This window comes from Vibrio profundi, from assembly GCF_043642225.1.
GTDB classification, from domain to species: domain Bacteria; phylum Pseudomonadota; class Gammaproteobacteria; order Enterobacterales; family Vibrionaceae; genus Vibrio; species Vibrio profundi_A.
In genome coordinates this window covers 602,412-660,082 of sequence record NZ_JBHZSF010000002.1, presented here as the reverse complement: position 1 = coordinate 660,082, position 57,671 = coordinate 602,412, and the positions used below count along the sequence as shown (strand labels likewise).

52 protein-coding genes and 2 pseudogenes (1 of these 54 only partly in view) are annotated in these 57,671 nt (G+C 43.0%); 30 read left to right on the top strand and 24 right to left on the bottom strand.

The genetic code is table 11. The features are described 5' to 3' along the window. The 4 genes from zipA to ACHUFI_RS06500 all read left to right on the top strand — a co-directional run. Positions 1–581 carry the 3' portion of a cell division protein ZipA gene (gene zipA, locus ACHUFI_RS06515; protein WP_394247524.1) on the top strand. Its footprint begins 361 nt before the window's first position, so 581 of the gene's 942 nt are visible here — the last part of the coding sequence; its start codon lies beyond the left edge, outside the window; the stop codon is at positions 579–581. 82 nt (positions 582–663) lie between these two features. After that, the gene (gene ligA, locus ACHUFI_RS06510; protein WP_394247523.1) at positions 664–2,676 is read left to right on the top strand and encodes an NAD-dependent DNA ligase LigA; all 2,013 of its coding nucleotides are present in this window, start codon (positions 664–666) and stop codon (positions 2,674–2,676) included. A gap of 512 nt (positions 2,677–3,188) precedes the next feature. Further along, the gene (locus ACHUFI_RS06505; protein WP_394247522.1) at positions 3,189–4,211 is read left to right on the top strand and encodes a porin; all 1,023 of its coding nucleotides are present in this window, start codon (positions 3,189–3,191) and stop codon (positions 4,209–4,211) included. An 82-nt stretch (positions 4,212–4,293) separates the two neighbouring features. After that, positions 4,294–4,944 carry a DUF2057 family protein gene (locus ACHUFI_RS06500; RefSeq protein WP_394247521.1) on the top strand — a complete coding sequence of 217 codons (651 nt, stop codon included), beginning with the start codon at positions 4,294–4,296 and terminating at the stop codon, positions 4,942–4,944. Between the two features lie 105 nt (positions 4,945–5,049). Here the strand turns inward: ACHUFI_RS06500 and ACHUFI_RS06495 are convergent, their stop codons facing one another. Further along, the gene (locus ACHUFI_RS06495) at positions 5,050–5,232 is read right to left on the bottom strand and encodes a hypothetical protein (protein ID WP_394247520.1); all 183 of its coding nucleotides are present in this window, start codon (positions 5,230–5,232) and stop codon (positions 5,050–5,052) included. A 386-nt stretch (positions 5,233–5,618) separates the two neighbouring features. Between ACHUFI_RS06495 and cueR the strand changes: the two genes are divergently transcribed. Beyond that, on the top strand, positions 5,619–6,029 hold the full coding sequence (cueR, locus tag ACHUFI_RS06490) for a Cu(I)-responsive transcriptional regulator (protein ID WP_394247519.1): 411 nt from the start codon (positions 5,619–5,621) through the stop codon (positions 6,027–6,029). A 54-nt stretch (positions 6,030–6,083) separates the two neighbouring features. On the opposite strand, the gene ACHUFI_RS06485 is transcribed toward cueR, so the two are convergent. From ACHUFI_RS06485 to ACHUFI_RS06465, 5 genes are all read right to left on the bottom strand, one after another. Beyond that, the gene (locus tag ACHUFI_RS06485) at positions 6,084–6,539 is read right to left on the bottom strand and encodes an NfeD family protein (protein ID WP_394247518.1); all 456 of its coding nucleotides are present in this window, start codon (positions 6,537–6,539) and stop codon (positions 6,084–6,086) included. A gap of 2 nt (positions 6,540–6,541) precedes the next feature. After that, positions 6,542–7,471 carry an SPFH domain-containing protein gene (locus tag ACHUFI_RS06480; RefSeq protein WP_394247517.1) on the bottom strand — a complete coding sequence of 310 codons (930 nt, stop codon included), beginning with the start codon at positions 7,469–7,471 and terminating at the stop codon, positions 6,542–6,544. A gap of 136 nt (positions 7,472–7,607) precedes the next feature. Beyond that, positions 7,608–8,462 (bottom strand): tetratricopeptide repeat protein, encoded by an 855-nt coding sequence (locus ACHUFI_RS06475; protein ID WP_394247516.1) that lies wholly within the window; start codon positions 8,460–8,462, stop codon positions 7,608–7,610. A 310-nt stretch (positions 8,463–8,772) separates the two neighbouring features. Beyond that, positions 8,773–9,600: an SDR family oxidoreductase gene (locus ACHUFI_RS06470; RefSeq protein WP_394247515.1), complete on the bottom strand. Its 828-nt coding sequence runs from the start codon at positions 9,598–9,600 to the stop codon at positions 8,773–8,775. A 46-nt stretch (positions 9,601–9,646) separates the two neighbouring features. Then, positions 9,647–10,561, bottom strand: a complete 915-nt coding sequence (locus tag ACHUFI_RS06465; protein ID WP_394247514.1) for a TIGR01777 family oxidoreductase — start codon at positions 10,559–10,561, stop codon at positions 9,647–9,649. 246 nt (positions 10,562–10,807) lie between these two features. Here ACHUFI_RS06465 and ACHUFI_RS06460 point away from each other — a divergent pair, with 246 nt between their 5' ends. The 5 genes from ACHUFI_RS06460 to yfcE all read left to right on the top strand — a co-directional run bounded on the left by ACHUFI_RS06460 (position 10,808) and on the right by yfcE (position 13,708). Beyond that, on the top strand, positions 10,808–11,560 hold the full coding sequence (locus ACHUFI_RS06460; RefSeq protein WP_394247513.1) for a DUF1538 family protein: 753 nt from the start codon (positions 10,808–10,810) through the stop codon (positions 11,558–11,560). Then, entirely contained in the window at positions 11,557–12,351 is a 795-nt protein-coding gene (locus ACHUFI_RS06455; protein ID WP_394247512.1) for a DUF1538 domain-containing protein, read from the top strand. Before ACHUFI_RS06460 ends, ACHUFI_RS06455 begins: the two co-directional genes overlap by 4 nt. Then, complete coding sequence (locus tag ACHUFI_RS06450) at positions 12,341–12,691, top strand: P-II family nitrogen regulator (RefSeq protein WP_394247511.1); 351 nt, start codon at positions 12,341–12,343, stop codon at positions 12,689–12,691. Before ACHUFI_RS06455 ends, ACHUFI_RS06450 begins: the two co-directional genes overlap by 11 nt. Then, positions 12,688–13,095 carry a CBS domain-containing protein gene (locus tag ACHUFI_RS06445; RefSeq protein ID WP_394247510.1) on the top strand — a complete coding sequence of 136 codons (408 nt, stop codon included), beginning with the start codon at positions 12,688–12,690 and terminating at the stop codon, positions 13,093–13,095. The genes ACHUFI_RS06450 and ACHUFI_RS06445 overlap by 4 nt, the downstream gene beginning before the upstream one ends. A gap of 67 nt (positions 13,096–13,162) precedes the next feature. Beyond that, complete coding sequence (gene yfcE, locus ACHUFI_RS06440) at positions 13,163–13,708, top strand: phosphodiesterase (protein WP_394247509.1); 546 nt, start codon at positions 13,163–13,165, stop codon at positions 13,706–13,708. 15 nt (positions 13,709–13,723) lie between these two features. Here the strand turns inward: yfcE and ACHUFI_RS06435 are convergent, their stop codons facing one another. From ACHUFI_RS06435 to ACHUFI_RS06415, 5 genes and pseudogenes are all read right to left on the bottom strand, one after another. Then, positions 13,724–14,002, bottom strand: coding sequence for an Rdx family protein (locus tag ACHUFI_RS06435; protein WP_394247508.1), 279 nt, complete (start codon positions 14,000–14,002; stop codon positions 13,724–13,726). A 12-nt stretch (positions 14,003–14,014) separates the two neighbouring features. Beyond that, entirely contained in the window at positions 14,015–14,770 is a 756-nt protein-coding gene (locus ACHUFI_RS06430; RefSeq protein ID WP_394247507.1) for a sulfite exporter TauE/SafE family protein, read from the bottom strand. Positions 14,771–14,822: 52 nt separating this feature from the next. Further along, on the bottom strand, positions 14,823–15,338 hold the full coding sequence (locus tag ACHUFI_RS06425; protein WP_394247506.1) for a regulatory protein ToxS: 516 nt from the start codon (positions 15,336–15,338) through the stop codon (positions 14,823–14,825). Beyond that, positions 15,338–15,658: pseudogene (locus ACHUFI_RS06420) on the bottom strand (transcriptional regulator); the annotation flags it as partial. The pseudogene ACHUFI_RS06420 and the gene ACHUFI_RS06425, both read right to left, overlap by 1 nt. A gap of 209 nt (positions 15,659–15,867) precedes the next feature. Beyond that, positions 15,868–16,237, bottom strand: a pseudogene (locus ACHUFI_RS06415) (winged helix-turn-helix domain-containing protein); the annotation flags it as partial. A 264-nt stretch (positions 16,238–16,501) separates the two neighbouring features. Between ACHUFI_RS06415 and htpG the strand changes: the two are divergent. The 3 genes from htpG to hemH all read left to right on the top strand — a co-directional run bounded on the left by htpG (position 16,502) and on the right by hemH (position 20,576). Further along, positions 16,502–18,406 carry a molecular chaperone HtpG gene (gene htpG / locus ACHUFI_RS06410; RefSeq protein WP_394247505.1) on the top strand — a complete coding sequence of 635 codons (1,905 nt, stop codon included), beginning with the start codon at positions 16,502–16,504 and terminating at the stop codon, positions 18,404–18,406. A 343-nt stretch (positions 18,407–18,749) separates the two neighbouring features. Continuing rightward, the gene (gene adk / locus ACHUFI_RS06405) at positions 18,750–19,394 is read left to right on the top strand and encodes an adenylate kinase (protein ID WP_394247504.1); all 645 of its coding nucleotides are present in this window, start codon (positions 18,750–18,752) and stop codon (positions 19,392–19,394) included. Between the two features lie 219 nt (positions 19,395–19,613). Continuing rightward, positions 19,614–20,576 (top strand): ferrochelatase, encoded by a 963-nt coding sequence (gene hemH, locus ACHUFI_RS06400; RefSeq protein WP_394247503.1) that lies wholly within the window; start codon positions 19,614–19,616, stop codon positions 20,574–20,576. A gap of 113 nt (positions 20,577–20,689) precedes the next feature. Here hemH and ACHUFI_RS06395 read toward each other — a convergent pair whose 3' ends face one another. Then, positions 20,690–22,087 carry a peptide MFS transporter gene (locus tag ACHUFI_RS06395; RefSeq protein WP_394247502.1) on the bottom strand — a complete coding sequence of 466 codons (1,398 nt, stop codon included), beginning with the start codon at positions 22,085–22,087 and terminating at the stop codon, positions 20,690–20,692. 334 nt (positions 22,088–22,421) lie between these two features. On the opposite strand from ACHUFI_RS06395, the gene rfaH reads away from it, so the two are divergent. After that, the gene (gene rfaH, locus ACHUFI_RS06390) at positions 22,422–22,919 is read left to right on the top strand and encodes a transcription/translation regulatory transformer protein RfaH (protein WP_394247501.1); all 498 of its coding nucleotides are present in this window, start codon (positions 22,422–22,424) and stop codon (positions 22,917–22,919) included. Positions 22,920–22,978: 59 nt separating this feature from the next. Here the strand turns inward: rfaH and asnB are convergent, their stop codons facing one another. The 4 genes from asnB to nagA all read right to left on the bottom strand — a co-directional run bounded on the left by asnB (position 22,979) and on the right by nagA (position 28,890). Then, entirely contained in the window at positions 22,979–24,643 is a 1,665-nt protein-coding gene (gene asnB, locus ACHUFI_RS06385; protein WP_394247500.1) for an asparagine synthase B, read from the bottom strand. A gap of 224 nt (positions 24,644–24,867) precedes the next feature. Then, positions 24,868–26,454: a cation:proton antiporter domain-containing protein gene (locus ACHUFI_RS06380; protein ID WP_394247499.1), complete on the bottom strand. Its 1,587-nt coding sequence runs from the start codon at positions 26,452–26,454 to the stop codon at positions 24,868–24,870. Between the two features lie 82 nt (positions 26,455–26,536). Continuing rightward, the gene (gene nagC, locus ACHUFI_RS06375; RefSeq protein WP_394247498.1) at positions 26,537–27,751 is read right to left on the bottom strand and encodes a DNA-binding transcriptional regulator NagC; all 1,215 of its coding nucleotides are present in this window, start codon (positions 27,749–27,751) and stop codon (positions 26,537–26,539) included. Positions 27,752–27,753: 2 nt separating this feature from the next. Further along, on the bottom strand, positions 27,754–28,890 hold the full coding sequence (gene nagA / locus ACHUFI_RS06370) for an N-acetylglucosamine-6-phosphate deacetylase (RefSeq protein WP_394247497.1): 1,137 nt from the start codon (positions 28,888–28,890) through the stop codon (positions 27,754–27,756). 504 nt (positions 28,891–29,394) lie between these two features. Here nagA and nagE point away from each other — a divergent pair. Then, positions 29,395–30,909 (top strand): N-acetylglucosamine-specific PTS transporter subunit IIBC, encoded by a 1,515-nt coding sequence (nagE, locus tag ACHUFI_RS06365; protein ID WP_394247546.1) that lies wholly within the window; start codon positions 29,395–29,397, stop codon positions 30,907–30,909. A 304-nt stretch (positions 30,910–31,213) separates the two neighbouring features. After that, positions 31,214–32,881 (top strand): glutamine--tRNA ligase, encoded by a 1,668-nt coding sequence (gene glnS / locus ACHUFI_RS06360; protein WP_394247496.1) that lies wholly within the window; start codon positions 31,214–31,216, stop codon positions 32,879–32,881. 64 nt (positions 32,882–32,945) lie between these two features. Here glnS and fcrX read toward each other — a convergent pair whose 3' ends face one another. Next, positions 32,946–33,392, bottom strand: coding sequence for a ferric iron uptake transcriptional regulator FcrX (gene fcrX / locus ACHUFI_RS06355; protein ID WP_394247495.1), 447 nt, complete (start codon positions 33,390–33,392; stop codon positions 32,946–32,948). Between the two features lie 216 nt (positions 33,393–33,608). On the opposite strand from fcrX, the gene ACHUFI_RS06350 reads away from it, so the two are divergent. Then, the gene (locus ACHUFI_RS06350) at positions 33,609–34,109 is read left to right on the top strand and encodes a DUF4442 domain-containing protein (protein WP_394247494.1); all 501 of its coding nucleotides are present in this window, start codon (positions 33,609–33,611) and stop codon (positions 34,107–34,109) included. A 46-nt stretch (positions 34,110–34,155) separates the two neighbouring features. Here ACHUFI_RS06350 and fldA read toward each other — a convergent pair whose 3' ends face one another. The 3 genes from fldA to ACHUFI_RS06335 all read right to left on the bottom strand — a co-directional run bounded on the left by fldA (position 34,156) and on the right by ACHUFI_RS06335 (position 35,836). Next, positions 34,156–34,689, bottom strand: a complete 534-nt coding sequence (gene fldA, locus ACHUFI_RS06345; protein WP_394247493.1) for a flavodoxin FldA — start codon at positions 34,687–34,689, stop codon at positions 34,156–34,158. 56 nt (positions 34,690–34,745) lie between these two features. Continuing rightward, positions 34,746–34,967, bottom strand: coding sequence for a DUF2788 domain-containing protein (locus ACHUFI_RS06340; RefSeq protein ID WP_394247492.1), 222 nt, complete (start codon positions 34,965–34,967; stop codon positions 34,746–34,748). A 104-nt stretch (positions 34,968–35,071) separates the two neighbouring features. Next, positions 35,072–35,836, bottom strand: coding sequence for an alpha/beta fold hydrolase (locus ACHUFI_RS06335; RefSeq protein ID WP_394247491.1), 765 nt, complete (start codon positions 35,834–35,836; stop codon positions 35,072–35,074). 92 nt (positions 35,837–35,928) lie between these two features. Here ACHUFI_RS06335 and seqA point away from each other — a divergent pair, with 92 nt between their 5' ends. Next, positions 35,929–36,468: a replication initiation negative regulator SeqA gene (seqA, locus tag ACHUFI_RS06330; protein WP_394247490.1), complete on the top strand. Its 540-nt coding sequence runs from the start codon at positions 35,929–35,931 to the stop codon at positions 36,466–36,468. A gap of 88 nt (positions 36,469–36,556) precedes the next feature. Further along, positions 36,557–38,203, top strand: coding sequence for a phosphoglucomutase (alpha-D-glucose-1,6-bisphosphate-dependent) (gene pgm / locus ACHUFI_RS06325; protein WP_394247489.1), 1,647 nt, complete (start codon positions 36,557–36,559; stop codon positions 38,201–38,203). Positions 38,204–38,324: 121 nt separating this feature from the next. On the opposite strand, the gene ACHUFI_RS06320 is transcribed toward pgm, so the two are convergent. After that, a complete protein-coding gene (locus ACHUFI_RS06320) occupies positions 38,325–39,083 on the bottom strand; it encodes a DUF1853 family protein (RefSeq protein ID WP_394247488.1) in 759 nt (252 codons plus the stop codon). A 115-nt stretch (positions 39,084–39,198) separates the two neighbouring features. Between ACHUFI_RS06320 and ACHUFI_RS06315 the strand changes: the two genes are divergently transcribed. Continuing rightward, positions 39,199–39,957, top strand: coding sequence for a Nif3-like dinuclear metal center hexameric protein (locus ACHUFI_RS06315; RefSeq protein WP_394247487.1), 759 nt, complete (start codon positions 39,199–39,201; stop codon positions 39,955–39,957). Positions 39,958–40,024: 67 nt separating this feature from the next. Here ACHUFI_RS06315 and ACHUFI_RS06310 read toward each other — a convergent pair whose 3' ends face one another. Next, on the bottom strand, positions 40,025–41,314 hold the full coding sequence (locus ACHUFI_RS06310; protein WP_394247486.1) for a citrate synthase: 1,290 nt from the start codon (positions 41,312–41,314) through the stop codon (positions 40,025–40,027). Positions 41,315–41,730: 416 nt separating this feature from the next. Here ACHUFI_RS06310 and sdhC point away from each other — a divergent pair, with 416 nt between their 5' ends. From sdhC to sucD, 8 genes are all read left to right on the top strand, one after another. Further along, positions 41,731–42,123, top strand: a complete 393-nt coding sequence (gene sdhC, locus ACHUFI_RS06305; protein ID WP_394247485.1) for a succinate dehydrogenase cytochrome b556 subunit — start codon at positions 41,731–41,733, stop codon at positions 42,121–42,123. After that, positions 42,117–42,464, top strand: coding sequence for a succinate dehydrogenase, hydrophobic membrane anchor protein (gene sdhD / locus ACHUFI_RS06300; RefSeq protein WP_394247484.1), 348 nt, complete (start codon positions 42,117–42,119; stop codon positions 42,462–42,464). The genes sdhC and sdhD overlap by 7 nt, the downstream gene beginning before the upstream one ends. Beyond that, the gene (gene sdhA / locus ACHUFI_RS06295) at positions 42,465–44,231 is read left to right on the top strand and encodes a succinate dehydrogenase flavoprotein subunit (RefSeq protein ID WP_394247483.1); all 1,767 of its coding nucleotides are present in this window, start codon (positions 42,465–42,467) and stop codon (positions 44,229–44,231) included. It begins immediately after the preceding gene. Positions 44,232–44,246: 15 nt separating this feature from the next. Next, a complete protein-coding gene (locus ACHUFI_RS06290) occupies positions 44,247–44,960 on the top strand; it encodes a succinate dehydrogenase iron-sulfur subunit (protein WP_394247482.1) in 714 nt (237 codons plus the stop codon). 98 nt (positions 44,961–45,058) lie between these two features. Then, the gene (gene sucA, locus ACHUFI_RS06285) at positions 45,059–47,875 is read left to right on the top strand and encodes a 2-oxoglutarate dehydrogenase E1 component (protein WP_394247481.1); all 2,817 of its coding nucleotides are present in this window, start codon (positions 45,059–45,061) and stop codon (positions 47,873–47,875) included. A gap of 21 nt (positions 47,876–47,896) precedes the next feature. Next, entirely contained in the window at positions 47,897–49,105 is a 1,209-nt protein-coding gene (odhB, locus tag ACHUFI_RS06280; protein ID WP_394247480.1) for a 2-oxoglutarate dehydrogenase complex dihydrolipoyllysine-residue succinyltransferase, read from the top strand. 189 nt (positions 49,106–49,294) lie between these two features. Continuing rightward, positions 49,295–50,461 carry an ADP-forming succinate--CoA ligase subunit beta gene (sucC, locus tag ACHUFI_RS06275; RefSeq protein ID WP_004737918.1) on the top strand — a complete coding sequence of 389 codons (1,167 nt, stop codon included), beginning with the start codon at positions 49,295–49,297 and terminating at the stop codon, positions 50,459–50,461. After that, the gene (gene sucD / locus ACHUFI_RS06270; RefSeq protein WP_394247479.1) at positions 50,461–51,333 is read left to right on the top strand and encodes a succinate--CoA ligase subunit alpha; all 873 of its coding nucleotides are present in this window, start codon (positions 50,461–50,463) and stop codon (positions 51,331–51,333) included. The genes sucC and sucD overlap by 1 nt, the downstream gene beginning before the upstream one ends. Before the next feature lie 76 nt (positions 51,334–51,409). On the opposite strand, the gene znuB is transcribed toward sucD, so the two are convergent. Both znuB and znuC read right to left on the bottom strand, forming a co-directional pair. Next, the gene (gene znuB / locus ACHUFI_RS06265; protein ID WP_394247478.1) at positions 51,410–52,195 is read right to left on the bottom strand and encodes a zinc ABC transporter permease subunit ZnuB; all 786 of its coding nucleotides are present in this window, start codon (positions 52,193–52,195) and stop codon (positions 51,410–51,412) included. After that, entirely contained in the window at positions 52,188–52,973 is a 786-nt protein-coding gene (gene znuC, locus ACHUFI_RS06260) for a zinc ABC transporter ATP-binding protein ZnuC (RefSeq protein ID WP_394247477.1), read from the bottom strand. The genes znuB and znuC overlap by 8 nt, the downstream gene beginning before the upstream one ends. Before the next feature lie 83 nt (positions 52,974–53,056). On the opposite strand from znuC, the gene znuA reads away from it, so the two are divergent. Next, positions 53,057–53,941 carry a zinc ABC transporter substrate-binding protein ZnuA gene (gene znuA, locus ACHUFI_RS06255; protein ID WP_394247476.1) on the top strand — a complete coding sequence of 295 codons (885 nt, stop codon included), beginning with the start codon at positions 53,057–53,059 and terminating at the stop codon, positions 53,939–53,941. A gap of 295 nt (positions 53,942–54,236) precedes the next feature. Further along, positions 54,237–57,578 (top strand): AraC family transcriptional regulator, encoded by a 3,342-nt coding sequence (locus ACHUFI_RS06250; RefSeq protein ID WP_394247475.1) that lies wholly within the window; start codon positions 54,237–54,239, stop codon positions 57,576–57,578. The last annotated feature ends 93 nt before the right edge of the window (positions 57,579–57,671 follow it).

Below are 57,671 nucleotides of genomic sequence, written 5' to 3'. Positions count from 1 at the left end.
CTGTCGTCCTAAATGAAGCGGAAGAGCCGATCGAACCTCAAGTTTACTCTGAACCAGAGGTGATCGAAGAACCAGAGATGTCAGTGCAAGATACACTCGTGGAATCTACAGCATTACCGGTAGAAGAAAAGCCGGCGGCAGAGGCAGAACAGTCAGATGAGTTAGAAGTCATTGTACTTAATGTTCATTGTGCTGGAGATGCTCCTTTTATCGGCACAAGCCTGTTTCGTAGCATGGAAAATAACGGCCTGAGCTATGGTGAAATGTCGATTTTCCATTGCTATGCTGAATCTGCGTCATCGCCAAAAGTTATTTTTAGTGTTGCTAATATGATGCAACCAGGTACGCTTGAGCATGAAGACCCCGCTGATTTCTCTACCAAAGGAATTTCGTTTTTCATGACATTGCCTTGTTATGGTGATGCCGAGCAAAACTTTAATGTGATGCTTCAAACCGCTCAAAAAATTGCGGATGACATGGGCGGTAATGTCCTTGATGAAGCCCGTAACCTAATGACACCGAATCGTTTGTCCGATTATCGAAAACAAATCCGAGATTTTAAAGAAGCTCAAAGCGCTTAATAAGTTATAATCAACAGAATCAAAATACCGCCTCAAAGGCTCCTTATGGAGCCTTTTTTGTTGCTGATATGAGTAGATATATATGACCGAATCAATCCAAGCTACCTTAGACCAACTCAAAGAAACGCTTCATTATCACGCTGTCCGTTATTACGTCGAAGATGCACCTGAAATTCCAGATGCTGAATATGACCGATTAATGCAAAGACTGCTTAACATTGAAGATCAACACCCTGAACTTGTTACTATCGACTCACCAAGTCAAAGAGTGGGTGGGGCGCCATTGGAAGGGTTCACGCAAGTGGCACACGAAATCCCAATGTTGTCTTTAGATAATGCATTCGATGACGGTGACTTGGATGCGTTTCATAAACGGATGCGCGAGCGAGCGCCAACGGCAAGCCTAGATGTATTTTGTTGTGAACCGAAATTGGACGGTTTGGCCGTAAGCTTGCTTTATGAGAACGGCATTCTAGTTCAAGCGGCTACACGTGGAGATGGCGCAACTGGCGAAAATATTACAGAAAACGTACGCACCATCAGCGCGATTCCTTTGAAATTACAAGGTGAGGGCTGGCCAGAACGGATTGAGGTTCGAGGCGAGGTGTTTATGCCAAAAGCCGGTTTCGAGAAGTTGAATGAGGTGGCGTTGAAAAAAGGCGAAAAAGTCTTTGTAAACCCACGAAATGCAGCAGCAGGAAGCTTGCGTCAACTTGACTCGCGCATCACTGCAAAACGTCCATTGGCTTTTTACGCTTACAGCGTTGGCGTTGTACAAGGGGGTGAACTTTCTGGTAGCCATTATCAGCGCTTTCTACAGCTGAAAGCTTGGGGACTTCCAATGTGCCCAGAGACTAAACAGCTAGGCTCTCTTGAAGAAGTAAAAGCTTATTACCAAGATATTATGAATCGTCGTGACGCACTGGCTTATGAGATAGACGGTGTTGTGATCAAGATTGATGATATAGCTGCGCAGGAAGTTCTAGGGTTTGTTGCACGCGCGCCTCGCTGGGCGATTGCTTATAAGTTCCCGGCCCAAGAAGAAATCACGTTATTAAATGATGTTGAGTTTCAAGTTGGCCGAACGGGCGCGATTACGCCGGTAGCGAAACTTGAGCCTATCTTTGTTGGCGGTGTGACAGTGAGTAATGCCACGCTGCATAACGCAGACGAGATTGCTCGTTTAGGTGTGAAGGTTGGCGATAGCGTCATTATCCGCCGTGCAGGCGACGTGATTCCACAGATTGTCGCTGTTGTACAAGAGCGTCGCCCTGAGACAGCGAAAGACATCGTTTTTCCTGATGCATGCCCTGTATGTAACTCTGCGGTAGAGCGCGTGGAAGGTGAAGCGGTAGCGCGTTGTTCGGGGGGGTTAGTATGCCAAGCCCAACGAAAAGAGGCACTAAAACATTTCGTTTCACGTAAAGCATTAGACGTTGATGGACTAGGCGAAAAGGTAATCGAGCAGCTTGTTGATCGTGAAATGGTCGAAACGCCAGCCGATTTATTTAAGCTGAGCGCAGGTGTTATTACTGTTCTAGACCGAATGGGGCCTAAGTCTGCTCAGAATGTGGTTAATGCTCTTAAGAATGCGAAAGAAACCACACTACCTAGGTTTATTTATTCTCTGGGCGTTCGTGAAGTCGGTGAAGCGACAGCAATGAACTTAGCGAATCACTACAAATCGTTAGAGTGTGTGATGGCGGCGAGTCATGAGTCACTTGTTGAGGTTTCAGATATCGGAGACATCGTCGCAAATCATATTGTTTCGTTCTTCTCTCAAGAAAAAAATAGAGATGTAGTGGAACAGTTAATAAATTTAGGCGTTTGTTGGCCTGATATTTCGGAGCCAGAAGAAGGCGTTGAGTTACCGTTAGAAGGCAAAACCGTTGTGCTTACGGGGTCTTTGTCTCAATTAGGTCGCTCTGAAGCTAAAGCTGCATTACAAGCTTTAGGAGCAAAAGTGACAGGGAGCGTATCGAAGAAAACGGATATTTTGTTTGCAGGTGAAGCCGCCGGTTCTAAGTTGGTAAAAGCTCAGGATCTAGGAATAGAAATTAGAACCGAGCAAGACTTACTTGATATGTTGAAATAAATAAACCGCTGAAATAAAAAGGCGCTACGTATTATGTAGCGCCTTTTTTGTTTGCTAAATAGTAAATTTTCTCTAATAAATAACACCTATAATAACTCCCGATATAGTTACGTGATCAAAGTCTACATTACTTTATCTTGATAAAAATAGATAATTAAATGCGACGCATATCAATGTGAATTTAGATGGTGGTTTGTATAAGTTATTGTTTTTTAAGTAAAATGCCTTCTAATTGGGTTGTCGTTCTATATATTGAAGATCTTGATCACTAACTTGATAAAAGTTTGTACTTGCTCATATTTTTTTAGAAGAGAATTAAGTTCGTGTTGATATTTTTTTTGGCAAAGTTAGTCTTTGAATCATGGATGCACGAGGTGTATGCAGGAAAAGAAATAGAGAATTTAATTAGCGACTAAACAAGTTCTCAAATCAGGAAGAATATTTCTCTCTTCGGCGGCCAACTTAAGGCGAGAAATATAAAAACAGCTATATCCATTTTTAGGAGTTTTTCCATGGAAAATATGTTCAAACGCACTCTCTTAGGTGCAACTATCGCTACAGCAGCAATGACAGGTTCAGCAAATGCAGCAGTTCAACTAGCTGGCGAGAATTTTGAAATCTACGGTACAGCAGCAGTCTACAACATCACGAGTGTACCAGGCGCATCGGGTGCTGAAACAACAAATGGTGCTGGTATTGAGTCAAAGATTGGCTTCAAAGGTAAGCACGTCTATGAAAACTTTGGTCCAGACCTACTATGGCAGATTGAATCTGGTTGGGCTGATCATAGTGCAAGTGGCACTGACCCGTGGAACTCACATTACGGATTTCTTGGTGGACGTGATACGTTCTTAGGTTTAGGTTTTGATGCAGGTAATGTGAAAATCGGCCGTATGACGCACGCTGCGTATGACATTGTTGATTGGCCTCACTCTAACCCAGGTCTAGGTAACGTATTCGATTGGAACAACGATTTAGGTGCACCTTTCCAAGATCGTGCTGACAACATGATCCGCTTAGAATCTGCAGCGATGGGTTCGTTTAAGTTTAATGCGACATTCTCTGGCATGGAAAAATCAACTTCAGAAATGATCACTTCTGTAGCGGGTTACTACACACAAGATAAGTTTGGTCTTCATGCTGGTTATTACAGCCGTGGGGAATCTGCAGATCAAGCTGCTGCGGGTGCATTTAAAGAGCATTCTTATGCTATCTTCGGTGGTAATGTTTATTTAGATAAACTAACGCTGTCTGCGGCATACAAAATGATGGATTACGATGGTAACGGTCAAAATGCTATCTCTGCGACTGGTCAATACATGTTCACAGACAAGTTCCTAGTGAAAGTAGGCTATGCGTCTACAGATGATGCAGATGGCACAACTGATACTAATGACCAAGCAATCACAGGTCGTCTAGGTTATCTACTACCAAGTACTTACCTATACATGGATGTTCGTAATTACGACTTTGATGGCTCAGATGATAGCAGTGATGGCACAAATATCCTAATTGGTGCTGAATACTACTTCTAATTCTAGCTCATGAAGTAACAATTAATTCTGCCTTTGCGAGCACCAATTGTGGTGCTCGCATTTTCACTAAAAGGACTAAATAATGAAATTATTTAAACAATCTATTCTTGCAATAACCATGATGACATCATTTAGTGCTTTTTCTGCGGTCGATGTCTATTTTGAACAAGGTATTCAAGCTTTGCTCGTTAATGGAGAGGAGGTCAGTAATTTAGCTACTCAGCTAGAAAATACTCAACTTAATAATGGGCCAAACCAAGTGGTTGTTCGTATTTCTAAACTGATACGCGAGGGAGGAAAGTATGTTAAGTTTAATTCAGAACCGATGGTCGTTACGTTCGAGGCTGAAGACGAAAGTATCACGGTCCGCTCTGGGAAACAATTTGACTCGATCTCTCAAGTCGGCGACTATGACAAGCGACCAAAAGTTAAACTCTTAGATAGCAGTGGTCAATCTATCGACACACATTTAGGTTACTTGGCTCGTGGTAAAGGTTTGATTCGTGACTATGAAGATGAGCTTGTGGCTTATAATAGTGATCACAAGTATTCTTTTAATTACGCGGATTCCGCAACAGCTAAGGCGGAAGCTACAGCGGCTTCTCCTACAAAAGCGAAGACGGTTGAGTTTTCACTTGGAGATACCGATGCAGTTCAGAATGTCAAAGATGCTTACAGCGATTTGTCTGAATCGCAGAGAAAAGCGTTTTTAACTTGGGCTGTTGTTCAATAAGTTTCCGTCGCTAATAGACTGCTCGAATTAAGTTGTAGTCTTCAAAATACTAAAGGGCAAGCTATGTGGCTTGCCTTTAGTATTCTGGGCTTATGACGCCAACGTTTAGTGAGACTTACCTTTATTTAAACGGCACATCTCTGTCGGAATATATTTTGTATCGCCATTTGGGAGCTCGCAGTTAACCAGTGGGCCGAGTTGGGTACCTCCTACTGAGTTAGTATTAACAGAGGCGCTTGCTTGAAATGAAAATAGAACGCTAGCGGCAAAAATTACAAAACTTTTCATGATTGTCTCCTCTAAAGTTATTAATCCTGCTCCAATGTTTGCGAGTCAGTTATCAATATTGTAGATAATGGGTAATTTACGTCAAATTTATTTCCACTTACTCTTGATTTTATTGAATTATTAAGTTTTGTTTTTTTGTGATTTTGTAGAGGTTTGATGAAGAGATGTAGCGTTTTTGGCACGGTGTAGGGGCAGTTTAGCGTGCTTATTTTTCCTCACTAAATTAATAAGTCAATGAAATTAGACTTACTTTAATAATTCGAAATTTGAATTAAATAGCAGTGAGGTTTCTTTCTCTTTAAATGACTCTTTGCCATTTTCGTTTGACGAAAATTATGTGAAGTCTTATGTTAGCTGAAACAAAAATGTCAACTAAGAAAGGGCTTATGAACATCAGTGAAGTAGTAGAATTGACTCAGCTATCGGCAAAGTCAATTCGCCTGTACGAAGACAAAGGGGTGATTTCTTCGCCTCTTCGTTCGGTAAATGGCTACCGTATTTATGGGCCTAAGCAACTGAAAGAGTTGAGTGTTGTTGCACGGGCAAGGAGAGCGGGGTTTTCGTTAGATGAGTGCCGAGCCCTAGTTGAATTAGCAGATAACCCATGTCGAGAGAGTGCAGCGGTAAAAGCAAAGGCTCAAAAGAAGTTAGATGAAGTGAACAAGAAAATCGCCGACTTAATGTCTATCAAATCCACCCTCGAAGAGTGGGTAGAAAAATGCCCCGGAGATTCGAGCAGTGATTGCCCGATTATTGACTCTTTGATTGAAGAGCAAAACATTGAAGATAAACAATAAGCTAGAAAGCAAACAGTAAGCCCACGAATCGTGGGCCTAAGTGAATTGGTTAAGCTATTGGTCAGTGGGTTGAATTGTCAGAATTATGCCGTCTACAGCGGTTACGATTACCTCTGTTCCTGTTGCGATATCTTGGTCGGCAACAGCAGACCAAGTAGTGTCGCCTAAACGGATTCGACAGCTTCCTTTTTGCACGGCTTGCTCAAGCCTGGTCGTTTTTCCTATTAGTTGTTTCTCTCTTTGGTTTAGCTGACGTCGCTCATCTGAAAGTGTGTCTGATGAAAGTTGCCTTCTCCACCAAAGCCATGTAGTGATCAGTGAAAAACTACCAAAAGATACCCACTGTAGCTGCCAGCTAATTGGAATTGTGGCGAGGAGCATTCCGACAAGGATTGCTGAAAGGCCTAGCCATAAAAAATATCCGGCGGTACCAAGTAACTCGGCAGCGAGTAACAGTAAGCCAAAAGCGATCCAATGCCAAAGGTTGACCTGTTCAAGTAACTCAATCATGGCTACCCCTTCTGATCATTACTTTTAGATTGATTAAACATTTCAGCTACGCCAGCAATCGAGCCCATCAAGCCGGTAGCTTCAAGTGGTAACATGATCACTTTTCCATTTTCTGCTTGGCCAATTGATTTCAATGCATCGGTATAGCCTTGAGCAATGAAGTAATTTACCGCCTGCATGTCACCTTGGGCAATTGCAGTGGATACCATTTCGGTCGCTTTTGCTTCGGCTTCTGCCGCGCGTTCACGAGCTTCTGCTTGCAAGATTGCGGCTTGCTTTTCCCCTTCAGCTTTAAGGATTTCAGACTGCTTATGGCCTTCAGCCTTTAAGATTTCCGCTTGCCTAACACCCTCAGCCTCCAAAATATCCGCACGTTTATTACGTTCAGCTTTCATTTGCGCATTCATTGCAGCGGTAAGATCAGCGGGTGGCTGCACATCTTTTATTTCAATTCGAGTGACTTTAACGCCCCAAGGGTTTGTTGCTTCATCAACAATAGTGAGAAGTTTGGTATTGATCATATCTCGTTGGCTTAACATCTCATCGAGTTCCATTGAACCAAGTACGGTTCGGATATTTGTGAGTGTTAAGTTTCTAATTGCATGCTCTAGGTCGTTAACTTCATACGCTGCTTTAGGGGCGTCAATGACCTGTACAAAACAAACCGCGTCAATGACAACATTGGCATTGTCTTTGGATATGACTTCTTGAGCGGGAATATCCAATACGCGCTCCATCATATTGATCTTCTGACCAACCCCGTCGATAAAAGGGATAATTAAGTTTAAGCCTGGTTTTAGGGTGTGTGTGTAACGTCCAAAACGTTCGACAGTCCAGTTATTACCTTGAGGAACGGTTTTTACGCCGGCAAAAATAAAAATAACTGCCACCAAGATAAAACCGCCAATTGTAATGAGTACATCAATAGCCATAGTGAATCCTTATTGTGGGTATGTTTTATAACTGATTGATTTATAATGACTGAAACGTATTTCTGCAGCAAGTTTATAAATGAGAAATTGATTTGATATTCGATACAAAAAAGGCCGATACATCGGCCTTTTGAAATCAGTATAGTAAAGAGTAAAGTTGTCTTCGGTATTTTGCGGCAATTGCATTACCTTGGCCTAAGGCACTTAAAATGTCCATGAATGACTTTTTTATATCACCATCTAAGGTATTTAAGTCTTTGACTAAATAGCTCCAAAGTAGCTCTAGTGCTTCTTCATCACGATTCACCTGGTGGTATTGCAGTCCAAGCTCAGCGGCAACTTGGGCATTGCTAGGGTCGGATTTAAGATTGGCTTCAAGTGCTTGAATTTCCGGACTGTCTGCAGCCTGCTTATGCAACTCTAGCTTTGCGACAAGGGTTTTGTAATAGTTATCTTGATATTCTAGCGGGATAGTTTGCAGCTGAGCATCTGCAAGGTCAAACTGTTGATTTTCCAACAGACACTCTGCTATCGCAAGCTTTACTTCCCCTTTTAGTTTTAGTTCATCAGGCAGTTGCTGGAAGGCTTCTAATGCTTGTGGGTATTCACCTTTTTGCATTTGTTCTAAGGCTTGTTGTAAAGCAAGTTCGTCTTGGCTAGGAAGGTGTTTCGATAGCATTGTGCTGATGGCTTCAATACTTTGCGGTCCACCTAATCCATCAACGGGCTGGCCATTCACAAATAATGCGATTGTTGGAAGAGCTTGAACCCCAAACTGACTGGCTATCGCTTGTTCTTGTTCACAATTGAGCAGTGCTAATGTGAAAGCTCCATTGTATTGTTGGGCAAGGCTCTGTAGTTGAGGAACAATTTCAACACTTTCTTGGCTCATTGAAGCCCAGAAGTGAATGAGAACAGGGGTTTGCATTGACCCTTCAAGTACCTGGCGGAAGTTTTGTTCGTTTAGCTCAACAATATAAGGCGATTGCATTGAGTTTCCTTGCTAATTCATAAGATATACAAGAAATATGGGGGGATAGGAAAGTAACTTCAAGCCCTGTAAACAAAAACGCTACGGATCTAAAGAAACGTAGCGTTGTATTAACTTCGGTGATTGTATTTCAGTAAAGCCAATCAAAATAGTAAAAGCAGAGCGAGAACAACCCCAACACTGACCAAGTTTATTCGCGTTAATGTCAATGATTCATCCTTTTAGACAATGATAATTTTGTAAATATCAAACTATGGTAGGAATCATGACAGAACAATGTTACGGAATAATTACATTGTTGCACTCAATTTTATGCGGCCTTACGCAAAATTGGGTCCAACCATCGGCTAGGCAGCAACCTTTTCAGTACCGCGAACACCTTAGTCGGTGTGGTTACACGATAGCGAAGCTTAGGTTTTTCTGCAGTTAAAGCGTGCAGTAGTGGTTGAATGCAGCTTTCTGCTGGCAGCACAAATTGGTTGTTTGACTCATCTTTCGATAACCGTGCTATCTGTAGGCGATATTGTTCTGAGTGAGGGCTATTTTCTATATCTATCCAGCGTTGGAAGGCTTTCAGTGCATTGGTTCTAAAACGTGTTTCAATGGGGCCTGGTTGAATAAGAGATACATGGATATTCGAATTGTGGAGTTCTAGCCTTAGGGTGTCAGTCCAACCTTCTAAGGCGAATTTCGACGCATTGTAAGCACCACGATATTTCATCGCCGCGAAACCTAATACTGAACTATTTTGGATGATTCGGCCTTTTCCATTTTTCCTGAAATGAGGAATGAGCTGTTGGGTTAACTCATGCCATCCAAAAAAGTTGGTTTCGAATTGTTCCCGAAGTGCGCTAGTGGGAAGATCTTCTAATGCGCCTGGCTGACCGTACGCACCGTTGTTAAATACGGCATCTAGGTGACCTCCAGTTAGCTCAATGGCTTTTTGTACAGCTAGGTGAATACTATCGTTATCTGTGACATCGAGATGAATACAGGTTAACCCCTCTGATTGTAATCGCATGACATCTACTTGAGAGCGGCAAGAAGCAATGACGGTAAACCCCTGTTTATGGAGAGCATGCGCACAAGTGTAACCAATTCCGCTAGAACAACCTGTAATCAAGATTGAAGTCGACATATTTGAACCTAGATGATGAAAGATAGATTCCAATAAGCATAAAGAATTAGTCTTTGTGTTGTAAGAGGTTTTTTAGGGCTGGCTCAATTCTAGAGTAACTGAATATGAACCCCATTTCGGTGAGCTTTTTAGGTTTAGAGCGAATGCTGTCGAAAAGTAGACAAGACGACTCGCCCATAAGCAACTTCATTATCCACTTGGGTGTGAAGAATATGTGTGGACGTCTAAGTGTTTTGGCCAACGTACGGCTGAATTCTTTATTTGGCACTGGGTGGGGAGCACATAAATTAAACTCTCCTTGAGCATGGGGAGTATCAAGCAAGTAGTTGATCGCTCGAATCATATCCAACATGTGAATCCAAGGCATGTATTGTTTTCCTGAACCAATTGGTCCACCTAGGCCGAGTTTATAAGGAAGTAGCATTTTTTTCATTGCACCTCCTTGATGCCCCAGCACAATGCCGGTTCTCAACAAGATAACTCGTGTTCGGTCGGATTGTGCGCGTTTGGCGATTTGTTCCCAATGTGAACATACTTGATGAGGGAAGCTCATGTGATAGACATGTAAGCTTTCATCAAAAGGATGCTCTTGTTGGTCACCATAGTAACCAACGGCAGACCCGCTAATAAAAACCTCAGGGGGCTCTGTACTAGCGTGAATTAACGATACTAACTTTTCCGTAATTCTCCAGCGACTTTGGCAAATGATTTGTTTCTGGCTTTCAGACCAGCGTTTGTCTGCAATCGGCTCTCCCGCTAGGTTAATGACAGCATTGAACTGATTTAGGTCACTCAGCTCATCGAGAGATTGGATATAACGAATATGGCCATGGTCAACATGAGAAAGGGTTTGCTCTGCGTGGGAAGGAGATCGCGTGAGCAAAGTGACATGCGATGTCTTAAAGCTTTTTATTAATTCGGAACCAATAAATCCGGTACCGCCTGTCAGTAATATTTTCATATTTTCCCCCCAAGTGATTTCATTATAGTCATGGTTAACCGATTGAGTGAATTATAAAAAAGTAATTGTCGCATCCATATGACTGTCTATATGGGAAATTAAACATTTTAGACCTAGATTCATCACACTTTTGAAAAAAGCTCTCGTATGTTATTCAGCACTTAACCTCCGTCACACCGAAATTAACTTCCATTTGCCATGATGATTGTGTGGGTAATGATTCCCCTTTAAATATCAAGGAGCCGAATGTCACCGAGTAATGGAGTATCTGCGTTAATTGCCTTATTTAAAGCTATGCTAGGAAGCTTACGAGACCTTTTGCCTATCGTGCTGGTTATAGCTTTCTTTCAGCTGGTGGTACTGCAAGAGCCTTTACCACACCTATTGTCCATACTGTTTGGCTTAGTATTGGTGGTGTTGGGGCTGACATTTTTTATCTTTGGTCTAGAAATGGGGCTGTTTCCTATCGGTGAATCAATGGCTCAAGCTTTCGCTCGGAAAGGAAGCGTGTTCTGGCTGCTAGTGTTCGCATTTTGTTTAGGCTTTGGCACGACTATCGCTGAACCAGCACTTACTGCGGTTGCGGCCGAGGCGGCGGAGGTGGCTGCAGAAGGGGGAGTCATTCCGCATAACGAAGATGAAATGGAAGGCTATGCCGATGGGCTAAGACTCACGGTTGCGCTCTCTGTCGGTGTTGCGATTTTGTTGGGGGTTCTGAGGATACTAAAAGGGTGGCCTATTCATTACATGATTATCGGTGGCTACATAGGAGTAGTTGTTCTTACAGGGTTTGCCCCGGAAAACATTATTGGGATTGCTTACGACTCGGGGGGCGTAACGACTTCGACCATCACTGTACCATTGGTGACAGCGCTTGGGGTGGGTTTAGCCTCGTCGATTAAAGGAAGAAACCCCATGATTGATGGCTTTGGGCTTATTGCATTTGCGTCATTACTACCCATGATGTTCGTCATGGTATATGGGATGGTGGTGACATGATTAGCGTTGCTCAATTCTTCGAGACCTTTTTGAGCACGATAAGTGATGTAATTCCTATCGCTGCAATCATTTTCGGTTTTCAAATTGCCATTTTACGTAAACCAATCACTAATCTGGCAACGGTACTCCTCGGCTTTTTCTACGTAATCTTAGGCTTATCACTCTTTTTGCTTGGTTTGGAACTGGCGCTGTTTCCTTTAGGTGAAACCATGGCTCAGCAGTTGACAGCTCCGGACTTTCTTCAAGAATTCAAAATAAGTATCGGCAATAAACTTGAGTGGTTTGATTACTATTGGGTTTATTTATTCGCATTCTTCATCGGCTTTAGTACGACTATCGCAGAGCCTTCGTTGATCGCTGTTGCGATCAAAGCAAGTCAGGTATCTGGTGGCAGTATCAGTGTAAATGGTCTAAGAATTGCTGTGGCTTTAGGAGTGGCGATTGGTATTTCATTAGGGAGCTATCGAATCGTTGCTGGCGACCCCATCCATTATTACATCATCGCAGGGTACATAGTGGTTGTGATCCAGACATTCTACGCGCCTAAGCTCATTGTTCCGTTGGCGTATGATTCTGGTGGAGTAACCACTTCTACCGTCACGGTGCCATTAGTTACGGCTTTGGGGTTAGGGCTGGCGTCAACGGTGCCGGGTAGAAACCCCGTCATTGATGGTTTTGGATTAATTGCATTCGCAAGCCTTTTTCCGATCATTTCGGTGATGGCTTACGCACAAATAACGCGGTGGCTTAATGGTGAACATGCCACGAAGGAGAGTAGTGATGCGCTTTAAACTAATTTTGGCGTTTGTAGAAGACAGCAAGACTGACGTAGTACTAGACGCCGCACGAAGTGCTGGCGCGACAGGGGCGACAGTCATCAATAACGCTCGCGGCCAAGGGCTTAACCAAAAACGTACCTTTTTCGGGCTGACGCTAGAGGTACAAAAAGACGTGCTTCTGTTTGTGGTCGAAGAGCACCTTGCAAGGCACATTCTTGAAACGATAAGTGAGGTTGGGGAGTTCGATCAGGAGTCTGGGCAGGGTATCGCTGTTCAAATTGATATCGAAGATGCGGTAGGGGTAGCTCATCAAGTGGAAACCCTAACTAAAGTGGTTGAGGAAGAATTATGAATAAGCATGAGAAAAGACGAATTCGTGATGTAATGGCAAATACTTACGTTATTATTGATGGGTTAACTACGGTTCATGAAGGGATTGAGTTAGCGCGAAAGCACAGTGTAAAAGCCCTGATTGTGAATAAACGACACGACGACGATGAATACGGAATCGTATTAATGAACGATATTGCGAAAAAGGTATTGGCTAAAAATCGTTCTTCTCGTCGAACCAATATTTATGAAATCATGACTAAACCTGCTTTATCGGTCGACCCTGAAATGAACGTGAAATATTGTGCTCGTTTGTTTGAACGCTTTGGGATAAGTCGCGCACCTGTGATTGAAGATGGGCAAGTCATAGGAATGGTCAGTTACAATAATATTGTCGTGAATGGTATGGCAATTGATGACGAATAAGTCTTGATGACGCACCGCTCTGGATTACGTACAATAGCCGAAAAAGCATTCTACGGAGATGTACGACTTGAAACTCTTTTTCGCTTCTGACTTACATGGCTCTCTTCCTGCGACGGAAAAAGTCTTAGAGCTATTTAAGCAATCTGGGGCCCAGCATTTAATATTGCTAGGGGATGCATTGAATCACGGCCCGAGAAACCCAATTCCTGAAGGCTACAATCCGCCGAAGGTTGCAAAGCTATTGAATGAGTTTGCTCACGATATCATTGCGGTTAGGGGAAATTGTGATAGCGAAGTCGATCAGATGCTACTCTCTTTCCCAATGATGAGTGCATATTCTTGGGTGCTGTTAAATAACAACAAGCGCATCTTCCTGACTCATGGTCACCTGTACCACGCAGATAAAAAACCCACTCTCAAAGCGGGGGATGTGATTGCGCACGGGCATACACACATTCCAACGGCTGAATATCAACAAGAACACTTTATCTTTAATCCTGGTTCTATCACGTTCCCAAGAAATGGCTTTGAACCAAGTTATGGTCTCTATGAAAACGGTATATTTAAAGTGATCAGTTTATCTGGAAATGAAATTCTTAGCGGCGAACTATAAAGTAACTTAATTTGCTTATTTAGAATCGACATGCCCTAGGTCGCGATCTGGGGCAATGACATCACGGACGCGTTTTTTGAGCTCTTTCGCCTCTGGGAAACCTTCGTCCTTTTTACGCTCCCATAACTGCACGCCATTACAAAAGATCTCGAATCGTCCACCTGTATCAGGGTGTAGGCTAAGGCTTTCAATTTCTTCACTAAATGTGTGTAACAGCTCTTGGCTTAACCAACTTGCACGAAGCATCCAGTTACACTGGCGGCAGTAATGAATTTGGATGTTTGCTTTTATCATTAAATATTCCCTCTAAAGCAGTAATTTTAAACCCACAGCGAACGTTAGGATCTCGAACGCTATTTTGATGACTTTATTGCTGGAACGATTGGCGAGTATGGCTCCTAAACTGCCACCTAGAAATGAACTCAGTAATAATATAGGCAACCACACCCAGTGAATTGGCGCACCAGCTTGCACCATCGCAATCCCCCCGATGCCATTCCAAAATAGCCCTACGCATATCATCGTCATCGCAACAGCTTGTTTATAACTGTACCCAAACCAGCGCACCAAGAAAATTGTGACTAGTAGGCCAGAACCTGCGGTTAGCGAGCCGTTAATGATACCAATGAAGGCGAGCCCAAGACCACCTGTTAGCCACCCGCTGAATGTACGGTGGATTGGGATTTCTTGTTGTCCTAAACCTTTTTTGAAACGGGAGTAAACACCAAGTGCTAGGATCATCGAACCCAATAGTTTTTGAGCGATTTCATCCGGAATGAGTAAAACGACATTTGCCCCAATAACCACACCGACACTGCCGGTGAAGATTAAATAGAGACAGGTTCTATAGTTGAGTTTCCCTTGCTTTATATGAGAGTAGGCGGCACCCAACCCAAGGGCTACACTGGCAACTTTATGGGTTGCTAAAGCAATAGAAAATGGAAGCCCAAGAAAGATAAGTAATGGGAACTGAAGTAAACCTGCGCCTCCTCCTGATAGGGAAGCTAAAGTATTCGCGATGAGCGAACCAAAGAAAAGAGTAAGAGAGCTGACGAAATCCATAACATTAAAATAGGGGGCACCGTGCCCCCTAACGTAACCAAACCGTTAGAAGCTAGTTTGAGAAGAGTACTGTAGAGCCATGATTTAAGCTAGTCAGAAGCAAGGTTTTTGGATTAACGATGTCAATCCTACGGCTTTGCTCTGCATCCATTTTGATCACTTGAGTGATAAGGTTTAGCTGCTCTTCGGTGAAGTCTTTACTTTGTGTTGACGTTACGTCTTTAAATTCAGTTGGAGAAATCAATAAGTAGTTATCATTGATGTCCCATTGGCCTGTCTCTGAAATATTAATGACATTCTGGCTATTCGGCTCGTTGCTGAATAAACGAACGACGGACATACGAATATAGGTGCCATTAGGCAGGTATTTTGCGTTTGCAGTGAGTTCTACTTTGGTTAATGGCCCGATTGATTCTTCTTGGCTGTGATTATTAATCAAACTCACCATTTTAGATTGCCACTCCTGTGAAGTGAGCAACTGTTCCACTTTCGCGTCACTTCCCCAATATAGCCAAGAACTAAATAGAGCAGAGGCTAATAGAATAATAAGTGAAGGTTTCATTTTCATTAGTTGTCACCTTTACAGATTGCGCTCAGATCCGATTGTTCAGTGAAAATTCGCAATGTCACGTTTTCACTGGCGTGTTCTTGGTTGTGGATGTAGTTCAGAACCACTTGATTACTTTGACCACCCGTTGCAATTACGTGAATTGGTTTGCGATCGTTAGGGTGATCTTCGTTGTACTGAGCGACACACTTCTCAATCGATCCTAACCAAGAGTCCAAACTCGGGTGACTGATAGGGGATAGGATTTGAACATCATCGACTTCAGATAATGTACGGAATTTTGACTCGGCAGGGTTGGTAAACGCCAACACCATTAAAGGTAATAAAACGGCAGCCAAAATGATTAGACGAGGAATCCATTTATCTTGCGCTGATGGTGATTCATTCGTCGCTGGTTCATGCGCTACAGGTTGCTCTGTAGTTGACTGAGCAGGTTCTTGAATTGGCGACTCACCAGAAGGAGATTCTTCTGGCAATGAATCTTTGCTTTCTTGAGGGGAAATTGAGGTTTCTAGCTCAGAAAGATCGAATGGCTGTTCGCTAGATGAAAGTGGCACCGAGCGTTCGACGCTTGCAATAAACTGGTATCCGCGTTTTGGCACAGTTTTAACGAACTCAGGTGACTTAGTAGAGTCTTTTAGCATTTTACGTAGTGTAGAAACGGCTTGAGTTAGGCTAGAGTCATCCACTTCGAACCCTTGGTCACGCCAAACGTATTCATGAAGCTCATTACGAGTTATGACTTCATTAGGGCGCTCTGAAAGCATAAGTAAAATGCGACTTTCATTACTTCCTAGACGAACGACTTCACTATCATTGGTCTGATCAACCAACGAGTTACTATTTGGGTCAAAGATAAACCTTTGCGCGAGTATAAACTTGGTGCCTATATTGCTCATTGAATTCTTCTATATATTGAAATGGTCGAGTTCGATATACCTTCAAAAGTAAAACCGCTACAAACAGGCGTTACTCAAAGCTATTTTATGTTCTTTTATAATTTGAGATGTAAGCATAATCAAAACAAATCAAAAAAACAGTGTTTTTATGATTTTTGACCTTGAATTTACAATTGTCATCCTCATGTTAATGAACATATCAAGACCAACAGTTGAAAGGTTAGTTCTTCAATTGTTTAAAATTAGAGATGTTTTGGAGTAAAAATGAGCGAGACAGCAACGCACAATAAAGAAACTCGTGGCTTTCAATCTGAAGTAAAACAGTTACTTCATTTAATGATTCACTCACTGTACTCAAATAAAGAGATTTTCTTACGTGAGCTGATTTCGAATGCATCAGATGCATCTGATAAATTGCGCTTTCAAGCGCTATCTGATGCCGAGCTATACCAGGGAGACGCAGATCTAGGAGTTAAGCTTTCTTTTAATGTAGAAGCTAACACGCTAACTATCTCAGATAACGGCATAGGCATGAGCCGTGAGGATGTGATTGAACACCTAGGCACTATCGCAAAATCTGGTACTGCAGACTTTTTCTCTAAGCTTTCTGAAGACCAATCTAAAGATTCACAATTGATTGGCCAGTTTGGTGTTGGTTTCTATTCAGCATTTATTGTCGCAGACGCTGTGACAGTGCGTACTCGCGCTGCTGGTTCATCTTCTGATCAAGCGGTTCAGTGGCATTCTGCTGGTGAAGGTGAATACACGATTGAAGACATCACCAAAGAGTCTCGAGGCACAGACATTGTTCTTCATATGCGTGAAGAAGGTAAAGAGTTTTTAAATGAGTACCGCCTTCGTGAAGTGATTGGTAAGTATTCTGATCATATCGGTATTCCAGTTTCTATTTTGACGGCTGTTAAAGACGAAGAAGGTAAAGAAACAGAAGATAAGAAGTGGGAGCAAATTAATAAAGCTCAAGCGCTTTGGACTCGTAATAAATCTGATATTGAAAAAGAAGAATATCAAGAGTTCTACAAGCACGTATCTCATGACTTTGCTGACCCATTAACTTGGAGCCACAACAAAGTTGAAGGCAAGAACGACTACACAAGCCTGCTATACATCCCAGCGAAAGCACCTTGGGACATGATGAACCGTGACCATAAGAGTGGCTTGAAGTTATACGTACAGCGTGTATTCATCATGGACGATGCTGAACAATTCATGCCATCTTACATGCGTTTCGTACGTGGCTTAATTGATTCTAATGACCTGCCTTTGAACGTATCTCGTGAAATCTTACAAGATAATAAAGTAACGCAATCGTTGCGTGGTGCGTGTACTAAGCGTGTGCTGACGATGCTTGAGCGTCTTGCGAAGAACGATGAAGAGAAGTACCAAGAGTTCTGGAAAGAGTTCGGCCTTGTAATGAAAGAAGGTCCAGCTGAAGACATGGCAAATAAAGATAAAATTGCTGGTCTACTTCGTTTTGCTTCGACTCATGTGGATTCTTCGGATCAAACTATTAGCTTAGCTTCTTACGTTGAGCGTATGAAAGAAGGCCAAGACAAGATTTACTACCTAACAGCAGACAGCTACGCTGCTGCGAAAAACAGCCCTCACCTTGAGCAGTTTAAAGCGAAGGGTATTGAAGTTGTGTTGATGTTCGATCGCATCGATGAGTTCTTGATGAACTACTTAACAGAGTTCGATGGCAAACAGTTCCAATCTATCACTAAAGCTGGCTTGGATTTAAGCAAGTTTGAAGGTGAAGAAGAGAAAGAGAAGCAGAAAGAAACCGAAGAAGAATTCAAGTCTGTTGTTGAACGTACTCAAGCTTATCTTGGTGACCGTGTGAAAGAAGTTCGTACGACCTTTAAGCTGGCTACGACTCCTGCGGTAGTTGTCACAGACGACTTTGAAATGGGAACTCAGATGGCGAAGCTATTAGAGGCTGCTGGTCAAGCTGCTCCAGAAGTGAAGTACATCTTTGAAATCAACCCAGAACATGCTTTAGTGAAACAGATGGCAGATGAAGCCGATGAAGAAGCTTTCGGTCGTTGGGTTGAAGTATTACTAGGTCAAGCAATGCTTGCAGAGAAGGGTTCGATGGAAGACCCTTCGCAATTCTTAGGTGCAATCAACAACCTTTTGACTAAGGGCTAAGAATAAATTGTGTAGATAAAAGCTCGCATTTGCGAGCTTTTTTAATGAAATGCAGTAAACAGGCATCTATCTCCGTTGAATAGTGTATTGAGCAGAAGTTAAAGAGTATCAATCATATTCTTTAGTCTTAAATTCAGCCAAAATGAATATTAATGTGATAGAATGCCCGACCTAAATGTAGTGCTTATGTGTGAAAATCACGCGAATAAAATAAACCTACATTAACTTTAAACGTTATACCGAAACTTATCGTGTGGTCATTATGTTGAATTAATAATCAACGTTGATTAATTATCAGATAGTGAGCTTCGGTATAAATCATAATTTCAAAAGAGGATTCAACATGCGCATCATTCTTCTAGGTGCTCCTGGCGCGGGTAAAGGTACTCAAGCTAACTTCATCATGGGTAAATTTGGTATCCCTCAAATTTCAACAGGTGACATGCTACGTGCTGCTATCAAAGCGGGTACTGAACTTGGTAAACAAGCGAAATCAGTAATCGATGCGGGTCAACTAGTTTCTGATGAAATTATCCTTGGTCTAATCAAAGAGCGTATCGCTCAAGATGACTGCGAAAAAGGTTTCCTGCTAGACGGTTTCCCTCGCACAATCCCACAGGCTGATGGCTTAAAAGAAATGGGTATTGCAGTAGATTACGTTGTTGAATTCGACGTAGCTGACGATGTGATCGTTGAGCGTATGGCTGGTCGCCGTGCTCATCTTCCTTCTGGTCGTACTTACCACGTAGTGTACAACCCGCCTAAAGAAGAAGGTAAAGACGACGTTACTGGTGAAGAACTTGTTGTTCGTGATGACGACAAAGAAGAAACAGTACGTGCTCGTCTAGGTGTTTACCACGAGCAAACTGCTCCACTTATCGCTTACTACGGTAAAGAAGCTGAAGCTGGTAACACTAAGTACCTAAAATTTGACGGTACTAAGCAAGTTGCTGAAGTTAGTGCAGAACTTGAGAAAGCACTAGCATAATTGGCTAACAGCCAGTTTTATAATTTGATATATTGGAAGCGACCGCTAAGGTCGCTTTTTTTATGATAATTTCCTGGGCTAAATCAGCTGGAGCATTACCGAGTCGGAGTGATTGAGAGTCCAATCACACATACTTGGGGAAGTTATCAAAGAAGGTGATCTCAACGACAACGGGTCAAGTATAAGACTTTCCAAACTTCATCAATGGTCTCAGGTACTATGCAAAATAATAAGAAGCAGGGTGTGTTGCTGGTGAACCTCGGTACGCCCGATTCCGCAACTCCCGCAGCTGTTCGACGTTTTTTAAGTGAATTTTTACATGATAAGCGAGTCGTCAACCTGACTCGTTGGCTTTGGTGCCCAATCCTCCATGGTGTAATTTTGCCTATCCGCTCTCCAAAGGTCGCTAAGCTGTATCAATCCGTTTGGATGGATGATGGATCTCCGTTACTTGTATACTCTCAAAGACAAGTTGAAAAGCTTCAGGAAAAATTGGAGATGCCAGTTGCGTTGGGAATGACTTATGGCAACCCAAGTCTAAAAACGGGTGTTGAGCAACTGATGGAGCAGGGCGTTGAGGACATCATCGTATTGCCTTTGTATCCTCAGTATTCAGGCACTACCACCGCGGCGGTGTCGGATGGTTTAACCAAAGCCTTTAAGCAGATGCCTGTTATTCCTAGTTATCGCTTTATCCGTGATTACTACGCACACCCTAGTTACACCAAAGCACTGGCTGACAGTGTACGCAGTCATTGGGAGAAAAATGGCAGAGCGGATCACTTAGTGTGTTCTTTCCACGGTATTCCGAAGCGACTGGCTGATGAAGGGGATATTTACCCTCAGCACTGTGAAGCAACAACTAAACTACTAGCTGAAGAGCTCGGCTTATCTTCAGACGCTATCACTATGACTTACCAGTCTCGATTTGGTCGAGAGGAGTGGTTAAAGCCATACACAGATGAGACGCTTGAATCATTGCCAAGCAAAGGGATCAAGAAGATCGATATCATGGCTCCAGCTTTCTCGGTGGACTGTTTAGAAACGCTGGAAGAGATTTCTGATCAGTGCAAGGAAACCTTCATTGACGCTGGTGGTTCTGAGTTTAGCTATATCATGTGTCTTAACGACAGAGACTCGCATATCGACATGATGGCTGAACTGGTAGAGATTCACCGTTAATACCGGCTAAATAAATACTAAAAGGGCTGCTCATTGAGCAGCCCTTTTTTAAACGTGTTGTTCTAGCGTCTATTAGGCATTGAACGATATTAGTTATTAAGTGGCATTAGTTATTAAGCAACAGAAGTTTCTGCAGTGCGCTCTTTTTTTGGTTCAGACTCTAGCGTTATGTTGCTCTCTACGCCGTGCATCCATGACACAAGCTTACTAGCACAAAGAAGCAATAAAACGCCGCTGATTGTTGCTGTTATTGCAATGCCACTGAAGATTGCCATCGCGCCTAGCTCACCTACATGAGAACCGACAAGGCCAGCTACGTAGTTTGCAATCGCGTTGAAACCAAACCATGCACCCATCATCAATGATGCTAAACGTAGCGGTGCCAGCTTAGTCACCAACGATAGACCTATAGGAGATAGGCAAAGCTCACCAAGTGTATGGAAGAAGAATGCACCGACTAACCACAGCATAGAGGTTTTAACCGTAAGGTCACCACCTTGCTCCATCACCGCCCCCATTATGCACACGAAACCTAACGCCAAGAAGAACAGAGCCATCGCAAATTTTACCGGCGAGTTTGGTTCACGCTTACCTAACTTCACCCAGAATCCAGCAATGATTGGTGCAAGTGTAATGATGAAGAATGGGTTTAGAGATTGGAACCATGCAGCCGGAACTTCGAAATCACCAACCATACGGTCAGTGTATTGCTGAGTGTAGATGTTCATTAGACCGCCCGCTTGCTCAAAGCCAGCCCAGAACACAATTACGAACAGACCCATAATCAAAATAACTTTTAGTCTGTCGAATTCTTCTTTGGTTAGTGGTGCTTTCTCTTTCGATTTGTTCAGAGCTTTTGCGCGAGCGGCGGCTGGTACAGAACCGATATTGCCCAACCAAGATTGAGCCATTGTCATTTGCATGATTAAGCTAATAACCATACCGATACCCGCCGCTAGGAAACCCGCTTTCCAGCCATACGAATCAACCGCAGCACCAGAGATAAGACCGCCCAGTAGGGCACCTAAGTTGATGCCCATGTAGAAAATAGTAAACGCACCATCACGACGGTTATCACCTTCTTGGTAAAGGTCACCAACCATGGTCGAGATGTTTGGCTTAAACATGCCGTTACCACTGATAAGTAGCGCTAGACCTAAGTAAAGTGCACTCACTTGATCTAAGCCCATGAAGCCACTTGGTAGAGCCAGTGTAAACTGGCCAAGTGCCATTAACACGCCACCAATAAGAATCGACTTACGTTGTCCTAGGTAGTTGTCGGCAATCCAACCACCGATCAATGGTGTAATGTAAACCAAGCCCGTGTAGATGCCATAAAGATCAAGCGCGTCTTTTGTTGACCAGCCTAGTCCACCGTTGATCGTTGTGTCTGTTAAGAATAAAACAAGAATCGCACGCATAGCGTAGTAGGAGAAACGTTCCCATAGCTCTGTGCTGAAAAGCAGAAACAGACCTCGAGGGTGTCCGAAGATGTTGTGTGTGTTTGGCATAAGTTTTACTAATCTTATTTATTAAAGAATTTTATAGTAAATACTGTATACACCTCGGTATTAAATGTGGCAATACAAAGAATTTTATATGGATTTAGGTGCGAATCATCAAGTGTTTGATAATTATGATCTTATTCAATCTTGTAGCTCGAAATTACCGTGGTGCAAACTTAGATTCCATAATTGCGTCGGCTCAATTTGTATAGATATCAGTCGTATAGGTTAAGATTTTCAAGTTTGAGAGCAACGAAGATACTCCCATGTAAGTGAATGATAGTTTTGTTAGATATGATAAAATACGGGGAAATTACATTATTATATTTGGCTAGTTAATATGAAACGTTGGTACTTGCTTTATTGCAAACGAGGAGAGCAGTCTCGGGCAAAGCAGCATTTGGAAAATCAGAATGTTGAGTGCTTTTATCCACAAATAGAAGTGGAAAAAATGGTGCGTGGAAAGTGTAAGGTGGTCGAAGAACCTTTGTTTCCTTCCTATATCTTTGTGCGATTTGATTATGACGAAGGGCCGACCTTTACGACGGTTCGCTCTACTCGTGGCGTTGTTGACTTCATTCGATTTGGTGCGTTACCTCATGAGGTTCAAGGCGATTTAGTCTATGAACTTAAAGAAATTGAGAAAGAAACTGTTGAACTGACGCGAGAAAACCTGCCTGAAGAAGGGCAAACGATTCAAGTCAAAACCGGACAATTTTCTGGTTTTGACGCTATTTTCCAAGAAAGAGATGGTGAAGCTCGCTCTATCATGTTGGTTAAGATGATTAATCAGGTTGTCCCTGTCAGTATTGATAATAAAGATTTGGCTTTGTCTTAAAGAGAAAAATTTAGAAAAGTAAAAAGGCACCAATAGGTGCCTTTTTTACATTCTCGGAACTAGTAAGAGTCGTTATGAACGGCTTGTACTGCTCGCCCTGATGGGTCAACACAGTTTTGGAAAGACTCGTCCCACTCAATTGCTTTTGCAGAAGAACACGCAACAGATGGGCCGCCAGGAACACACTCAGCCGCTGACTCAAGAGGGAACAACTCCTCGAAAATCTCACGATAAGCATAACCTTCTTTGGTTGAAGGTGTATTGTAAGGGAAGCGGAATTTCGCCGTTTCCATTTGCTGATCAGTTACTTTAGCTTCCGCTGTTGCTTTTAGCGTATCAATCCAGTCGTAACCAACACCATCAGAGAATTGCTCTTTTTGACGCCATGCGATCGACTCTGGAAGGTAGTGTTCGAAACACTCACGCAGGATGTGCTTCTCCATTTTACCGTTACCACACATCTTATCTTGAGGGTTTAAACGCATAGCTACGTCAATAAACTCTTTGTCTAAGAAAGGTACACGGCCTTCGACGCCCCATGCTGCCAGCGATTTGTTGGCACGAGCACAGTCAAACATGTTAAGAGCAAGCAGCTTACGTACAGTCTCTTCATGGAACTCTTTAGCGTTTGGTGCTTTATGGAAATATAAGTAGCCTCCAAAGATTTCATCTGCCCCTTCACCAGACAGAACCATCTTGATACCCATAGCTTTGATCTTACGAGCCAGTAAGTACATAGGTGTTGAAGCGCGTATCGTTGTTACATCATAAGTTTCGATGTGGTAAATAACATCACGAATCGCATCTAGGCCTTCTTGGATTGTGTATGTCATTTCGTGGTGCACTGTACCAATTTGATCGGCAACTTCACGTGCAGCTTTCAGGTCGGGGGCGCCTTCAAGGCCAACGGCAAAAGAGTGAAGCTGAGGCCACCACGCTTCTGATTGGCTATCATCTTCGATACGCATCGCTGCGAAGCGTTTAGCGACAGCAGAAGTGATCGACGAATCTAAACCGCCAGATAGAAGCACACCGTAAGGAACATCCGTCATAAGCTGACGTTTCACCGCAGCTTCTAGTGCTTCAGTTAGATCTTGTTTACTAGTGCTGTTGCCTTGAACTGCAGCATACTCATTCCAATCGCGAATGTAGTAACGTTGTGGCTCAGAATCCTTAGAACCATAGAAGCAACCTGGAGGGAATTCACTCACTGTTTTACAAACAGGAACTAGTGCTTTCATTTCTGAAGCCACGTAGTAGTTACCGTGCTCATCGTAGCCTTGGTATAGAGGAATGATACCGATATGGTCACGACCAACTAAGTATTGATCTTTTTCTTCATCGTAAAGGACAAAAGCAAAAATACCGTTTAGTTCTTCAAGCAGGTCTTCACCAAGCTCTTGGTAAAGAGCCAAGATCACTTCACAGTCAGAATCAGTTTGGAACTGATACTTATCTTCGTAGCGAGCACGAAGTTCTTTATGGTTGTATATTTCACCGTTTACAGCAAGGATGTGTTTTTTATCTTGGCTGTACAATGGTTGAGCACCACTATTTAAACCAACAATTGCTAGGCGCTCATGAGCAAGAATTGCGTTATCACTCGCGTAAATTCCAGACCAGTCAGGGCCGCGGTGACGCAGCTTTTTTGACATCTCTAAAGCAACAGGGCGAAGTGCGGCAGCATCAGTTTTGATGTCTAAAATGCCAAATACAGAACACATACAACTTCCTTTTAAATAATTTCCAAATCGTCTGCATTCAATTTGCCATTTTGGCTAAAAAAAGCAACTAGATATCAATAAAAAAATCACACATAGGTTAGTTCGTTATAATTTATTTAATAGAATGGTCTAAATGGTGAATGAAATTGAAGTTTGGTTCAAATGGTGACCAAAATCGCCTTTGGAAAGCCTAATAATAAAGGCAAACCAAAGGCGTAAATGAGCTATGGGCGGGTCAGTTGAGGTTGAAGCTGGTCGCAAACATGACGTGCAAAGCCGCTACCAGCTTCGCTGTAAATATTAAATGCAGCGTCCACGCCGCTTTCTCGAAGAATATCTAGTTGATCTTGATATTCAGCAATTGCCGCGATTTGACCTTTATAGTTGATTGACTTTAATTGCTCTAATGCAGTTTGATTACCTTGGTGGTGAGGCATTGCGAGTAGAACAAGTTTAACGTTAGCTGTGTCAAGAATACGCTCCCAAAAATCTGGGTCGGTGGCATCACCGCTAATGACATTGCGACCTTGGCTTCTGTGGGCGTGTGCTGCGTCCTCTCGCACTTCCACTCCTAAGCATACTTTCCCGTAACGGTTTCTTAATCCGTCGTAGGCGCCAGTACCAATTCGTCCCATTCCAAGGATTAACACTTGAGCATGACCTGGGTTGATGAGTTGGTCCCTTTGGTTGAGCTTCTCAGCTGCATGTTCTTTGAGTAACTTTCTGGATTGTTGGTAGAGTTTATGTCCGATTCGATTTAGTGGTGCAGCGATAAGGAAAGAGAGCGAAACCGCAATCGCAAGCGCGACCAAAATATCACCGGACATCCAACCCATTTTAAACGATAGACCACCCACAATTAGGCCAAATTCACTGAAATTAAAAAGAGATAGAGACGCTAGCAAAGAAGTGCGCACGCGGAACTTAAATCGATTTAGTACTAGGAAGTAGAGTGCGCCCTTAATGGGCAATAAAAGTAGGAACATCAAAGCGAGAACAAACCCTTGTATTGTGGGCTGTTCTGAAAGACCGATATTTAGGAAGAAACAAACAAGAAATAGCTCCTTCAGATTAAATAGGGATTTTGATAGTTCAGATGCTTTACGATGCCCAGCAAGCAACATACCAAGCACAAGTGCGCCCAAGTCAGCTTTTACGCCCACGAGTTCGAAGAGGCCAGCACCGACGACTAAAGCGAAGAAAATACCAAATAATACCAACATTTCCCCGTGTCCAACCCAATCGAGCGCCTTGAAGAATAGCGGTCGAACTAGCGGAAGCGCGAATAGAATGATGGCGTACCACTCAGGCAGCTTTCCTGTCGATGCGGTTAAAAAGACAACGGCAAATATATCCTGCATGACCAGAATGCCAATGGCCAACGTGCCATAAGTCGCATTCATTTCCCCTTTTTCTTGTAGAGACTTAACAGCAAAAACAGTACTGGAGAAAGATAGGGCAAAACCGAGTAGCACGATTTGCTCTAACGACATTGACGCAAGTGATGAAATACCGAGTATTTTGAACCCTAGCAACGCAAGGCTAAAGAACAAGGTAGACATCGCGTTATGAATAGTCGCCCCTGCCCATATTTCCTTGGACAGGAGGGTCTTAATATCGAGCTTTAAGCCGATTGTGAACAAGAGTAGGGTAACACCCAGATCAGCTAGAGTGATGATGGTATCGTTGGATTCGAATCCCATAGCGTACAAACCAAAGCCTGCTAATAGGAAGCCAACTAATGGTGGTAAGTTACATTTTAGAGCGATAAAACCTGCGATAAATGCAGTAGATATTAATATGAGTTCCATAAAAGTTAATTATTTGTCCCTAGCTGTAAAAACGGGTCGTGTTTATTCAAACACGACCCGTTGGTAAATCTATTTGTTGAGTCTAGTCTTCAAGAAGCTTTTGAAGAAGAACGCCGTTTAGCATAGCACGCTTAATCATAGCAAACGCACCCATGGTCGGATATTTGTCTATTTGAGATGCTACAATAGGTAACCCGCTATGAAAAGTTGTTAACGACTGATTTTCTACATTGCGCCTAATTGCAGGGAAAACAATATCTTGAGCGCTTGTAATATCACCAGCAATGATGACTTTTTGAGGGTTGAATAGGTTTATGGTCATCGCTATCGCTTTACCAAGCTGATTGCCAACTCGCACTAAACTTTGCTTAGCTAATTCGTCACCATTAATTGCGTGTTCACATACATCTTTAATGGTAATAGAGTCTAACTCTGTTAGGGATGACTCATATCCTTGCTTGATTAGTTTCTTGACGCGTTCAATGATTGCCGGATTTGCGGCGACAGTTTCCAAACACCCAAAGTTACCGCACTGACATTGCTCACCGAGAGGGTCTATTTGAATATGGCCAATCTCACCGACGTTTCGGTTGTGTCCAAGGAATACTTGTCCATTGACGATAATTCCTGCACCAGTACCGCGGTGCACGCTAACCAAGATAGAATCTTGGCTGTCTTGGCTTGCCCCAAAGTAGTGTTCAGCAAGCGCCATACCACGAACATCGTTACCGACAAAACACGCAACGTTGAATGTATCACGGATAATGTCGCTCAATGCTAGATTGTCAATATCTGTATTAGGCATGTACTCAACAACACCCGTTGTTGGGTTGACAAGACCAGGCAGCGTAATACCAATTGCGATCAATTGTTCAATCGATGCTTGGTTTTGCTCAACAAATGATTTGAGGTGATCGATCAAACCACGCGTTAAATCAGATTGGTTAGTGTAGATAAGGTCTTTATGAGAGAAGGCAAGCTCTTTGCCTCCTAAGTCATATAAACTAAATTGGATGTAATCACGACCTAATCGAACTGCAACTGAGTGGAAAGGCTCAACTTCAGTGGTCAATGATATTGCACGTCTACCGCCAGTAGACGCTTGTTGCGCGACCTCTTTGATAAGGCCGCGTTCTAGAAGTTGGCGGGTAATCTTTGTAACACTTGCTGGTGCGAGTTGACTCACATCTGCAACTTGGATTCGAGAAATCGGCCCTTGTTGATCGATTAATCGATATACCGCTGCACTATTTAGTTGTTTAACTAAATCTACGTTACCTATTTGTCCGCCATTCATTATTAATTTTGCTCGTATTGTCCGTTAACAACAGTCGCTTGAACATTGAAGTCACGATCAAATACAGTGAGGTTTGCAACCATGCCTTTTTTGATTCGGCCTAGTTTGTTTTCCACACCAATTGAAGTCGCAGGGTAAAGAGTTGCCATACGCAGAGCTTCGTCCAAAGCGATACCAGCGTGCTCAACTGTGTTCTGAACTGCTTCGATCATTGTCAGAGCTGAGCCGCCAAGTGTGCCATTTTCATCAACACACTTACCATCACGGTAATATACTTTCTTACCGACAAAAATAAAGTATTCCATGTCAGCGCCTGCAGGAGCTGTGGCATCGGTCACTAATACTAGCTTTTCACCTTTGATTTTGTGAGCAACTCTAATGTTTGCATAATCAACATGGAAACCGTCAGCAATAATACCAGCATACACTTCAGGCGTATCGTAGATTGCGCCAACCACACCAGGTTCACGGCCGACCATAGGAGTCATTGCGTTAAATAGGTGAGTTGCAAAAGTAATTCCTGACTCGAAGCCTTTTCGTGCTTCTGCATATGTCGCGTTTGTGTGGCCGATGGAAACGACTACGCCAGCCGCGTGAAGGCGTTCAATGTGTTCAGGGTCATTGAGCTCAGGTGCTAGGGTCACTTTCGCAACAAGGTCGCTGTTTTCACAAATTAGGCTAATCATATCTTCGTCTGACTTACGAATATGATCGACGCTGTGAATACCTTTTTTCGCAACGTTAAGATAAGGACCTTCTAGGTGTAAACCTAACGATTGGTTCTGGTATTTACTGTGATATTCACGAGCTGCTGTAATCACGGCTCGCATATCTTCATCTGAAGAGGTAATTAGCGTAGGAAGGAAGCTAGTGCAGCCAGATTTTAAGTTAGCTTTATGCATGATTTGCATAGTGTCAGCTGTGATTTCATCATTCAGCATTACGCCGCCACAACCGTTTAGTTGTAGGTCGATAAAACCAGGACTTAAGTTTGCGCCGTCTAGGTCACGAACTTCTAGACCGTCAGGTAATTCAGCAGTAGGGCAAACCGATTTGATGAGGTCATTTTCGATAATAACAGCGTGGTCTGTTAGAACGTCGCTACCCGTGTAGATTTTACAGTTACTTAGCGCATACATAGTCAGCTAATCCTTATTTCGTGAGATCTTTAAATTCATTTTATTTCCTAAAAGTGCACTTAGTTTGTGATCATCATTTAGGCAACGTTTTATCTGTTCAGCAAAGGGCTCAAAAAGTCGAGTTAATTTATAAGTATATGTTTTTGTTTGATTAGTTTTGTTTTTATGGATGAGGCGTATAAAGTGAAAACCGAGATTTGAGCAGGGTTTACTTGCTATACTTAACGTCAAACTGAGACAAATATTATCTACAAATACTCATTTTTTTGAATTGTAAAATAAGTTTTATGATCTCGCTAGCAAAAACCTTGGCATTTGGTAAAAACTGGTGATTAGGATCACAAATGGTAAGGTTTTAATTTGCGGAGCAAAATTAATGGAATAAACTGAATAGGACTAAATTGAGCGACTAAAATAAGTCTCTCGACCAAATTCTAAAAAATCCTATAGGGGGAACTTACGGTGAATATTCTTGGATATGCACAGAAGCTAGGTAAAGCATTAATGCTACCTATCGCAACGCTTCCGATTGCGGCGCTTCTATTACGTTTAGGTCAAGGCGACCTTCTAGATATTCCATTTATGGCTCAGGCTGGTGGCGCGATTTTCGGCAACCTACCGCTGCTATTTGGTCTAGGTATCGCAATTGGTCTTTCGAAAGACGGTAACGGTGCAGCAGGTCTTGCTGGTGCAGTTGCTTACTTCGTACTAACAGCAACAGCAACAACAATCAACGCAGACGTTAACATGTCTTTCTTCGGTGGTATCTTCGCAGGTATCATTGCCGGTCACTCATACAACGCTTTCCATGCAACACGCCTTCCAGAGTGGCTAGCATTCTTTGCCGGTAAACGTTTAGTTCCTATCATGGCTGGTCTGTTTGCTCTAGTGGCTGGTGCAGTTTCTGGTGTGGTATGGCCTGGTGTTCAATCTGGCCTAGATGCACTTGCGCACGCAGTATCTACTTCTGGCGCAGTTGGTCAGTTCGTATACGGTACTCTTAACCGTGCACTTATCCCTGTAGGTCTTCACCACGTATTGAACTCTTACTTCTGGTTCGGTATGGGTACATGTCAAGAGATCATCGTTGCTGGTCAAGGCGCATTTGCTAACATCACACAACTTTGTGTAGACCCTGCACTTGCTAAGACTCTAGTAGTTGGTCAAGAGCACACGTTCACATTCGCTAACTCTGTAACTCCTGAAGTTACTACAGTAGTTAAAGAAGTAACTGAAACAGTTAAGTCTGGTGACCTACACCGCTTCTTCGGTGGCGATAAAGGCGCTGGTGTATTCATGAACGGTTTCTTCCCTGTAATGATGTTTGGTCTACCAGGTGCAGCACTAGCTATGTACCTAGCAGCTCCAGCTGAAAAACGCGGTCAAGTTGGTGGCGCACTATTCTCAGTAGCATTCTGTTCATTCCTAACGGGTATCACAGAGCCACTAGAATTCATGTTCGTATTCCTAGCTCCTGCTCTATACGCAATGCACGCAGTATTTACTGGTCTATCTCTAGTAGTTGCAAACATGTTCGGCACTCTACACGGTTTCGGTTTCTCTGCAGGTCTTATCGACTTCGTATTGAACTGGGGTCTAGCTACTAAGCCACTAGTTCTTCTAGCAATCGGTCTTGGTTTCGGTGCTCTATACTTCTTCACTTTCTCTTTCGCAATCCGCGCTTTCAACCTGAAGTCGCCTGGTCGTGAAGATGATGATGAAGCTCCAGCTCCAGCTGGTGAAGCTCCAAAAGGTGACCTTGCTCGCCAATACCTAAAAGCTCTAGGTGGCCACGAGAACCTTACTGCAATCGACGCATGTATCACTCGTCTACGTCTAACTCTTAAAGACCGCTCTGTTGCTGACGAAGCTGTTCTTAAGAAGCTTGGTGCTAAAGGTGTTGTGAAACTAGGTGAGAACAACCTTCAAGTTATTCTTGGTCCTCTAGCTGAAATCGTAGCTGGCGAAATGAAAGCTATCGGTGCTGGTGAAGACCTATCTGATGTAAAACTTCCATAGTAAGGAAGTACTTAACGGAGAGGTAATCAATACTCTCAAGTAAGTGTCAAAGTGAAGCCTCCCATATGATGGGGGGCTTTTTTGTGTCTACTAGTTAGTAAGAACTAATTGGGTTCGTTCTAATCTTCATCGAACAGTAGAAATAATCGCAATTAACTGATGGTTCTTATTGTGCAAAGGCTAAGAATTGTGGATGATTAGCAACAATGATCTTTCCATCTTGGGCTCGTGCGAAAAGCACTGATTTTCTTAGGCAGGAAAGATAACTTTCTCTGACAATACTAAATACATAGAGGTGCTATAGATGAGTGAAGCTGAGGCTCGTCCATCGAATTTCATTCGCCAAATTATTGATAAAGATTTAGCGGATGGTACACACACTAGCGTGCATACTCGTTTCCCGCCGGAACCAAATGGTTACCTGCACATCGGTCACGCTAAATCTATTTGCTTGAACTTTGGTATTGCTCAGGACTACCAGGGACAATGTAATCTTCGCTTTGATGATACAAACCCTGAAAAAGAAGACGTTGAATACGTTGAGTCAATTAAGAATGATGTAAGCTGGTTAGGCTTCGAATGGTCTGGTGACATTTGTTACTCATCAAACTACTTCGATACGCTTTACGCTTATGCTGTGGAATTAATTAATAAAGGCTTAGCGTACGTTGACGAGCTAAGTCCTGAGCAGATCCGCGAATACCGTGGCACGCTAAAAGAGCCAGGTAAAGCAAGCCCATACCGCGACCGCAGCCCTGAAGAAAACCTAGCGCTATTTGAAAAAATGCGTGACGGTGGCTTTGAAGAAGGCAAAGCGTGTCTGCGTGCTAAGATCGACATGAGCTCGTCATTCATGGTAATGCGCGATCCTGTTATCTACCGTGTTCGTTTTGCTCACCACCATCAGACAGGTGACAAATGGTGCATTTACCCAATGTACGATTTCACTCACTGTATCTCTGATGCGTTGGAAGGTATCACGCACTCTATCTGTACTCTTGAATTCCAAGACAACCGTCGCCTGTACGACTGGGTTCTAGATAACATTACGATTGATTGCCAACCTCGTCAGTACGAGTTCAGCCGTCTGAACCTTGAATACACAGTGATGTCTAAGCGTAAGCTAAACCAACTTGTGGTTGAAAACCTAGTTCAAGGTTGGGATGACCCACGTATGCCGACTATCTCTGGTTTACGTCGTCGTGGTTTCACTTCTGCGTCTATTCGTGAATTCTGTAAGCGTATCGGTGTGACTAAACAAGAGAACATGATTGAGTTCGGTTCGCTTGAGTCTTGTATCCGTGATGACTTGAACGAAAATGCACCACGTGCAATGGCTGTTCTAGATCCGGTTAAGATCGTGATTGAAAACTACGATGCAGACAAAGTAGAAACACTAACGGTTGCTAACCACCCGAACAAACCTGAAATGGGCACTCGTGAAGTACCATTTACTCGTGAAGTTTGGATTGAGCGTGATGACTTCCGTGAAGAAGCAAACAAGAAGTACAAGCGTTTGGTTCTAGGTAAAGAAGTTCGTCTACGTGGTGCTTACGTAATTAAAGCTGAGCGTATCGAGAAAGATGCAGAAGGCAACATTACTACTATCTTCTGTTCTTACGATGCCGAAACGCTAGGTAAGAACCCTGCAGACGGTCGTAAAGTGAAGGGTGTTATCCACTGGGTATCAGCTGATAAAGCACTGCTAGCTGAGATTCGCTTGTACGATCGTTTGTTCACAGTCGCTAACCCAGCAGCTGCGGATGACTTTGCTGCAACGATTAACTCAGAATCGCTTGTTAAGTTGAATGGTTTTGTTGAACCTAGCTTGGCTGAAGCCGCTTCAGAACAAGGTTTCCAATTTGAGCGTACGGGATACTTCTGTGTTGATTCAAAAGACTCTAAGTCAGATTCACTAGTTTTCAACCGCACGGTTGGTCTCCGTGATACTTGGGGAAAAGCAGATAGCTAACAGACTGTTAGAAAGAAAAATGCCAGCTTTTTAGCTGGCATTTTTATTTGAAGGCGAAAGCAAATTATTTTGCTTTATGTGCATTAGGGTTGTCTTTGCAGTTCCCTTCAATACACTTACCGTAAAGGTATAAACTATGGTTAGTTAGTTGGACATTGTACTTTAATGCCACTTCTTTCTGACGCTCTTCAATGATGTCATCAGAAAATTCAATAACTTCGCCACAGTCTAGGCAAACTAAGTGATCGTGGTGGTGTTGAGTCGACAATTCGAAAACTGATTTGCCGCCTTCGAAGTGGTGACGAGTTACAATTCCTGCATCATCAAATTGGTTTAAAACACGGTAAACCGTTGCTAGACCAATTTCTTCACCAAGATCGATCAGTTTCTTATATAAATCTTCAGCGCTAATGTGTTGGCAATCTGGTTGTTGTAATACTTCTAAAATTTTTAGCCTTGGAAGGGTCACTTTAAGACCTGCATCCTTTAGCGCTTGATTATTGTCTGACATATACTTTCCTGTTGATGATCTGTAGCAATTAACAGAATTCAATATTCCTACCATTATAGGTTACTAGCAGGTAACAATAAACCACGAACTTCAAAGGGTTACTACTTAGTGTGTTAAATTTTACTTTTGTAAAATGTAAGTATCTCACATATAGTAGTTGTCAGACCAGTTGCTTTGAGCGACTCTATACTTAGATTTAGACATGGAATGTCATTAATGAACAAACAACTCGCCAAAATTTACAAACCCAATGTCGTCAAGTTTGCCTTGAATATCTGGCCGCCTTTTTGGGGGGCCGGAATTAAAATTACTCGAATCAGTGATGATTTCCGAGAAGTGAATATGTACTTAAAATTGCGATGGTGGAATAAGAATGCCAATCGAACGCAGTATGGCGGCAGCATCTTCTCCCTTACCGACCCTGTGTATTCACTCATGTTAATGGGGATTTTAGGTGAGCAATATTATGTATGGGACAAAGAAGCGAGCATTAACTTCATCAAACCAGGCCAATCTGATTTATACGCCAATTTCGAAATTACTCAAAATCATCTTGATGAAATATATCGGAAAACGGCATTAGGCGACAAATGCTTTCCTGAATTTATTATTCACGTTAAGGATAAAAATGGGAATGTTGTTTCTGAAGTGCAGAGAAAGTTATATGTGCGTAAGAAGCCTGAGTTTAGAGATGAAGAAGAATTGCTTGAGTCATAAAAAAACCTCCGCTAGCGGAGGTTTTTTTATTGCCGATTGAGAAGAATTAATCTTCTAATTCAGCCAAACACATTTCTTCGTGGATTTGTTTAACCCAGTTAGAAACACGCTCGTCAGTAAGTTCTGGTTGACGATCTTCGTCGATACATAGACCAACAAATTGGCTATCGTCGTCGTTCACTAAGCCTTTTGAGGCTTCGAATTCGTAACCATCAGTAGATGTGTAGCCTAAGATAGTACCGCCTTTCGCTTCAACGATATCGCGAATGTTACCCATCGCATCGCAGAAGTACTCAGCGTAATCTTCTTGGTCACCACAGCCAAAAATAGCAACAAGCTTAGTCGAGAAATCAATTGCTTCTAATTCAGGGAAGAAATCATCCCAATCACACTGTGCTTCGCCGTAGTACCAAGTTGGAATACCTAGAATAAGAAGATCGAAGTTATCGATGTCTTCTTTACTGCTTTTTGCAATGTCTTGAACGTGAACTAGTTGCTTGCTCAATTGCTTTTGAATCATCTTAGCAACAGCTTCAGTATTACCTGTGTCGCTACCAAAGAAGAGACCTACACTTGCCATAGAATCGTTACCTTTCATTGTGTCTGATGTTGGAGTTATAGAGTTTGTTGAGGCTATCAACCAATTCCGGTCCCTTCCCAGCTAAGTTGGATTAGCCCTTTGGCAATAAACCCAGCACAACCTAAGAAGAGTACCATCCACACAATTCGACGACCAAATGCAGGAACATTTCCTTGTTTTAAAACATCTTTAATTGCCATACCAATCAAGAAGAAGATAGCGGCGAAAAGAAGATCTAAACCAATAGATTCAAGCAAGTTCATGTAGTCGTAAAGCATGGGATCCCTATATACCAATTTTGCTTGCGCGCACTATAGCATTGTTGATCAATAAAGTTAATGCACAGTGTTTGCAGAATTCTGATTTATCGGGATTTCGCTCGTTAGCCGATAAATTTACGTATAGCGCGTAATACTTCTGCTGGTTTTTCTGCATGCAGCCAATGGCCTGTATTTGCGATCACATGAGCTTTTGCGTTGGCAAACTGAGCTTGTACCTGAGACTGATGTTCACCAGTGAGGTAGTCGGAGTCGCCGCCTTTCACAAACAGAGTTGGAGTGGTGCATAGAGGGATTGTTTTCCAGCCAATGATCTGTTCGTAGTTGTCGAGCAGAGATTGAACATTAAAACGCCACTTCATTATGCTGCCATCTTTAAATAGGGACTTGGTCAGAAATTGTCTAACGCCATCAATTTCGATGTGTTCAGCTAAAATCTTTAATGCAGCAGCGCGAGATGCTGGCTTTGCTTCAGTAACAGCGCAAAGACCTTGAAACACATTATCGTGACGACGTTGCTGATAAGCGACAGGCGCCATATCTAAGACGATGAGTTTATTGATCGTGACAGTCTCTGTTTCTGTCAATGCCATCGCTACTTTTCCACCCATCGAATGACCAATAACGGTTACTTCTGAAATCTTGAGTTTAAGTAATAGGTTTGCAACGTCTGCAGCCATTAGTTGGTAATCATGCTGTTCACTATGAAAAGAACTTCCGTGATTTCGAAGGTCGATACTAAGTACTTGATGATCTTGCTTAAGATCCCTAGCTAAAAGCCCTAAATTATCTAAATTTCCGAATAATCCATGGATCAAAACAATGGTGTGACCTTTACCTTCAATTTTATAGTTGAGCTGTACTGACATTTTATCTTATTCATGATGGGTTTAACGTAGAGTATCCGCGCGGATCTCGCTATAATCCCCCAGAGTTTAAACATTGAGATTGTGAAAAGCGAATGAAAACAATTGAGGTTGATGAAGACCTGTACCGCTATATTGCAGGTCAGACAGAACATATTGGCGAAAGTGCATCAGATATTTTACGCCGTTTATTGGATGTTGATGGTCAGAAAGCAGTTCAAATTAAAGACGTAACCCAGCCTAAAGGCATTGTTGTTAGCAAAGATGCTGGTGTAATTGAGGCTAAAGTGGATGGCGTTAAAGAAATGCGCTCTCTACTGATCTCTGATGAATTTGCTTCATTAAAGAAAGCTATTGATCGCTTCATGCTGGTTCTGTCTACATTGCATCATATTGACCGAGAAAGCTTTTCCGAAGCAACACAAGTTAAGGGTAGAAAGAGAGTCTACTTCGCTGACAATGAAGAAACTTTGTTGGCAAATGGCAATACAACCAAGCCGAAAGCGATTCCAAATAGCCCATTTTGGGTAATAACGAATAATAATACGAGTCGCAAACGACAGATGGTTGAACAGCTAATGAGTCGCATGAATTTCCAAGCTGATTTAATTGAAAAAGTAACAGGTTCCATTTAGAGAAATCTGATTTAAACCTCATAATGTCCTATAAAATAAAGATATTATGAGGTTTTTTTGTTTTTAAATTTATATAAGGATGTCAAAAATGGCTATGCACCCTCGTGCCGGGCAAAAAGCTCAGCAGGAAGATCTTCATAATATTCCGGCTTTAGTATCTAACTATTTTTTACAGCAACCGGACGCTACAAACCCTGATCATAAAGTCCTATTTGGTACTTCTGGTCATCGCGGTACTGCAGACAAATCAACGTTTAATGAAAATCATATCTTGGCAATTGCGCAGGCGGTTGCCGAAGTACGTGCAGAACAAGGTACAACGGGACCTCTTTTCCTAGGTAAAGATACTCACGCTCTATCTGAGCCTGCGTTCTCTACGGTAATTGAAGTACTTGTAGCGAACGGTGTTGAAGTTATTATTCAAGAAAACAACGGCTTCACTCCAACACCTGGTATCTCGCACGCGATTCTTACGTACAACCTAGTGAATGACAAGAAAGCCGACGGCATTGTTATCACGCCTTCGCACAATCCACCACAAGACGGTGGTATCAAATACAACCCGACACACGGCGGTCCTGCTGAAGCTGAGCTCACGCAAGCAATTGAAGATCGTGCAAACGTAATCATTGCTGAAGAAATGCAAGGTCTAAAACGTACACCTATCGCACAGGCTAAACAGTCTGAATTAGTGAAAGAAGTCGATCTGGTTGCTCCATACGTTGCTGATTTGATTAACGTGGTTGATATGGAAGCTATCCAGAAAGCGAACATCAAGATTGGTGTTGATCCACTGGGCGGCAGCGGTATTGACTACTGGCGTCAAATTGGCAAAGCGTACAACTTAGATCTTACTTTAGTAAGTGAAGCGGTTGACCCTTCTTTCCAATTTATGTCTTTAGATAAAGACGGCGTGGTTCGTATGGACTGTTCTTCGCCATACGCGATGGCTGGCTTACTGGCTCTTAAAGATGAGTACGCACTAGCATTTGGTAACGACCCAGATTACGACCGCCATGGTATCGTGACGCCTAAAGGCTTAATGAACCCTAACCACTTCCTAGCAGTATGTATTGATTACCTATACCGCCACCGCGAAAGTTGGGGTAAAAATGTTGCTGTTGGCAAGACACTAGTATCAAGTGCGTTGATTGACCGTGTTGTTGCTGACCTTGGTCGTGAACTTTGTGAAGTGCCAGTTGGCTTCAAATGGTTTGTTGATGGCCTTTATCAAGGTAAATTTGGCTTCGGTGGTGAAGAGTCTGCAGGTGCTTCATTCCTACGCAAAGACGGTACGCCGTGGTCAACAGACAAAGATGGCCTGATTCTTTGCCTACTTGCGGCTGAGATCACAGCAGTAACGGGTAAGAACCCACAAGAATACTACGAAGAGCTTGCTGCTAAACACGGTGAATCTAAGTACAACCGTATTCAAGCGGTAGCAAATGGCGCGCAAAAAGATGTGCTGAAAAAGCTATCTCCAGAGATGGTTTCAGCTGAGACACTTGCTGGTGATGCGATTACGGCCCGCTTAACGCACGCTCCAGGTAATGGTGCTGCTATTGGTGGCCTTAAGGTAACAACCGAAAATGGTTGGTTTGCTGCTCGTCCATCAGGCACTGAAGATATTTACAAGATCTACTGTGAAAGCTTTAAAGGTGAAGAGCATCTAAAAGCAATCGAAGCTGAAGCTCAAGAGATTGTGAACCAAGTATTTGCAGCTGCGGGTCTATAATCGAATACGATTCATAGAGTTATCAAGCAAATAATAGAAGGGTTGATGTGAAAGCATCAGCCCTTTTTTATTTGTCTGTGAGTAAGCGGCTAAGATCAAGCGAACCCAATAGCTGAATGGGTTAACCGTGTGGCCAACGTTGTGGCATCACAAACCAGAACTGGCCAGATTTGGTCTGTCCATGGACGAAGCGATCACCAAACTCAGTGATAGGCTCGCCGCTGAAATCCTTTGTTCCTGCTGCCCATTGTTCTTTGGTAAGAGGGTAGAGCGCTTCAGTGATTAGATGAGCTTGGTTTTGATAGCACCATAAACCATTTACTTGGCTTGAGTTAATGTTGTAGCCCAAGCATTCAGTAGGAACATTTTGCTCTAAGAATGGGTTGGTGTATAGGCGACCTTGCATGAGTAAGTGTTTTGAGTCGACATCGATCTCTGGATACTGCTCAACAAAGGCGACTGAAGAGGACATACCAAGCTGGTGGCTGAGCATTCTATCGAGTTTCTTATCTAATTGGTCATGAGAGTTCGGACCAAACCATGTTTGCTCGTGAAGGAGGTAAAACTTAATTGCCACTTCCCAGTGTTCTAACCTTTGGTTGTCTGTATCTTCCAGGATAAAGTCGATTGCGCCGAGTGTTCTTCCCTCAACATTAATCTGAATCTCATCGTGCTTGATTGAATAATTATCCGAAGTCATGATGACTTGTTCACATAGGTGTTGATAGAGGAAGCCTAATCTAGGGTTACCGCTATAGGTATGTGATTTTTTAAGTTCTTGGTGATTTGAGAATGCGCTTAGATCAGAAATGGGCGGCTTGATTTCTAGTAGCGGTGGTGAGCTAATCACCCATTGGTAAAAACGTTGCAGTTCAGTCATCGGTTCCTCGTAAACTTCAGTCATCTGTTCTTAACAAACAGAATGGAAGGGCTTTCGACATTCTACCCGTAAATTGATATAACGACGTTATTATAAAGGTAAGCTGGAAGTAAAAATGAATAACTTACAATTAGAAAAGCTACTTAACGAAAAGTTGCAACCTCAACAGATCAAAGATTACAGCCCTAATGGCTTACAAGTTGAAGGCAAGGCTGAAGTTAAGCGAGTAGTTACTGGAGTGACGGCTTCTCAGGCGCTAATTGATAAAGCGGTTGAGTTAAAAGCCGATGCGTTACTGGTGCATCACGGTTATTTTTGGAAAGGCGAGCCGGAACCTATTCGTGGAATGAAAGGGAAGCGCATTCGTACGTTGATTAAAAATGACATTAACTTGATGGGTTACCACTTACCGCTAGATATTCACCCAGAACTAGGTAACAACGCTGAACTTGCGAGGTTACTTGAAATTGATGTGGAAGGGGGGTTAGAGGGGCACCCGCAGTCAGTCGCTATGTTTGGTAGATTAAAGAAACCAACGACAGGTTCCGAGTTTGCAGCAAAAATTGATCAAGTACTGAATCGTAAGCCGTTACACATTGCTCCTGAAAACGCAGATAAAATGATTGAAACGGTAGGTTGGTGTACTGGCGGCGGGCAAGATTACATTGAATTGGCTGCAGCGAATAATCTAGACGCGTTTATCTCTGGTGAAATTTCAGAACGAACCACTTATTCAGCACGTGAACAAGACATCCATTATTTTGCGGCTGGTCACCATGCAACTGAACGTTATGGTATTAAGGCTCTTGGTGAGTGGTTAACCAAAGAACATGGATTAGACGTCAGTTTTATTGATATTGATAACCCAGTATAGAAACCTTGTGTGATAAAAAAGGCTTGATGGACATCCACCAAGCCTTTTTATTTACTTAAACTTCAGACTATTCACGTTCGTGAAGAGGCTGGAAGTCACGTTGTTCTTCACCAGTGTATAGCTGACGAGGACGACCGATGCGGTTCGTCGGATCGCTGTGCATTTCGTTCCAGTGCGCAATCCAACCGATAGTACGAGACATCGCGAAGATTACGGTGAACATTGAAACAGGAATGCCGATTGCTTTCAGGATGATGCCTGAGTAGAAATCTACGTTCGGGTATAGTTTCTTAGAGACGAAGTATTCGTCAGAAAGTGCGATACGCTCAAGCTCCATTGCTACATCTAGTAGAGGATCTTTAATGTTTAGCTCTTTCAGTACTTCGTGACACGCTTCACGCATTACGGTAGCACGTGGATCGTAGTTCTTATAAACGCGGTGACCGAAGCCCATTAGACGGAATGGGTCATCTTTGTCTTTTGCTTTCGCTACGTATTCTTCGATGTTATCTACGCTACCAATCTCTTCAAGCATACGCAGACACGCTTCGTTTGCACCACCATGCGCAGGGCCCCAAAGAGATGCGATACCTGCAGCGATACATGCAAATGGGTTAGCGCCTGATGAACCAGAAAGACGTACTGTTGACGTTGATGCATTTTGTTCATGGTCTGCGTGCAGAGTGAAGATCTTATCCATTGCGCGAGCAACGATTGGATTTACTTCATATTCTTCACAAGGGTTTGCAAACATCATGTGAAGGAAGTTTTCTGCGTAGCTTAGGTCGTTACGAGGGTAGATGAACGGTTGACCGATCGAGTACTTGTAACACATTGCTGCCAGTGTAGGCATTTTAGAAATTAGACGGTACGCCGCGATTTCGCGGTGAGTGTCGTTGTTGATATCTAGTGAATCGTGGTAGAACGCTGCAAGAGCACCGACTACACCACACATTACAGCCATTGGGTGAGCGTCACGGCGGAAGCCGTGGAAGAAGCTAGCAATTTGCTCATGAACCATCGTATGACGAGTTACTGTCGTTTTGAACTCTTCATATTGAGAACGAGATGGGGCTTCGCCGTAAAGAAGAATATAACAAACTTCTAAGTAGTCAGCGTTATTGGCAAGTTGATCAATTGGGTAACCACGGTGTAGAAGAATACCTTTTCCACCGTCAATGAAAGTAATTTGAGATTCACAAGATGCAGTGGCAAGAAAACCAGGGTCAAAAGTGAAGAATCCATTAGAACCTAGTGTGCGAACATCAATTACCGGAGTACCTAGTACACCTTCCGTAATTGGCAGTTCGATTGGCGCTTGACCTTCAATATGAAGGGTAGCTTTCTTATCCGCCATAACAATCTCCTTTGTTTATTATTAATCCGTCCAGGATGTTTATGTGCCATTTTTTTACTGGTCTTAGGTCCGAAAGTCAATTTTTCTGCAGTTTTGTGTGCACTTGTTAGTGTTTTTTACATTAAATTCGTTAAAAATCTGGTCTGTGTAGCATAATTTGTTACATCAATTGTATTAGAATGTTGCCGGCCGTATAGTGTCGCTGAAAATTTTGGTTAAAACCTTATAAATTCAAGGCTAGAAAGAAATGTGAGGTGTCTTTCTTGGTCTGTTTGTTAACAAAGTTTTTACATTTATCTGGGGTGTTATTGCGGATAGTTGTTAAGAAAGTGTTACATTTTGTAGGTTTCAGACTAAAATTTGTCCATAACAATATCAAAAGTTATTTAATAACTGTAAATGCTCAATGGAGCTGAGTGAGCAAGCCCGTGAAAGAAAGAAAGACAAGACCTGTTAATTTAGATTTACAGACCATCCACTTTCCTATCACTGCAATTGCATCCATCCTACACCGTGTGTCTGGGGTGATTACCTTTGTTGCGATCGGAATTTTGCTTTGGTTACTATCAATTTCCCTCTCTTCCCCAGTAGGCTTTATGGAAGCAAAAGACATTGTCGATGGCTTCTTCGTTAAGTTTATTCTTTGGGGCATTCTAACCGCTTTGGCATATCACATTGCTGGTGGTATTCGTCACCTTCTGATGGATTTGGGTCATTTTGAAGAACTTGAATCTGGTGCGATGAGCGCGAAGGTTACCTTCGTCGCAACTGCGGTATTATCTGTACTAGCGGGGATTTTAGTATGGTAAACAACGTATCTACCTTTGGTCGTAATGGCGTACACGATTTCCTACTGATTCGTGCCACCGCAATAATCATGACTCTTTACACTATTTACCTAATTAGCTTCTGTGCTTTTTCTGGTGATATCTCTTACGCATCTTGGACACAATTCTTTGGTGGAACTTTCACTAAAGCATTCACGATGTTAGCGCTGACTTCTGTTCTGATCCACGCTTGGATTGGATTGTGGCAAGTTCTTACTGACTACATCAAATGCGCGAAACTTCGTGGTGGCCTTCAACTTGGTGTTATCGCTGTCCTATTTGGATACTTCTTCTCTGGTCTGTTTATTTTGTGGGGTGCGTAAGTGACTATTCCTGTTCGTGAGTTTGATGCCGTAGTTATTGGCGCTGGTGGTGCAGGTATGCGTGCCGCACTACAAATTTCTGAGCAAGGCCTATCATGTGCTTTGCTGTCTAAAGTATTTCCGACCCGTTCTCATACTGTATCTGCGCAAGGCGGTATTACCGTTGCTCTTGGTAATGCGCACGAAGATCATTGGGAACAACACATGTACGATACTGTAAAAGGTTCAGACTACATCGGTGACCAAGATGCAATCGAATACATGTGTAAAAATGGCCCTGAATCAGTTATTGAACTAGAGAAAATGGGCCTTCCATTCTCTCGTTTTGATAACGGTACAATTTATCAACGTCCTTTCGGGGGCCAATCTAAAAACTTTGGCGGTGAACAAGCGGCTCGTACAGCAGCTGCAGCTGACCGTACTGGTCACGCACTTCTTCATACGCTTTACCAACAAAACATCAAGCACAAAACGACGGTTTTCTCTGAGTGGTATGCGCTTGATCTTGTGAAGAATGAAGATGGTGCCATTCTTGGTACAACAGCACTTTGCATGGAAACAGGCGAAGTATGCTACTTCAAAGCAAAAGCAACAATCCTAGCAACTGGTGGTGCTGGTCGTATTTACGCTTCAACGACAAACGCTCACATCAATACTGGTGACGGTGTTGGCATGGCGATCCGTGCTGGCGTTCCAATGCAAGATATCGAAATGTGGCAGTTCCACCCAACGGGTATCGCTGGTGCAGGCGTTCTTGTAACGGAAGGTTGTCGTGGTGAGGGTGGTTACCTTCTAAACAAAGACGGTGAACGTTTCATGGAACGTTACGCTCCAAACGCGAAAGACTTAGCGGGTCGTGATGTTGTAGCTCGTTCAATGATGGTTGAAATTCGTGAAGGTCGCGGCTGCGACGGTCCATGGGGTCCACACATCAAGTTGAAACTCGATCACCTAGGTAAAGAGACGCTTGAATCTCGTCTACCTGGCGTTTGTGAATTATCTCGTACATTTGCACACGTTGACCCAGTAAAAGAGCCGATCCCAGTAATCCCTACATGTCACTACATGATGGGCGGTGTACCTACACAGGTTTCAGGTCAAGCTATCAAGCAGAGCGAAGACGGCTCTGATGTTGAAGTTCAAGGTTTGTTTGCGTGTGGTGAGATTGCATCAGTATCTGTACACGGTGCTAACCGACTTGGTGGCAACTCGTTACTTGATTTAGTTGTATTTGGCCGTGCTACAGGTCTACACCTTGGTGAGACTCTGAATAAGCAAGCGGATGCTAAACCTGCAACAGAAGAAGATATTGCTCGTTCACTTGAACGTTACAACCGTTGGGAAAACAGCACAGGTGGTGAAGACCCTGCGCAAATCCGCAAAGACTTGCAACAATGTATGCAGAACAACTTCTCAGTATTCCGAGAAGGTAAAGCGATGGCTGAAGGCCTAGAAGAGCTTAAAGCGATTCGCGAGCGCCTGAAGAATGCACACCTTTCTGATAAGTCTACGGAGTTCAACACTCAACGTATCGAGTGTCTTGAACTAGAAAACTTAATGGAAACGGCTTATGCGACAGCTGTTGCTGCTAATTTCCGTACTGAAAGCCGTGGCGCACATGCTCGCTTCGACTTCCCAGACCGTGACGATGAACAATGGCTATGCCATTCACTTTACAGCCCTGAGACAGAATCTATGTCTAAGCGTAATGTGAATATGGAACCTGTCCATCGTGAAGCATTCCCACCAAAAGCACGTACGTACTAAGGAGAGGGTAAGAAAATGAAACTGAATTTCTCTGTGTATCGTTACAACCCAGATGTCGATCAAAAGCCGTATATGAAGGACTACGTCCTTGAGGCTGATGAAGGCTCAGATATGATGCTTTTGGATGCGTTGATCCTATTAAAAGAGCAAGATCCAACACTTGCATTCCGCCGCTCTTGTCGTGAAGGTGTATGTGGCTCGGATGGTCTGAATATGAACGGTAAAAACGGACTAGCGTGTATCACGCCACTGTCTGCTTTATCTGGTCAAGATAAGATCGTAATCCGCCCGCTACCTGGTTTGCCGGTTGTGCGTGATTTAATCGTCGATATGACGCAGTTCTATGACAACTACGAAAAAGTGAAGCCTTTCCTTGTATCTGAAGGGAACGTTCCACCTGCACGTGAAAATCTTCAAAGCCCTGATGAGCGTGCGCATTTAGATGGATTATATGAATGTATCATGTGTGCGTGTTGTACAACTTCTTGTCCGTCTTTCTGGTGGAACCCAGATAAATTCATCGGACCAGCTGGGTTGCTTGCAGCGTACCGTTGGCTAATTGATAGCCGAGATACAGCAACAGATGAACGTTTATCTAATCTTGATGATGCATTTAGCGTTTTTCGTTGCCATGGCATCATGAATTGTGTAAGTGTTTGTCCTAAGGGACTAAATCCAACGAAAGCAATTGGTCATATCAAGACTATGCTTGTGAATCGTTCGGTTTAAAAAATAACAAAAATTGCCGCCCTAGTTGTTTTGGGCGGCCTTTTAATAGCTCGGCTTTAGACCGCAGCAAACGTGAAACCTACTGGTTAAGGGAAAATATGCACAACGGCGTGATGAAGGCATGGCTCGAGTCTTCACACTTGGCTGGCGCCAATGCAACTTATGTAGAAGAACTCTACGAACTGTATCTAAGTGATCCCGATCTGGTTAGTGAGGAGTGGAAACGTGTATTTGAAGAATTGCCTGTGCAATCTTCAGAAGTGGTTGAACAACCGCATTCACGAGTTCGCGAATACTTCAGACGACTCGCCCAAGAGACAAAGCATTACAACGTCCAAGTTAGTGATCCTGATGTCGATGCTAAACAAGTAAAAGTACTGCAACTTATCAATGCTTACCGATTCCGAGGGCATCAAGCTGCAAATTTAGACCCGTTAGGTCTATGGAAACGCGATACAGTCTCTGAGCTGGATCCTGCATTCCACAACCTCACCGAAGATGATTTCAACGAAACGTTTAACGTCGGTTCTTTTGCCATTGGCCAAGAAACGATGGTGCTTAAAGATCTATTTAAGGCGCTAAAACAAACGTACTGTGGTTCTATCGGTGCAGAATACATGCACATGACTAACACTGAACAAAAACGTTGGATTCAACAACGTTTGGAGTCAGTATCTGGTCAACCATCATTCAACCGCGAAGAAAAACAATCATTCCTAGAAGAGCTAACTGCTGCTGAAGGTCTTGAGCGCTATTTAGGTGCTAAATTCCCAGGTGCTAAGCGTTTCTCTCTAGAAGGTGGTGACGCGCTGATCCCAATGACGAAAGAAATCATTCGTCATGCCGGTGGGCAGGGTATGCGTGAAGTTGTAGTGGGCATGGCTCACCGCGGGCGTTTGAACATGCTAGTTAACGTGCTAGGCAAAAAACCACAAGACTTATTTGATGAGTTTGCTGGTAAGCACGACGACACGTGGGGTACTGGTGACGTTAAGTATCACCAAGGTTTCTCTGCCGATTTTGCGACTCCAGGTGGCGATGTTCACTTAGCACTAGCATTTAACCCTTCTCACTTAGAAATCGTAAACCCAGTAGTTATTGGTTCTGTACGTGCTCGCCAAGATCGTTTAGGCGATAAAGATGGACGTAGTGTGTTACCTATTACGATTCATGGTGACTCAGCTATCGCTGGTCAAGGTGTAGTGCAAGAGACGTTTAACATGTCTCAAGCTCGTGGCTTTTGTGTTGGTGGTACGGTTCGTATTGTAGTGAATAACCAAGTAGGTTTCACCACATCTAACCCGCGTGACACACGCTCTACCATGTACTGTACCGATATCGCTAAAATGGTACAGGCGCCAATCTTCCACGTTAATGCTGATGATCCAGAAGCGGTTGCTTTTGTTGCGCGTTTGGCTCTGGACTACCGTAATACGTTTGGTCGTGATGTAGTGATTGATTTGGTTTGTTACCGTCGTCATGGCCACAACGAAGCTGATGAGCCTAATGCAACTCAGCCTCTGATGTACCAAAAGATCAAAAAACACCCAACACCTCGCAAGCTTTATGCAGACGTTCTGATTGATCGCGGTGAATTCGATATCGAAACTGCAACTCAATTGGTCAACGAATATCGTGACGCTCTAGATCATGGTGAAGTTGTGGTGAAAGAATGGCGTCCGATGGCGTTACATTCTGTGGATTGGGCTCCTTACTTAGGGCATGACTGGAATATCGAATGGGATAACGAAGTTGAACTAGAAAGATTAAAAGATCTAGGTACAAAACTTTGCCAATATCCAGATAGCCACAAGTTACAAAGCCGTGTAAATAAGCTGTATAACGACCGTATGTCAATGATCAATGGCGAGAAGCAAATTGATTGGGGTATGGCTGAAACATTAGCTTATGCAACACTAGTTGATGATGGAAAACGTATCCGTATTTCTGGTCAAGATTCTGGTCGTGGTACTTTCTTCCACCGTCACTCTGTCCTGCATAACCAAACGGATGCGAGCACCTATGTTCCGCTAGCGAACATTCATGACAAGCAGGGTCCATTCCAAGTGTTTGACTCCGTGTTGTCTGAAGAAGCAGTTCTAGCTTTTGAATACGGCTATGCGACAGCAGAACCAGGCGGCCTAACGCTTTGGGAAGCTCAGTTCGGTGACTTTGCGAACGGCGCACAAGTTGTTATCGACCAGTTTATTTCTTCTGGTGAGCAAAAATGGGCACGTCTATGTGGTTTGACAATGCTTCTACCACACGGTTATGAAGGTCAAGGCCCAGAGCACTCGTCAGCTCGTTTAGAACGTTACTTGCAGTTATGTGCTGAACAGAACATGCAAGTAGTTGTTCCGTCGACACCGGCTCAGGTTTATCACATGATTCGCCGTCAGGTTGTAAGACCGATGCGTCGTCCATTGATTGTGATGTCTCCGAAGTCACTGCTTCGTCACCCTCTATGTACTTCTTCTTTAGAAGACCTAGCGCAAGGCACATTCCAACCAGCAATTGGTGAGATTGATGAGCTTGCTGCAGATAAGGTTAAGCGCGTTGTATTTTGTTCTGGCAAAGTCTACTTCGATTTACTAGAACAGCGACGTAAGAATGAGCAAGATGATGTTGCAATAGTACGTATTGAACAACTATACCCATTCCCGAAAGAAGACGTAGAAGCTGCAATTGCGCAATACACGAATGTTGAAGATTACGTTTGGTGTCAAGAAGAGCCGCAAAACCAAGGCGCTTGGTACTCGAGTCAACACAACTTCCGTGCTGCAATACCAGCTGGTGCTGATCTTAAGTATGCAGGTCGCCCTGCGTCAGCCTCTCCTGCTGTAGGCTACATGTCAGTACACTTGAAACAACAAAAAGCGTTGATTGACGACGCTCTGACCCTAATTAAGAACTAGAAGTAAAAGGAAGACACAGATATGACAATTGAAATTCTGGTTCCAGATTTACCTGAATCAGTGGCTGACGCAACAGTAGCAACTTGGCACAAGAAACCTGGTGAAGCTGTTGCTCGTGATGAAGTCATTGTAGATATCGAAACAGATAAAGTAGTTCTAGAAGTACCTGCTCCTGAAGCGGGTGTTTTAGAAGCTATTATCGAAGAAGAAGGTGCAACCGTACTTTCTAAGCAACTTATCGCTAAGCTTAAGCCAGGTGCGGTTGCTGGTGAACCAACGACAGACACAACTGAAGAGACAGAAGCTTCTCCTGACAAGCGTCATAAAGCATCTCTGTCAGAAGAGAGCAATGATGCGCTGAGCCCTGCGGTTCGCCGTCTGTTAGCAGAACACAACCTTGAAGCTGCTCAAGTGAAAGGTACAGGTGTTGGTGGTCGTATTACTCGTGAAGATATTGATGCTCATTTAGCCGCTGCTAAGTCTGCTCCTGCTGCATCAGAAGAAGCGCCGGTTCAAGCTCCTGCTGCTGCACGTAGCCAAAAGCGTGTTCCAATGACTCGTCTTCGTAAGACTGTTGCAAACCGTCTACTAGAAGCGAAAAACAGCACTGCGATGTTGACTACGTTTAATGAAGTTAACATGAAGCCAATCATGGACCTTCGTAAGCAGTACAAAGACCAATTTGAAGAGCGTCACGGTACTCGTTTGGGCTTCATGTCTTTTTACGTGAAAGCAGTTACAGAAGCACTAAAACGTTTCCCTGAAGTTAATGCGTCTATCGATGGTACAGACATCGTTTACCACAACTACTTCGACATCAGCATGGCAGTATCGACTCCTCGCGGTCTTGTTACTCCTGTTCTGAAAGATTGCGATACTCTAGGTTTCGCAGACATCGAAAAAGGCATCAAAGAGCTAGCGATCAAAGGCCGTGATGGCAAGCTAACTGTTGATGAGTTGATTGGTGGTAACTTCACTATCACCAACGGTGGTGTATTTGGTTCATTGATGTCTACGCCTATTATCAACCCGCCTCAATCAGCAATTCTTGGTATGCACAAAATCCAAGAGCGTCCGATGGCTGTTGATGGCAAAGTAGAAATTCTACCAATGATGTACCTAGCGTTGTCATACGATCACCGTCTGATTGATGGCCGTGAATCAGTAGGCTTCTTAGTGACAATCAAAGAACTACTTGAGGATCCAGCTCGCTTATTACTAGACGTATAAGTTGAGCACTATAGAGAGCTCGCAATTGTGGGCTCTCTATTTTAGTAAGCTAAATATGCTCACATTTAGTTTAGATTTTATCGAAGAATCGATAAGAGTTTAGAAGCACCCTACGATGTAGACTCAGCAATGCTGATTGTCTAATGGAAATAATAAATCCCTTTAGGGATAAACAAATGGAATAACAAAATGAATTTGCATGAATATCAAGCCAAACAGCTGTTTGCAGAATTCGGTTTGCCTGTACCAGAAGGTTTCGCATGTGATACTGCTCAAGAGGCTTTCGAAGCTGCTGGCCGTATCAGCACTGAAAAGAAAGTTGTTAAGTGTCAAGTGCACGCAGGTGGCCGTGGTAAAGCGGGTGGCGTTGAGTTGCACGACACTAAAGAAGGTGTGAAAGAGTTTGCTCAAAAATGGCTTGGTAAAAACCTAGTAACTTACCAAACAGACGCGAATGGTCAGCCTGTAACTAAGATCCTAGTAGAAGAAGCTTCGAACATTGCTAACGAACTTTACCTAGGCGCAGTGGTAGACCGTGCAACTCGTAAAATTGTATTCATGGCATCAACTGAAGGCGGTGTGGACATCGAGAAAATCGCTGAAGAAACTCCTGAGTTGATTCACCAATCTGCGATTGACCCACTAGTTGGTCCTCAAGCTTACCAAGGTCGTGAACTGGCGTTCAAACTTGGTCTAGTTGGCGATCAAATCAAACAATTCGTTAAGATCTTCATGGGTCTTGGTGAAATGTTCGCTCAGTACGACCTAGCTCTACTGGAAATCAACCCGCTTGTAATCACTGGCGAAGGTAACCTTCTTTGTCTAGACGGCAAGATTAACATCGACTCAAACGCGATGTACCGTCAGCCTAAACTACGTGAAATGCATGATCCATCTCAAGAAGATGAGCGCGAAGCACACGCAGCACAGTGGGAACTAAACTACGTAGCACTAGATGGTAACGTTGGCTGTATGGTTAACGGTGCAGGTCTAGCAATGGGTACGATGGATATCGTTAACCTACACGGCGGCAAACCAGCAAACTTCCTTGATGTAGGCGGCGGCGCGACAAAAGAGCGTGTAGCTGAAGCATTCAAGATCATCCTTTCTGATGACAATGTTAGCGCAGTACTAGTAAACATCTTCGGTGGCATCGTACGTTGTGACATGATCGCTGAAGGTATTATCGGTGCGGTTAAAGAAGTAGGCGTAACAGTTCCTGTAGTTGTTCGTCTAGAAGGTACAAACGCAGACCTAGGTCGCGAAGTGCTTGCTAATTCTGATGTTGATATCATTGCAGCTGAGTCTCTAACAGATGCTGCTCAAAAAGTTGTTGCTGCTGCGGAGGCTAAATAATGTCTGTATTAATTAACAAAGACACTAAAGTAATCTGTCAGGGTTTCACTGGTGGTCAAGGTACTTTCCACTCAGAGCAAGCAATTGCTTACGGTACTCAAATGGTTGGTGGTGTATCTCCTGGTAAAGGCGGTCAAACTCACCTAGGTCTTCCTGTATTCAACACAGTACGTGAAGCAGTAGAAGCAACTGGCGCAACTGCAACAGTTATCTACGTACCAGCACCTTTCTGTAAAGATGCAATCCTAGAAGCTATTGATGCGGGCATCGAGTTGATCGTAACGATCACTGAAGGTATTCCAACAACAGATATGATCGACGTAAAAGTGAAGCTAGAAGAAACTGGCGTTCGCATGATCGGTCCTAACTGTCCAGGTCTTATCACTCCTGATGAGTGTAAGATTGGTATCATGCCTGGTCACATCCACAAGAAAGGTAAAGTGGGCATCGTATCTCGTTCAGGTACTCTTACTTACGAAGCAGTAAAGCAAACAACTGACGAAGGCTTTGGTCAGTCTACGTGTGTAGGTATCGGTGGTGACCCTATCCCGGGCTCAAACTTCATTGATATCCTAAAACTGTTCCAAGAAGACCCTGAAACAGAAGCGATCGTAATGATCGGCGAAATCGGTGGTACTGCGGAAGAAGAAGCGGCTGCATTCATTAAAGAGAACGTAAATAAACCGGTTGTTTCTTACATCGCAGGTGTTACTGCTCCTCCAGGTAAACGTATGGGCCACGCTGGCGCAATCATCTCTGGCGGTAAAGGTACTGCTGAAGACAAATTCGCAGCACTAGAAGCAGCAGGCGTTAAGACTGTTAAGTCTCTTGCTGACATCGGTAAAGGTCTACGCGAGATTACTGGTTGGTAATCTTCGGTTTATCACGATAGATAATAGAAAGGCTTGGTATCTACCAAGCCTTTTTTATTGGTCGAAGAAATAAGTGCTAATTCTTATTTCTGATCATTTGAGAAAGCATAAACATAAAGGTTGCGCTTAGGACAACGGAAGGGCCTGCAGGAGTATCGTAGAACCAAGACAAACTAAGGCCCATGAGAACAGCGATCGCCCCAATCAAAGAGGCAATCACAGCCATTTGCTCTGGAGTTTTCGAAAACTTACGAGCCGTTGCAGCAGGTATGATCAAAAGAGATGTCATAATTAAAGCTCCGACAAACTTCATACCGACCGCGATAACAATACCCACCATCAACATCAGTATTAAACGCATTAGATCTATATTAATGCCGTCTACAGCCGCTAGGTCTTCACTGACGGTAGTGGAAAGTAGAGAACGCCAAAACAACGCTAATACAAGGCCGACCACCGCAACACCACTATAAATAAACCATAAGTCAGTGGGGGACACAGCTAACAAGTCACCAAACAAATAACTCATTAAATCGACGCGAACATTATCTAGGAAGCTAACCGCGACTAAACCCAGCGACAGTGCACTATGAGCAAGAATGCCGAGTAATGTATCTGTAGCGACCAGTTCTTGTTTTTGTAAGGTCACTAATACGGTCGCCAAGATAAGGCAGCATACGAGTAGAGCAAGGTACAAATTAATATCGAGTAAGAAGCCTAAAGCTAAGCCCATTAAGGAAGCATGGGCTAAGGTATCACCAAAATAGGCCATTTTTCGCCAGACGACAAAAGAGCCAAGGGGGCCTGCAATGGCGGCTATACCGAGGCCGGCTAGTATTGAAGGCAGGAGAAATTCAATCATTGTGGTGTCCGTGTGCATGGTTAGAGCATTGGTGTGCGTCACCTTTAACAGGCATGCCTGCTAGGTCGTGATGGTGATGAGCATGTTCGTGATGATAGAAAGCTAAAGTCTCTTGAGATGCTGCACCAAATAGAGCGATATATGATGGATGCTGCTTAATATCGGCGGGAGAGCCGGAACAACAAATGTGGTGATGCAGGCAGATTACATCATCAGTTTTCGCCATGACCAAATGCAAGTCGTGCGACACCATAAATACACCACAGCCGAATCGGTGCCTTAAGGTTTCAATGAGCTCATACAGATCAATTTGCCCTTGAACGTCAACACCTTGTGCCGGCTCATCTAAAACGAGTAAATCAGGGCGTCGTAATAAAGCTCGAGCGATAAGCACGCGTTGATTCTCACCACCGGATAGTTGATGCATGTTACTTGGCAATAAATGTTCAGCACCGACTAAACGAAGTGCTTCAAGTATTTCTTGTTTACTGAATCGACCTGACAGTTTAAGAAACCGATGGACGTTGAGCGGTAAAGATTCGTTCAGTTTAAGTTTCTGTGGAACATACCCAATCTTCAATTTCTTTTGACGAGAAATAGAACCAGTGTATTTGTTTTGCAGACCAAGGATCGCTTTCACTAACGTTGATTTACCGGCTCCATTAGGGCCTATCAAGGTTGTGATCTTACCACGCTCAAGCTTTAGGGAAATATTGTCTAGAACCCGTCGACCGTCGAATTCAACACTGACATTGTCTAATTGGATTAAGCTACCCATGAATAGAACTCATTTGCAATTAACTAATGTTATAATGTAACATTTACAAACTTTCTAAGCTACTTTTCCTTTATAGAGGCGTTATGTTTCGTTCAATAGTTACCGGTACTCTACTTATTTTTATGCCACTAGTAGCGCACGCTACGAATGTATTAACCAGTTTTAAGCCTGTTCAAATGATCGTAACAGAATTGACGCTCGGCGTGACTCAGCCAGATGTGCTAATGAGTAATAATGCATCTCCACATGATTACGCTCTAAAACCTTCTGATGTAAAAAAGTTACATGAAGCTGATCTATTTGTTTGGTTTGGACCCGACCTGGAATCTTTCCTTACTAAAATCACAGAAAACAGAAAGAATGTTCTAACGATTAGCCAAATTGATGGCTTGGAGTTACGTGAGTATGGTGACCAACAACATGATGCACATGAAGGACATGATCACGGAAGCCATGATGCGCATTTTTGGTTAGGGGTTTCACAGGTTAAAGTCGTTTCTAAAGCAATCACTCACAAGCTTATTGAACTGGATCCTGAAAATTCGGCCATTTATCAAGAGAATTTGGTGAAGTTTTTAGATAACTTAACAGTTACGGAAAATGAAGTAATCGAAACTCTGGAGCCGATAAAAAATAATGGCTATTACGTTTTCCACGATGCTTATGGGTATTTTGAAGAAGCATATGGATTGAACAACCTTGGTTACTTTACCGTGAGTCCTGATCGTAAGCCTGGTGCGAAAACTCTCATCCATATTCGTAAAACACTGATGAATGAAAACGTGCACTGTGTATTCTCAGAGCCTCAGTTTACACCAGCAGTTATCCAATCAGTTACGAGAGGCAGTTCAGTCAAGCAAGGTGAGTTAGATCCTGTCGGTAGTGGGGTAGAAGTCGCCCCTGGTAGCTACTTCGAGTTTCTAAAAGGAATTGCCAATAGCTATGAAAGTTGCCTAGCTAATAACTAACCTGTCTAACAAATTTATGGTGTTTACGTATTTTTCCAAGATTTAGGGAGAAATACGTGATCACCTAGAAAAAATACATATCCTTTCTTCAAAGCCTCTTCTTTAAGCTCTAAATTCAGCTAGAATGAGTTACATAATAATTATCAAAAAATAACTAATAACTCAGATGCTTAATGCTCATTAAGATGACCGTTTTTGCATCGATAACTCATTTTTGCTGCTTTAGGGTCAAGACTTGCTACACAACCTGCTCAAGCTAATTTTTGTTTGGAGCTTATCGTTCAATGCGTTTGCAATGAATGCCGCTCCTTCAGTTTTCTATCCTCTGCCAATTCAATCGCAAGGGAAATTCCTTGCTGCGGAAAACATTTTTATCGGTTCGAACGGTGGTTTATGGGTGCATGATGTCCACGGTAAAGTTCTTTTTTACGATGGAAGAACCTTATTCCCGAGGAAAGGAAGCCTTTTAGATTTTCCAGCTGACAAAGTAGCGTTTTTAGAGAATACTTTTTGGACGTTTTTTGATAATGAAGTGTATAGAAATACACCTGGGTTAGGGCGCTCCCTTGCATTTAGCTTGAGCCCTGGCGCAGAGATTCTAAATATTGGTACTTCTGGAAAGTACGTTTGGGTAACTGATGGCTCTAATTTCTATACATTTCAAACACAATCACAAGAATTTAAAACGTACTCATTACTAGAGTTATACCAGCATAATAAAAGTAGCCAAATTAGAATAAATGATGCAGAACTGGTGTTATCGAAATGGGTACTTGCAACAAACTCAGGGACTTATCTATCAAATGCTGGGAGCTTTAGCCATATCCCTGCATCCGGAAAAAATTATACCGAGAACCTATACTTTTCAAAATCCCGCCGAGAGTTAGTTATTGGGACATTGAATGGCGCAATTATCGTAGATATTACAAAGCCACAAGGTGTTAACCGTCGCGTTGGAAGCTCTCATGTACTGGCTTTAGCAGAAACTTCGACTGACTATTGGGTAGGAACTGAACATGGGTTATACAGTTATAACTTCCTTTCTGGAGAGTATGTAAAAATACAGAAAAACCCACATGCGGACTTTTCTCTGCCTGGAGACAAAATTTATTCGCTTCAGAATGATGGCTTTGGCGGTATGTGGATTGCTACCAGTAATGGTATTCGCTATTTTTCTCTTTTCAGTAAAACATTTTCTCGCCAGCCACTGCATGGTGGGGGAATGCACGTAAGTGACTTAGTAATCACCAAGGTCAAAAGCAACAGTCATAACGGATATTGGGCTGCGTCGACTTCCGGGCTATTTTTCGTAAGCAATGATGCGAACATAGATCCTAAACTAGTCTATACAGGAGAGATAGCCGACTTCCTAATAATCGAAGGCAAACTTTGGTTGGCGACCAACGAAGGTCTGGTTTGTCTCGATGATGAAAGCCATAATTTTAAACCTCTTCCTGTCCCTCGAGAGATCAGAAGCCTACCTATCGATCATTTGGCGATTACGAAAGATAAACGTGTATGGTTTACGTCTGGTGATACTCTTATTTCCTACGATATCCATTCCGAAAAAGTTAAGAACTATGGCAATAGTTGGCTAGTTGATAAGTACTTACCAACTAAAATTACAGAATTAGAGGCGACTAATGGTAACGATGTTCTGATTGGAACGGATCATGGTTACTATTCATTTATTGGCGAAAAAATTAGTTTTAATCGCTCTACTGAAAATTATGGAAAAACGGTTGATATATCGATTGCCAGTGATGGTTCGCAATGGTTTGCGAGTAGTTATGGGCTCTATTTCGTAGCAGAGAATAGTCGCGAAATTAATCCAGTTCAATTAGTTGAAGATAACATAAGCCCAAGGTGTTTAATGCCCGCTAAAAGTGGCATGTGGCTTGGTTCATCTAAAGGCTTGAGTTATTACGACAATAATGGGTTATTAAAAAAACACTTTGGTTCGCCATTTGGGCTTTTAACAAACGAGCTATCTCCAGGTTCTTGCTCCATTCTTCAAGATGAAGAGTTAGGCCCTACTTTGTTGATGGGGTCCAAATATGGTGTATTAACCGCTTTATCTGAAGACCTCCTTGTTTCAAGTACTCCACAAAGCCGCGCACTCTTCAGCTTAATTACTGTTAATGAAGATACGATCTCATTGGGAGGTGGGAACCAGGTCCTTCCTCCATTTAAGTACGGATCTTCCATCTCTTTTACGCTGGGTATACTGCCTGTCACCTCATCGCAGCAGCTCGAGTATAGGTTGAATTCTGCGGATTCTTGGAGTGTGTTTGAGGGAGGTGTATTAACTCTTGATCACTTACTACCCGGTGACTATGTGCTCCAAGTGAGGTCTCAGAAAAATCCAGACTTTAACTTTGTCGGTGCGGTTCAAGAGTTTTCAGTCTTAAAACCTTGGTACCTTACCAATTGGGCTGCAGCATCTTTTGTCATGGGGATCATAGGGCTAATTACCATTATTGTAATGTGGCGCTCTCGTTTTATGACTGTTGCAAATAAGCAGTTGAAGGCGCAGGTAGCGTTAAAAACAGACCAATTACGTCACCAAAGCCGGATTCTGTTAACAACAAATCAGCAGTTAAGAAAGCAACTGCAAGTTAAGAATGTCTTAGTTGAACGTACAGCGGAAGCGTTAACAGAAGATGTCGCAGAGTTATTAGTCGGAATTCCAGGTTGGGATGAAAAGCAAATCTCTCCTTCAGTGGGTAAGCTTCAAGCGGGATTAGCCCAGTTGAAGAATAGCCAGCCAAGTAATGATTCCGGCGTTTATTGTTATGATTTACTGTTTATATTGAATGCAGTACTAAGTGCCTGGCGCGAAGAGATGGTCAAAGCTGGCGTGGAGTTAGAGCTTAAGGTTTTAACCAATCAGCAGTTTGTCAATTTGTCGTATTTTAATTTAGACGTTGTTTTTAATAGTTTTATCGCGAATGTATTGAAGCGAACTTATCGAAATCAAAGGCTTACTATTATTTTTGACGAAATTGACGAGAAGTTGAGTGTTACCTTTTTAGATTATGGAGTGCCGCTTCCTAAGCAATTATCCAGTATGGTCGAAAACGTACATGGAGCCACAGCTGACTTAAATATTGAAAAACTGCCACTTCTAATGCAACAAAGTGGTGGCGAATTGAATATATTTGTTTCGGACTCCCAGAACAAGATTCAGCTTTTGTGGCCAATGGAGAGAAAAGCCGACCTAAAGGCCTTAGATATGGCTAAAGAGCGAGTAGAGCTGATTGAAGTTCAGCGCAAAACACAATCTCTGCCAGACGTCCCGAGCCTCACCGCTGACGAGGAGTGGATGAACAAAGTTCGTCATATTCTTGCGGAGTATTATTCAGACCCAGACTTTGGTACATCTTCAGCGGCTAAACTTTTATATGTATCGGAGCGTAGTTTACAGAGGCGTTTTAAGTCGGTGACAGGCAGAACCTTTAAAGACTATTTAAATGAAATAAGGCTAGAGAAAGCATGCGAACGTTTGTTATCTGGAGCGAAGGTCGCTGACGTAGCGTTTGATAGCGGCTTTAACGATCCATCTTACTTCAGCCAAAAGTTTAAACTTCATTTTGGTGTGTCACCTTCGAAGTTTGCGGAAGATTCGCTTAGTTAGCTCTTATTCGGAAATCAATATCAACGAAACCTCAGCCTTTGCTGGGGTTTTTTATTGCCTTCTGTAACAACATAGGCACACGCTAGAAGAGAG

Bases quoted from the DNA above. Each gene is read 5' to 3' on its own strand.
- ACHUFI_RS06445 (WP_394247510.1), top strand. From the start codon at position 12,688: ATGAATAAGCATGAGAAAAGACGAATTCGTGATGTAATGGCAAATACT.
- znuA (WP_394247476.1), top strand. From the start codon at position 53,057: ATGTTTCGTTCAATAGTTACCGGTACTCTACTTATTTTTATGCCACTA.
- ACHUFI_RS06310 (WP_394247486.1), bottom strand. From the start codon at position 41,314: ATGGCGGATAAGAAAGCTACCCTTCATATTGAAGGTCAAGCGCCAATC.
- ACHUFI_RS06395 (WP_394247502.1), bottom strand. From the start codon at position 22,087: ATGCCAAACACACACAACATCTTCGGACACCCTCGAGGTCTGTTTCTG.
- fcrX (WP_394247495.1), bottom strand. From the start codon at position 33,392: ATGTCAGACAATAATCAAGCGCTAAAGGATGCAGGTCTTAAAGTGACC.
- ACHUFI_RS06380 (WP_394247499.1), bottom strand. From the start codon at position 26,454: ATGGAACTCATATTAATATCTACTGCATTTATCGCAGGTTTTATCGCT.
- ACHUFI_RS06335 (WP_394247491.1), bottom strand. From the start codon at position 35,836: ATGTCAGTACAGCTCAACTATAAAATTGAAGGTAAAGGTCACACCATT.
- ACHUFI_RS06250 (WP_394247475.1), top strand. From the start codon at position 54,237: ATGAATGCCGCTCCTTCAGTTTTCTATCCTCTGCCAATTCAATCGCAA.
- znuC (WP_394247477.1), bottom strand. From the start codon at position 52,973: ATGGGTAGCTTAATCCAATTAGACAATGTCAGTGTTGAATTCGACGGT.
- nagE (WP_394247546.1), top strand. From the start codon at position 29,395: ATGCTACCTATCGCAACGCTTCCGATTGCGGCGCTTCTATTACGTTTA.
- ACHUFI_RS06460 (WP_394247513.1), top strand. From the start codon at position 10,808: ATGTCACCGAGTAATGGAGTATCTGCGTTAATTGCCTTATTTAAAGCT.
- asnB (WP_394247500.1), bottom strand. From the start codon at position 24,643: ATGTGTTCTGTATTTGGCATTTTAGACATCAAAACTGATGCTGCCGCA.
- ACHUFI_RS06430 (WP_394247507.1), bottom strand. From the start codon at position 14,770: ATGGATTTCGTCAGCTCTCTTACTCTTTTCTTTGGTTCGCTCATCGCG.
- cueR (WP_394247519.1), top strand. From the start codon at position 5,619: ATGAACATCAGTGAAGTAGTAGAATTGACTCAGCTATCGGCAAAGTCA.
- adk (WP_394247504.1), top strand. From the start codon at position 18,750: ATGCGCATCATTCTTCTAGGTGCTCCTGGCGCGGGTAAAGGTACTCAA.
- nagA (WP_394247497.1), bottom strand. From the start codon at position 28,890: ATGTATGCGCTAAGTAACTGTAAAATCTACACGGGTAGCGACGTTCTA.
- odhB (WP_394247480.1), top strand. From the start codon at position 47,897: ATGACAATTGAAATTCTGGTTCCAGATTTACCTGAATCAGTGGCTGAC.
- fldA (WP_394247493.1), bottom strand. From the start codon at position 34,689: ATGGCAAGTGTAGGTCTCTTCTTTGGTAGCGACACAGGTAATACTGAA.
- znuB (WP_394247478.1), bottom strand. From the start codon at position 52,195: ATGATTGAATTTCTCCTGCCTTCAATACTAGCCGGCCTCGGTATAGCC.
- sucC (WP_004737918.1), top strand. From the start codon at position 49,295: ATGAATTTGCATGAATATCAAGCCAAACAGCTGTTTGCAGAATTCGGT.
- ACHUFI_RS06315 (WP_394247487.1), top strand. From the start codon at position 39,199: ATGAATAACTTACAATTAGAAAAGCTACTTAACGAAAAGTTGCAACCT.
- seqA (WP_394247490.1), top strand. From the start codon at position 35,929: ATGAAAACAATTGAGGTTGATGAAGACCTGTACCGCTATATTGCAGGT.
- pgm (WP_394247489.1), top strand. From the start codon at position 36,557: ATGGCTATGCACCCTCGTGCCGGGCAAAAAGCTCAGCAGGAAGATCTT.
- ACHUFI_RS06485 (WP_394247518.1), bottom strand. From the start codon at position 6,539: ATGATTGAGTTACTTGAACAGGTCAACCTTTGGCATTGGATCGCTTTT.
- hemH (WP_394247503.1), top strand. From the start codon at position 19,614: ATGCAAAATAATAAGAAGCAGGGTGTGTTGCTGGTGAACCTCGGTACG.
- ACHUFI_RS06320 (WP_394247488.1), bottom strand. From the start codon at position 39,083: ATGACTGAACTGCAACGTTTTTACCAATGGGTGATTAGCTCACCACCG.
- ACHUFI_RS06450 (WP_394247511.1), top strand. From the start codon at position 12,341: ATGCGCTTTAAACTAATTTTGGCGTTTGTAGAAGACAGCAAGACTGAC.
- ACHUFI_RS06465 (WP_394247514.1), bottom strand. From the start codon at position 10,561: ATGAAAATATTACTGACAGGCGGTACCGGATTTATTGGTTCCGAATTA.
- ACHUFI_RS06475 (WP_394247516.1), bottom strand. From the start codon at position 8,462: ATGCAATCGCCTTATATTGTTGAGCTAAACGAACAAAACTTCCGCCAG.
- sucA (WP_394247481.1), top strand. From the start codon at position 45,059: ATGCACAACGGCGTGATGAAGGCATGGCTCGAGTCTTCACACTTGGCT.
- ACHUFI_RS06340 (WP_394247492.1), bottom strand. From the start codon at position 34,967: ATGCTTTACGACTACATGAACTTGCTTGAATCTATTGGTTTAGATCTT.
- nagC (WP_394247498.1), bottom strand. From the start codon at position 27,751: ATGAATGGCGGACAAATAGGTAACGTAGATTTAGTTAAACAACTAAAT.
- ACHUFI_RS06480 (WP_394247517.1), bottom strand. From the start codon at position 7,471: ATGGCTATTGATGTACTCATTACAATTGGCGGTTTTATCTTGGTGGCA.
- ACHUFI_RS06455 (WP_394247512.1), top strand. From the start codon at position 11,557: ATGATTAGCGTTGCTCAATTCTTCGAGACCTTTTTGAGCACGATAAGT.
- rfaH (WP_394247501.1), top strand. From the start codon at position 22,422: ATGAAACGTTGGTACTTGCTTTATTGCAAACGAGGAGAGCAGTCTCGG.
- ACHUFI_RS06495 (WP_394247520.1), bottom strand. From the start codon at position 5,232: ATGAAAAGTTTTGTAATTTTTGCCGCTAGCGTTCTATTTTCATTTCAA.
- ACHUFI_RS06500 (WP_394247521.1), top strand. From the start codon at position 4,294: ATGAAATTATTTAAACAATCTATTCTTGCAATAACCATGATGACATCA.
- ligA (WP_394247523.1), top strand. From the start codon at position 664: ATGACCGAATCAATCCAAGCTACCTTAGACCAACTCAAAGAAACGCTT.
- ACHUFI_RS06425 (WP_394247506.1), bottom strand. From the start codon at position 15,338: ATGAAAATGAAACCTTCACTTATTATTCTATTAGCCTCTGCTCTATTT.
- ACHUFI_RS06350 (WP_394247494.1), top strand. From the start codon at position 33,609: ATGAACAAACAACTCGCCAAAATTTACAAACCCAATGTCGTCAAGTTT.
- ACHUFI_RS06470 (WP_394247515.1), bottom strand. From the start codon at position 9,600: ATGTCGACTTCAATCTTGATTACAGGTTGTTCTAGCGGAATTGGTTAC.
- ACHUFI_RS06435 (WP_394247508.1), bottom strand. From the start codon at position 14,002: ATGATAAAAGCAAACATCCAAATTCATTACTGCCGCCAGTGTAACTGG.
- ACHUFI_RS06505 (WP_394247522.1), top strand. From the start codon at position 3,189: ATGGAAAATATGTTCAAACGCACTCTCTTAGGTGCAACTATCGCTACA.
- ACHUFI_RS06290 (WP_394247482.1), top strand. From the start codon at position 44,247: ATGAAACTGAATTTCTCTGTGTATCGTTACAACCCAGATGTCGATCAA.
- glnS (WP_394247496.1), top strand. From the start codon at position 31,214: ATGAGTGAAGCTGAGGCTCGTCCATCGAATTTCATTCGCCAAATTATT.
- sucD (WP_394247479.1), top strand. From the start codon at position 50,461: ATGTCTGTATTAATTAACAAAGACACTAAAGTAATCTGTCAGGGTTTC.
- htpG (WP_394247505.1), top strand. From the start codon at position 16,502: ATGAGCGAGACAGCAACGCACAATAAAGAAACTCGTGGCTTTCAATCT.
- sdhD (WP_394247484.1), top strand. From the start codon at position 42,117: ATGGTAAACAACGTATCTACCTTTGGTCGTAATGGCGTACACGATTTC.